The sequence below is a fragment of the Cellulomonas soli genome (genome assembly GCF_052036975.1).
Classification (GTDB): Bacteria; Actinomycetota; Actinomycetes; order Actinomycetales; family Cellulomonadaceae; genus Cellulomonas; species Cellulomonas soli_A.
Map to the genome: position 1 here is coordinate 1 of NZ_JBQIAR010000013.1, position 57424 is coordinate 57424.

General features: G+C 72.5%; 53 protein-coding genes and 1 pseudogene (1 of these 54 cut by a window edge). 7 read left to right on the forward strand and 47 right to left on the reverse strand.

The annotated features are described in order from the left end of the window. Nucleotides 1–176, forward strand: a pseudogene (locus ACTHAM_RS13380) (Fpg/Nei family DNA glycosylase); the annotation flags it as partial. A gap of 46 nt (nt 177–222) precedes the next feature. Here ACTHAM_RS13380 and ACTHAM_RS13385 read toward each other — a convergent pair. The 3 genes from ACTHAM_RS13385 to ACTHAM_RS13395 form a co-directional block, all read right to left on the reverse strand. Beyond that, nucleotides 223–1122, reverse strand: coding sequence for a GNAT family N-acetyltransferase (locus ACTHAM_RS13385; RefSeq protein WP_440688259.1), 900 nt, complete (start codon nt 1120–1122; stop codon nt 223–225). Nucleotides 1123–1199: 77 nt separating this feature from the next. Then, nucleotides 1200–2336, reverse strand: a complete 1137-nt coding sequence (ispG, locus tag ACTHAM_RS13390; RefSeq protein ID WP_440688463.1) for a flavodoxin-dependent (E)-4-hydroxy-3-methylbut-2-enyl-diphosphate synthase — start codon at nt 2334–2336, stop codon at nt 1200–1202. Nucleotides 2337–2444: 108 nt separating this feature from the next. Then, nucleotides 2445–3764, reverse strand: coding sequence for a M50 family metallopeptidase (locus tag ACTHAM_RS13395; protein ID WP_440688465.1), 1320 nt, complete (start codon nt 3762–3764; stop codon nt 2445–2447). Between the two features lie 167 nt (nt 3765–3931). Between ACTHAM_RS13395 and gabT the strand changes: the two genes are divergently transcribed. Together gabT and ACTHAM_RS13405 are read left to right on the forward strand one after the other, a co-directional pair. After that, the gene (gene gabT / locus ACTHAM_RS13400) at nt 3932–5278 is read left to right on the forward strand and encodes a 4-aminobutyrate--2-oxoglutarate transaminase (RefSeq protein WP_440688261.1); all 1347 of its coding nucleotides are present in this window, start codon (nt 3932–3934) and stop codon (nt 5276–5278) included. A gap of 1 nt (nt 5279) precedes the next feature. Next, nucleotides 5280–6674, forward strand: a complete 1395-nt coding sequence (locus ACTHAM_RS13405; RefSeq protein ID WP_440688263.1) for a transaminase — start codon at nt 5280–5282, stop codon at nt 6672–6674. Between the two features lie 10 nt (nt 6675–6684). Here ACTHAM_RS13405 and ACTHAM_RS13410 read toward each other — a convergent pair whose 3' ends face one another. From ACTHAM_RS13410 to ACTHAM_RS13435, 6 genes are all read right to left on the reverse strand, one after another. Continuing rightward, a complete protein-coding gene (locus tag ACTHAM_RS13410) occupies nt 6685–7896 on the reverse strand; it encodes an ABC transporter substrate-binding protein (RefSeq protein WP_440688265.1) in 1212 nt (403 codons plus the stop codon). A gap of 30 nt (nt 7897–7926) precedes the next feature. Continuing rightward, nucleotides 7927–8658, reverse strand: a complete 732-nt coding sequence (locus ACTHAM_RS13415) for an ABC transporter permease (RefSeq protein WP_440688467.1) — start codon at nt 8656–8658, stop codon at nt 7927–7929. A gap of 131 nt (nt 8659–8789) precedes the next feature. After that, on the reverse strand, nt 8790–9713 hold the full coding sequence (locus ACTHAM_RS13420) for an ABC transporter permease (RefSeq protein WP_440688266.1): 924 nt from the start codon (nt 9711–9713) through the stop codon (nt 8790–8792). Continuing rightward, on the reverse strand, nt 9710–10885 hold the full coding sequence (locus tag ACTHAM_RS13425) for an ABC transporter ATP-binding protein (protein WP_440688268.1): 1176 nt from the start codon (nt 10883–10885) through the stop codon (nt 9710–9712). Before ACTHAM_RS13425 ends, ACTHAM_RS13420 begins: the two co-directional genes overlap by 4 nt. 4 nt (nt 10886–10889) lie before the next feature. Further along, complete coding sequence (locus tag ACTHAM_RS13430; RefSeq protein WP_440688271.1) at nt 10890–12128, reverse strand: polyamine ABC transporter substrate-binding protein; 1239 nt, start codon at nt 12126–12128, stop codon at nt 10890–10892. 271 nt (nt 12129–12399) lie between these two features. Beyond that, nucleotides 12400–13884 carry a gamma-aminobutyraldehyde dehydrogenase gene (locus ACTHAM_RS13435; protein ID WP_440688273.1) on the reverse strand — a complete coding sequence of 495 codons (1485 nt, stop codon included), beginning with the start codon at nt 13882–13884 and terminating at the stop codon, nt 12400–12402. A 215-nt stretch (nt 13885–14099) separates the two neighbouring features. On the opposite strand from ACTHAM_RS13435, the gene ACTHAM_RS13440 reads away from it, so the two are divergent. The 3 genes from ACTHAM_RS13440 to ACTHAM_RS13450 are packed head-to-tail and all read left to right on the forward strand — an operon-like array spanning nt 14100 to nt 17361. Next, nucleotides 14100–14576 (forward strand): Lrp/AsnC family transcriptional regulator, encoded by a 477-nt coding sequence (locus tag ACTHAM_RS13440; RefSeq protein ID WP_440688275.1) that lies wholly within the window; start codon nt 14100–14102, stop codon nt 14574–14576. Continuing rightward, nucleotides 14573–15979, forward strand: a complete 1407-nt coding sequence (locus tag ACTHAM_RS13445; protein WP_440688277.1) for an aspartate aminotransferase family protein — start codon at nt 14573–14575, stop codon at nt 15977–15979. The genes ACTHAM_RS13440 and ACTHAM_RS13445 overlap by 4 nt, the downstream gene beginning before the upstream one ends. After that, nucleotides 15976–17361, forward strand: a complete 1386-nt coding sequence (locus tag ACTHAM_RS13450; RefSeq protein WP_440688279.1) for an NAD(P)/FAD-dependent oxidoreductase — start codon at nt 15976–15978, stop codon at nt 17359–17361. The genes ACTHAM_RS13445 and ACTHAM_RS13450 overlap by 4 nt, the downstream gene beginning before the upstream one ends. Nucleotides 17362–17367: 6 nt before the next feature. Here ACTHAM_RS13450 and dxr read toward each other — a convergent pair whose 3' ends face one another. The 8 genes from dxr to rpsB all read right to left on the reverse strand — a co-directional run bounded on the left by dxr (nt 17368) and on the right by rpsB (nt 24463). Continuing rightward, the gene (gene dxr, locus ACTHAM_RS13455) at nt 17368–18543 is read right to left on the reverse strand and encodes a 1-deoxy-D-xylulose-5-phosphate reductoisomerase (protein WP_440688281.1); all 1176 of its coding nucleotides are present in this window, start codon (nt 18541–18543) and stop codon (nt 17368–17370) included. Between the two features lie 46 nt (nt 18544–18589). Then, nucleotides 18590–19144, reverse strand: a complete 555-nt coding sequence (locus ACTHAM_RS13460) for a DivIVA domain-containing protein (RefSeq protein ID WP_440688283.1) — start codon at nt 19142–19144, stop codon at nt 18590–18592. After that, a complete protein-coding gene (rlmN, locus tag ACTHAM_RS13465) occupies nt 19141–20268 on the reverse strand; it encodes a 23S rRNA (adenine(2503)-C(2))-methyltransferase RlmN (RefSeq protein WP_440688285.1) in 1128 nt (375 codons plus the stop codon). Before rlmN ends, ACTHAM_RS13460 begins: the two co-directional genes overlap by 4 nt. A 17-nt stretch (nt 20269–20285) precedes the next feature. After that, entirely contained in the window at nt 20286–21128 is an 843-nt protein-coding gene (locus tag ACTHAM_RS13470; RefSeq protein ID WP_440688287.1) for a phosphatidate cytidylyltransferase, read from the reverse strand. Then, entirely contained in the window at nt 21128–21685 is a 558-nt protein-coding gene (frr, locus tag ACTHAM_RS13475; RefSeq protein WP_440688289.1) for a ribosome recycling factor, read from the reverse strand. The genes ACTHAM_RS13470 and frr overlap by 1 nt, the downstream gene beginning before the upstream one ends. A 62-nt stretch (nt 21686–21747) precedes the next feature. Then, nucleotides 21748–22485 carry a UMP kinase gene (pyrH, locus tag ACTHAM_RS13480; RefSeq protein WP_440688291.1) on the reverse strand — a complete coding sequence of 246 codons (738 nt, stop codon included), beginning with the start codon at nt 22483–22485 and terminating at the stop codon, nt 21748–21750. A gap of 174 nt (nt 22486–22659) precedes the next feature. After that, nucleotides 22660–23505: a translation elongation factor Ts gene (gene tsf, locus ACTHAM_RS13485; RefSeq protein ID WP_440688293.1), complete on the reverse strand. Its 846-nt coding sequence runs from the start codon at nt 23503–23505 to the stop codon at nt 22660–22662. A gap of 43 nt (nt 23506–23548) precedes the next feature. Further along, nucleotides 23549–24463 (reverse strand): 30S ribosomal protein S2, encoded by a 915-nt coding sequence (gene rpsB, locus ACTHAM_RS13490; protein WP_440688295.1) that lies wholly within the window; start codon nt 24461–24463, stop codon nt 23549–23551. Nucleotides 24464–24848: 385 nt separating this feature from the next. On the opposite strand from rpsB, the gene ACTHAM_RS13495 reads away from it, so the two are divergent. Beyond that, on the forward strand, nt 24849–25475 hold the full coding sequence (locus ACTHAM_RS13495) for a murein hydrolase activator EnvC family protein (RefSeq protein ID WP_440688297.1): 627 nt from the start codon (nt 24849–24851) through the stop codon (nt 25473–25475). An 18-nt stretch (nt 25476–25493) separates the two neighbouring features. Here ACTHAM_RS13495 and whiG read toward each other — a convergent pair whose 3' ends face one another. The 30 genes from whiG to ileS all read right to left on the reverse strand — a co-directional run. Continuing rightward, nucleotides 25494–26384 carry an RNA polymerase sigma factor WhiG gene (whiG, locus tag ACTHAM_RS13500; protein ID WP_440688299.1) on the reverse strand — a complete coding sequence of 297 codons (891 nt, stop codon included), beginning with the start codon at nt 26382–26384 and terminating at the stop codon, nt 25494–25496. Between the two features lie 20 nt (nt 26385–26404). Then, a complete protein-coding gene (locus tag ACTHAM_RS13505) occupies nt 26405–27337 on the reverse strand; it encodes a tyrosine recombinase XerC (RefSeq protein WP_440688301.1) in 933 nt (310 codons plus the stop codon). A 310-nt stretch (nt 27338–27647) separates the two neighbouring features. Further along, nucleotides 27648–28844, reverse strand: a complete 1197-nt coding sequence (dprA, locus tag ACTHAM_RS13510; protein ID WP_440688303.1) for a DNA-processing protein DprA — start codon at nt 28842–28844, stop codon at nt 27648–27650. Further along, a complete protein-coding gene (locus ACTHAM_RS13515; protein WP_440688305.1) occupies nt 28841–30364 on the reverse strand; it encodes a YifB family Mg chelatase-like AAA ATPase in 1524 nt (507 codons plus the stop codon). The genes dprA and ACTHAM_RS13515 overlap by 4 nt, the downstream gene beginning before the upstream one ends. Continuing rightward, nucleotides 30365–30721 carry a YraN family protein gene (locus tag ACTHAM_RS13520; RefSeq protein ID WP_440688308.1) on the reverse strand — a complete coding sequence of 119 codons (357 nt, stop codon included), beginning with the start codon at nt 30719–30721 and terminating at the stop codon, nt 30365–30367. Nucleotides 30722–30832: 111 nt separating this feature from the next. Next, nucleotides 30833–31159: a DUF2469 domain-containing protein gene (locus ACTHAM_RS13525; protein WP_440688310.1), complete on the reverse strand. Its 327-nt coding sequence runs from the start codon at nt 31157–31159 to the stop codon at nt 30833–30835. 57 nt (nt 31160–31216) lie between these two features. Next, complete coding sequence (locus ACTHAM_RS13530; RefSeq protein WP_440688312.1) at nt 31217–31996, reverse strand: ribonuclease HII; 780 nt, start codon at nt 31994–31996, stop codon at nt 31217–31219. Beyond that, nucleotides 31993–32778, reverse strand: a complete 786-nt coding sequence (gene lepB, locus ACTHAM_RS13535) for a signal peptidase I (protein ID WP_440688314.1) — start codon at nt 32776–32778, stop codon at nt 31993–31995. The genes ACTHAM_RS13530 and lepB overlap by 4 nt, the downstream gene beginning before the upstream one ends. A 231-nt stretch (nt 32779–33009) precedes the next feature. Beyond that, complete coding sequence (gene rplS, locus ACTHAM_RS13540) at nt 33010–33375, reverse strand: 50S ribosomal protein L19 (RefSeq protein ID WP_440688316.1); 366 nt, start codon at nt 33373–33375, stop codon at nt 33010–33012. A gap of 197 nt (nt 33376–33572) precedes the next feature. Beyond that, the gene (gene trmD / locus ACTHAM_RS13545; RefSeq protein WP_440688318.1) at nt 33573–34376 is read right to left on the reverse strand and encodes a tRNA (guanosine(37)-N1)-methyltransferase TrmD; all 804 of its coding nucleotides are present in this window, start codon (nt 34374–34376) and stop codon (nt 33573–33575) included. 1 nt (nt 34377) lies between these two features. Next, nucleotides 34378–34929, reverse strand: a complete 552-nt coding sequence (gene rimM, locus ACTHAM_RS13550) for a ribosome maturation factor RimM (protein ID WP_440688320.1) — start codon at nt 34927–34929, stop codon at nt 34378–34380. Nucleotides 34930–35060: 131 nt separating this feature from the next. Beyond that, a complete protein-coding gene (locus ACTHAM_RS13555; RefSeq protein ID WP_440688322.1) occupies nt 35061–35300 on the reverse strand; it encodes an RNA-binding protein in 240 nt (79 codons plus the stop codon). Next, on the reverse strand, nt 35300–35728 hold the full coding sequence (rpsP, locus tag ACTHAM_RS13560; RefSeq protein ID WP_440688324.1) for a 30S ribosomal protein S16: 429 nt from the start codon (nt 35726–35728) through the stop codon (nt 35300–35302). The genes ACTHAM_RS13555 and rpsP overlap by 1 nt, the downstream gene beginning before the upstream one ends. Nucleotides 35729–35915: 187 nt before the next feature. Beyond that, complete coding sequence (locus tag ACTHAM_RS13565; RefSeq protein WP_440688326.1) at nt 35916–37013, reverse strand: amidohydrolase family protein; 1098 nt, start codon at nt 37011–37013, stop codon at nt 35916–35918. A 5-nt stretch (nt 37014–37018) separates the two neighbouring features. After that, a complete protein-coding gene (gene ffh, locus ACTHAM_RS13570) occupies nt 37019–38614 on the reverse strand; it encodes a signal recognition particle protein (RefSeq protein ID WP_440688328.1) in 1596 nt (531 codons plus the stop codon). Nucleotides 38615–38652: 38 nt separating this feature from the next. Further along, a complete protein-coding gene (locus tag ACTHAM_RS13575) occupies nt 38653–40443 on the reverse strand; it encodes a [protein-PII] uridylyltransferase (RefSeq protein ID WP_440688330.1) in 1791 nt (596 codons plus the stop codon). A 22-nt stretch (nt 40444–40465) separates the two neighbouring features. Continuing rightward, nucleotides 40466–40807 carry a P-II family nitrogen regulator gene (locus tag ACTHAM_RS13580; protein ID WP_440688332.1) on the reverse strand — a complete coding sequence of 114 codons (342 nt, stop codon included), beginning with the start codon at nt 40805–40807 and terminating at the stop codon, nt 40466–40468. Beyond that, nucleotides 40807–42105: an ammonium transporter gene (locus tag ACTHAM_RS13585; RefSeq protein WP_440688334.1), complete on the reverse strand. Its 1299-nt coding sequence runs from the start codon at nt 42103–42105 to the stop codon at nt 40807–40809. Before ACTHAM_RS13585 ends, ACTHAM_RS13580 begins: the two co-directional genes overlap by 1 nt. A gap of 235 nt (nt 42106–42340) precedes the next feature. Further along, entirely contained in the window at nt 42341–43567 is a 1227-nt protein-coding gene (gene ftsY, locus ACTHAM_RS13590) for a signal recognition particle-docking protein FtsY (RefSeq protein WP_440688336.1), read from the reverse strand. A gap of 72 nt (nt 43568–43639) precedes the next feature. Continuing rightward, the gene (locus ACTHAM_RS13595; protein ID WP_440688338.1) at nt 43640–43972 is read right to left on the reverse strand and encodes a hypothetical protein; all 333 of its coding nucleotides are present in this window, start codon (nt 43970–43972) and stop codon (nt 43640–43642) included. 134 nt (nt 43973–44106) lie between these two features. Continuing rightward, nucleotides 44107–47706 (reverse strand): chromosome segregation protein SMC, encoded by a 3600-nt coding sequence (gene smc, locus ACTHAM_RS13600; RefSeq protein WP_440688340.1) that lies wholly within the window; start codon nt 47704–47706, stop codon nt 44107–44109. A gap of 71 nt (nt 47707–47777) precedes the next feature. Continuing rightward, complete coding sequence (gene ndk / locus ACTHAM_RS13605) at nt 47778–48212, reverse strand: nucleoside-diphosphate kinase (RefSeq protein ID WP_440688343.1); 435 nt, start codon at nt 48210–48212, stop codon at nt 47778–47780. Between the two features lie 10 nt (nt 48213–48222). Next, nucleotides 48223–48648 carry a DUF4233 domain-containing protein gene (locus ACTHAM_RS13610; RefSeq protein ID WP_440688345.1) on the reverse strand — a complete coding sequence of 142 codons (426 nt, stop codon included), beginning with the start codon at nt 48646–48648 and terminating at the stop codon, nt 48223–48225. A 9-nt stretch (nt 48649–48657) separates the two neighbouring features. Further along, nucleotides 48658–50355, reverse strand: coding sequence for an MDR family MFS transporter (locus ACTHAM_RS13615; protein WP_440688347.1), 1698 nt, complete (start codon nt 50353–50355; stop codon nt 48658–48660). 39 nt (nt 50356–50394) lie between these two features. Beyond that, nucleotides 50395–51027, reverse strand: a complete 633-nt coding sequence (locus ACTHAM_RS13620) for a TetR/AcrR family transcriptional regulator (RefSeq protein ID WP_440688349.1) — start codon at nt 51025–51027, stop codon at nt 50395–50397. A 57-nt stretch (nt 51028–51084) separates the two neighbouring features. Then, nucleotides 51085–51783, reverse strand: a complete 699-nt coding sequence (gene dhaM / locus ACTHAM_RS13625) for a dihydroxyacetone kinase phosphoryl donor subunit DhaM (protein ID WP_440688351.1) — start codon at nt 51781–51783, stop codon at nt 51085–51087. Beyond that, on the reverse strand, nt 51780–52418 hold the full coding sequence (gene dhaL / locus ACTHAM_RS13630; RefSeq protein ID WP_440688353.1) for a dihydroxyacetone kinase subunit DhaL: 639 nt from the start codon (nt 52416–52418) through the stop codon (nt 51780–51782). Before dhaL ends, dhaM begins: the two co-directional genes overlap by 4 nt. A gap of 30 nt (nt 52419–52448) precedes the next feature. Next, the gene (dhaK, locus tag ACTHAM_RS13635) at nt 52449–53444 is read right to left on the reverse strand and encodes a dihydroxyacetone kinase subunit DhaK (RefSeq protein ID WP_440688469.1); all 996 of its coding nucleotides are present in this window, start codon (nt 53442–53444) and stop codon (nt 52449–52451) included. 193 nt (nt 53445–53637) lie between these two features. Beyond that, nucleotides 53638–55017: a bifunctional folylpolyglutamate synthase/dihydrofolate synthase gene (locus ACTHAM_RS13640; protein ID WP_440688355.1), complete on the reverse strand. Its 1380-nt coding sequence runs from the start codon at nt 55015–55017 to the stop codon at nt 53638–53640. After that, nucleotides 55014–57424: the 3' portion of an isoleucine--tRNA ligase gene (gene ileS / locus ACTHAM_RS13645; protein ID WP_440688357.1), read on the reverse strand. The gene runs 880 nt beyond the window's last position; 2411 of the gene's 3291 nt are visible here — the last part of the coding sequence; its start codon lies beyond the right edge, outside the window — the gene reads right to left on this strand; its stop codon occupies nt 55014–55016. The genes ACTHAM_RS13640 and ileS overlap by 4 nt, the downstream gene beginning before the upstream one ends.

Sequence of the window (57424 nt, forward strand, 5' to 3'; positions counted from 1 at the left end):
GGGGCATGCGCGTCCACGGCCGTACCGGCCAGCCGTGCCCCGGGTGGAACGGCACCCCCTGCGGCGACGTCGTGCACGAGGTGTCGTTCGCCGACTCCTCGCTGCAGTACTGCCCCACCTGCCAGACCGGTGGGCGCCCGTTGGCCGACCGGCGGATGTCGCGCCTGCTGCGCTGACCCAGGTCCGCCACGGCCCGACCGGGACATGGCGGAGCGGGCGACCTCAGAACAGCACGGTGGCGTACGTGCCCACGCGGCGGAAGCCCACCGCCCGGTACGCCGCGAGGGCCCGGGTGTTGTAGCTGTTGGCGTAGAGCGAGACGACGGGGGCCACGTCGCGCCGGGTCGCCGCGACGACGGCGGCCATCCCCGCCTCGGACAGCCGTTCACCGCGGCGGTCGGGGGGCACCCACACGCCCTGCACCTGGGCCACCCCTCCCCCGACGGCACCCAGCTCGGCCTTGAACACCACGCGCGGGTGACCCCCGGCAGCCGGGTCCGGGTCGAGGCGGACGAACGAGCGCCCCTGGGCGATCAGCGACCGCACGCGCACCTCGTACGGGCCACCGGGGCCGCTGGCCGGGGAGTACCCGACCTCCTCGGTGAACATCCGGATGCACGCCGGCAGCACGATGTCGTACTCCTCCGGGTGCGATCGGCGCACGTGCGGGTCGGGCGCGAGCAGCGGGTCGTGGTCGATGACCATGGACGGCTGGTCGTCACGCACCTCGCGGGCGGCCGGCCAGGCGGGCCGCAGCCGGGACCAGAGTGCGAGCACCACGTCGGCGGACCCCACGATCGAGGAGCATCGCCGCCCGGCGGATCGCCCCAGGGAGGCGAAAGCGTCGAGCGCGTCCTGCGCGCGCTCGGCACCTTCGGGGACCACCGGGACGAGGTTGGCGCCGGCCCAGCAGATCGCGACGAGGACGCCGTCCCGGGCGAAGCCCCACAGCTGGCCCCCCGCGGCACGCAGGCCTGCGGTGGCGGCATGCTCGAGCCGGGTGGTCGCCAGCACGGACCCGACGGGGTCCTGCGCGCACACCGCGAGCGCAGCGGCCACGTCGACGTCGCGCAGCACGCGCCCGCCGGACCGCCCGTCCAGCGTGGTGCGCCGCAGGGTCATGAGGGGATTGTGCACCACCGCACGGCCGCTGCGACCGTGTGGCAGCACCCGCGCCGAGCCGCGGGTCGCAGGTGCCCTCAGACGACGCTGACGGTGGGGCTGCCCTGGCCGGACTCCACAGGGTCCATGGTCTCGGCCAGGCGCATCGCCTCCTCGATCAGGGTCTCGACGATCATCGACTCCGGGACGGTCTTGATGACCTCGCCCTTGACGAAGATCTGCCCCTTGCCGTTGCCGGAGGCGACCCCCAGGTCGGCCTCGCGGGCCTCGCCGGGTCCGTTGACGACGCAACCCATGACGGCGACGCGCAGCGGCACCTCCATGCCCTCCAGGCCCGCGGTGACGCGCTCGGCGAGGGTGTAGACGTCGACCTGGGCGCGCCCGCACGAGGGGCACGAGACGATCTCGAGCTTGCGGGGCCGCAGGTTCAGCGACTGCAGGATCTGGATGCCGACCTTGACCTCCTCGACGGGAGGCGCCGACAGGGACACCCGGATGGTGTCGCCGATGCCCTTGCTGAGCAGCGCCCCGAACGCGGTGGCGGACTTGATGGTGCCCTGGAACGCCGGACCGGCCTCGGTGACACCCAGGTGCAGGGGCCAGTCGCCCCGCTCGGAGAGCAGCTCGTAGGCACGGACCATCACGACGGGGTCGTTGTGCTTGACGGAGATCTTGAAGTCGTGGAAGTCGTGCTCCTCGAACAGCGAGGCCTCCCACACGGCCGACTCGACGAGCGCCTCGGGCGTGGCCTTGCCGTACTTGGCCAGCAGTCGCGGGTCGAGGGAGCCTGCGTTGACGCCGATCCGCAGCGAGACCCCGGCCTCGGAGGCCGCGCGGGCGATCTCCTTGACCTGGTCGTCGAACTTGCGGATGTTGCCCGGGTTGACGCGTACCGCGGCGCAGCCGGCGTCGATGGCCGCGAACACGTACTTGGGCTGGAAGTGGATGTCGGCGATCACGGGGATCTGCGACTTGCGGGCGATGGCCGGCAGCGCCTCGGCGTCGTCCTGGCTGGGCACGGCCACACGCACGATGTCGCAGCCGGCGGCCGTCAGGGCGGCGATCTGCTGCAGGGTGGCGTTGATGTCGGTCGTCGGCGTCGTGGTCATCGACTGGACCGAGACGGGGGCGTCGCCACCCACCTCGACCTTGCCGACCTTGATCTTGCGGGTGGGGCGCCGCGGCGCGAGGACGGGGACCGGCGCCTGCGGCATGCCGAGACTGATCGGGGTGCTCACCCGACCATCATCGCACCGCCGTGAGGGCACCCTGCGCACGGGCGAGCCTGCTCACCGGATCGGCACAGACCGTCCCCAACCAGCTCAGCCGATGGTGACCGGGTTGACGATGTCCGCGTAGACGAGCAGCAGGCCCACACCGCCGAGCAGGACGAAGACGGTGTACGCCAACGGCACCAGGCGCGCGGTGTCGAACGGCCCCGGGCGCGGCAGCCCGCGCAGGCGTGCCACCTGGCGGCGGGCGCCCTCCCACAGCGCGGCGGCCACGTGCCCGCCGTCGAGCGGCGGCAGCGGGATCAGGTTGAACACGAACAGGGCGATGTTCAGGCTCGCGAGCATCTCCAGCAGCGAGATGATCTTCAACTGGTTGTCGATACCGTCACCCTCGTACGCGGCGATCTCGCCCGCGAACCGACCGATGCCGACGATCCCGACGATGCTGGTCTCGTCACGCTCGGCCCCGCCGAAGGTCGAGCGGGTCAGGTCGACGACCTTGGCGGGCAGCGTGGCCACCACGGTGATGGTCTGCCAGGTGCGGTCGGCCACGGTGGCGGGCACGTCGAGCAGCGCCTGGCGCTGCAGCTCGTCGGTCGGGGTGATGCCGACGTAGCCGGCGGGGGCGGTCACCAGGTCGCCGGCGGCGTCGTAGGTGTAGGCGCCGTTCTCGTCCAGCACCGGACGGTCGGCGACCATGGGGGTCACGGACAGGTCGACGAGCTCGCCGTCGCGCTCGACGACGACCGGCACGGCCTGCTCGCCCGTGGTGCGGATCAGGGCGGCCAGCTGGTCCCACGACTCGATGGTGGTCCCGTCGTACTCGACCACCGTGTCGCCGGGCAGCAGGCCTGCGGCGGCGCCCGGCGACCGGACGTCGTCGTCGGCGCACGTGCGGTCGGCCGGGGCGTCGAGCGGGATCACGCACTCGGCGACGACCGACAGGGTCGTGCTGGACCCCGGGGTCCCGAAGCCGAGCAGCACCACGGCCATGAGCACGACGGCGATGAGCAGGTTCATCACCGGGCCGCCCAGCATGACGACCAGCTTCTTCGGGGTCGACAGCCGGTAGAACGCCCGGTGGTCCTGCCCGGGCAGGATCTCCTCGGCGCTGGCGGCGCGGGCATCGGCCGCCAGGCGTCCGAACATGCTGCGCGGCTGCGGGTCTCCGACGGCCTCGGCGGGCGGGTACATGCCGATCAGCCGCACGTAGCCGCCCAACGGGATCGCCTTGAGCCCGTACTCCGTCTCGCCCTTGGTGCGCGACCACAGCGTGGGCCCGAAGCCGACCATGTACTGGCTGACCCGCACGCCGAAGCGCTTGGCGGGCACCATGTGCCCCACCTCGTGCAACCCGATCGAGGCCAGCAGGACCACGACCACCACGAGCACACCGACCAGGTAGGCCATCGCCCCTTGCCTCCACCCCTTGCGCGACACCGTCGGCGACATCTTCCCCTGTGTGGCTGGGAGATCGCCGGTCCGCCGCGCGAGCCCCTCCGGCGCACCGTATGTGAACGGCGGATTTCGTCGCCCAGACCCTTCCGCGATGCCGGGCTCAGCACTACGGTCCCTTCATGACCACGGTATCCGCGCCCACTCCCCTCGACCAGCACCGCCGGCTCGTCACCGCGATCCCCGGGCCGCGCTCGCTCGAGCTGACCGCACGCCGGGCGGCCGTGGTCGCCGCGGGCGTCTCCTCGACGCTGCCGGTGTACGTGGCACGCGCCGGTGGCGCGATCCTGCAGGACGTCGACGGCAACCAGCTGGTGGACCTGGGCTCCGGGATCGCCGTGACCTCGGTGGGCGCCAGCGCACCCGAGGTGGTGGCCGCCGTGTCCGCGCAGGTCGCCGACTTCACGCACACCTGCTTCATGGTGTCCCCGTACGAGGAGTACGTGCAGCTGTGCGAGGTGCTGGCCCGCCTGACCCCGGGCACGCACGAGAAGCGGTCGGTCCTGGTCAACTCCGGGGCGGAGGCCGTCGAGAACGCCGTGAAGATCGCTCGGCGGGCCACCGGTCGCGACGCGATCGTGGTGCTCGACCACGCCTACCACGGACGCACCAACCTGACGATGGCGATGACGGCCCGCGCCATGCCCTACAAGACCGGCTTCGGCCCGTTCGCCGGCGAGGTCTACCGCGTGCCCGCCTCGTACCCGTTGCGCGACGGCGGGCTGACCGGCGAGCAGGCCGCCGCGCGCGCCATCGACGTCGCCCAGCGGCAGGTCGGCGCCGACCGCATCGCGGCGATCGTCGTCGAGCCGATCCTCGGCGAGGGCGGGTTCGTGGTGCCCGCCGCCGGGTTCCTGCCCGCCCTGGCGGCGTGGGCGCGGGACAACGGGATCGTGTTCGTGGCCGACGAGGTGCAGACCGGTTTCGCGCGCACGGGCGCCCTGTTCGCGTGCGAGCACGAGGGTGTCGTCCCGGACCTGGTCGCCCTGGCCAAGGGCATCGGCGGCGGCCTGCCGCTCGGGGCCGTCACCGGGCGCGCCGACCTGATGGACGCCGTGCACGCGGGCGGCCTGGGCGGCACGTACGGGGGCAACCCCGTCGCCTGCGCGGCCGCGCTGGCCGCCACGGCCCTCTACGAGCGGGACGACCTGGCCGGTGCCGCCCGCGCGATCGAGTCGCGTGTCAAGGCACGGCTGCAGGCCGTCGCCGCGGACGTGCCGGCGATCGCCGAGGTCCGAGGGCGCGGGGCGATGCTCGCCGTCGAACTCGTCCGGCCCGGCACCCTGGAGCCCGACAAGGAGGCCGCTGCGACCGTGGCCCGCACCTGCCTGGCGGCAGGGGTCCTGGTGCTCACCTGCGGGACGTGGGGCAACGTGGTGCGCCTGCTGCCACCGCTGGTGATCGAGCAGGAGCTGCTGGACGACGCGCTCGACGTGCTCGAGCAGGCGCTGCGCGCCCTGGCGGCCTGACGTGGCGCCCACCCAGGCACCCGGACCGGCACTGGACCGGGCCCGGCTCGCGCAGCTGCACGCGGACGAGACGCAACGGTTCATCGGCACGCACCCGGCCTGCGCACGGCTGGCCGCCGCCGGGCACGCGCACATGCCCTACGGCGTCCCGATGTCCTGGATGGCCAAGTGGCCCGGACCGTTCGCCGTGCACGTCGAACAGGCGTCCGGCGCGCGCTTCACCTGCGCGGACGGCCTGGAGCACGTCGACCTGTGCCTGGGTGACACCGGGGCGATGAGCGGGCACGCACCCGCCGCGACCGTGGACGCGATCACCGCCCAGGCCTCTCGCGGCCTCACGTCGATGCTGCCCACGGCGGACGCCGCCCTCGTCGCCGCCGAGCTGAGCGCACGGTTCGGCGGTGGCCCCTCCCGGGTGGCGCACTGGCAGTTCACGCTCACCGCCACCGACGCCAACCGGCACGTGCTGCGCTACGCCCGCCACCTGACCGGGCGCTCGCGCGTGGTGGTGATGGACTTCTGCTACCACGGCTCCGTCGACGAGGCGTTCGCGACGCTCGACCCCGACGGTCGGGTGGTGCCGCGTCGCGGCACGATCGGTGCACCGGTGCCGCCCGACCTGACGACCCGAGTGGTGCCGTTCAACGACATGGACGCCCTGCGGGACGCTCTCGCGCACGGTGACGTCGCCGCGGTGCTGCTCGAACCCGCCCTGACCAACATCGGCATCGTGCTGCCCGAGCCCGGCTACCTGGACGCGGTCCGTGCCCTCACGCGCGAGCACGGCGCATGGATGGTCGTCGACGAGACGCACACCCTGTGCGCCGGTCCCGGTGGGTGCACCGCCGCCTGGGGCCTCGACCCGGACGTGGTCGTGGTGGGCAAGACGATCGGCGGCGGTGTGCCCTCGGCCGCGTTCGGCCTGACCCGCGAGATCGCGCAGTCCGTGCAGCGCCGCATCGAGCTGGAGGACATCGACGTGGGCGGCGTCGGCGGCACGCTGGCCGGCAACGCGCTGTCGATGGCGGCCACACGCGCCACGCTCACCCAGGTGCTGACACCGGCGGCCTTCGCACGCATGGAGGAGCTGGCCGTGCGGTGGACCCAGGGCGTGCAGGACGTGCTCGACGCCACCGGGCTGCCGTGGCACGTCACCCGCCTGGGTGCGCGGGCCGAGTACGCGTTCGGCGCACAGGCACCCCGCGACGGCGCGCAGGCCGCCGCCAGCGACGACTTCGCCCTGCAGCAGTACCTGCACCTGCAGGCGCTGAACCGCAGGGTGCTGCTCACCCCGTTCCACAACATGGCCCTGATGAGCCCGGCGACGACGCAGGCCGACGTGGACCGGCACAGCGAGGCGTTCGCCGAGGCGGCCCGCGCGCTGATCGGGGCCTGAACGAGGAGTCTCAGCCGTCGATCACCGCGGCGAACTCGGCCGAGAAGCGCTCGTCCTCGTCGGGTGCCAGCGTGCGGAACACGCTCGCGGAGCGCAACGTGTGCTCGTCGGGGAAGATCATCGGGTCCTCCGCGAGCGCCGGGTCGATGTCGAGCATGGCCTCCTGGGCGCCCTGCACCGGCGAGACGTAGTTGACCCAGGCAGCGACCTGCGCGGCGACCTGCGGGTCGTAGTAGTAGTTCATGAGGTCCTCGGCGGCCGCCTTGTGCGGCGACCCGACGGGGATCAGCAGGTTGTCGCTCCACAGCACCCCACCGGCCTCGGGCAGGGCGAACGCGAAACGGTCGTCGTTCTCGTAGTTGAGGGCCGTGATGTCGCCCGACCAGCCGATGACGGCGACCGTGTCACCGGCCACCAGCCCGTCGGTGTACGAGGCGCCGCTGACCTTGCGGATGTGACCGCTGTCGATCTTGGCGCGCAGCACCTCCAGCGCGGTGTAGAACTCGGTGTCACCCCAGATCCCACCCGGGTCGATGCCCAGGTCGAGCAGGATCAGCCCCATCGTGTCGCGCATCTCGGAGAGCACCGCGACGCGACCCGCGAGCTCGGGCGCCCACAGGTCCGACAGCGTGTGCAGACCCTGCGGCACCTGGTCGACGGCCCAGGCCAGGCCTGCGAACCCGGACTGCCAGGTGAGCGAGTGGGTCCGACCCAGGTCGAAGTCGACCAGTGTGAGGTCCTCGACGATGTTCGCGGCGTTCGGGATGCGTTCCAGGTCCAGCTCCTGCGCGTACCCCTCCTCGATCATCGTGGCGGCCATGTAGTTGGTCAGGGTGACGACGTCGTAGCCGATGTCCTTGCCCGCCGCGAGCTGGTCGGACACCGAGGCCCAGAACGTGTAGTTGTCCTCGATCGCCTCGGAGTACTCGGCCTGGATCTGCGTCTGGGCGGCGAACGCCTCGAGCGTCGGGTGGCCCGTCCCTGCCTCGTCCACGTCGAGGTACAGCGGCCAGCTGGCCCAGCGGACCAGGTCAGGTGTCGAGGGAGCGCCGGGGGTCCCTTGCGACGAGCCGCACGCGGCCAGGACGGCCCCGGCGCCGGCCGTGCCGAGCGCACCGAGCAGCAGGTTCCGCCGGGTCACCCCCGGTGCACGGGTGCTGCGGGCGGCCTGGACGAGTGCGCGTGCGCGCGGATCGGTCAGCGGCGGACGGCGGTCGGACATCGTGCTCCCCTCGGACGATGGCGATCTCGGTCATCCGCGTCGACGGCGGCTCCGCGCAGCGCCCACGACCTGGACGACTACGACCAGCACGAGCGCGAGCACGAACATGAACGAGCTGATGACGTTGGCCTGCGGCGGGATGCCGCGCGTGGCCGAGACGTACACGAACTTCGGGAACGTCTCGAAGCTGCCCGAGTTGAAGTTCGTGATGATGAAGTCGTCGAAGCTGAGGCTGAACGCCAGCAGCGCGGCGGCCGCGATACCCGGCAGGAGCAGCGGGAAGGTGACCCGCCAGAACGCCTGCCACGGCGTGGCGTACAGGTCGCCGGCCGCTTCCTCGAGCGCCGGGTCCAGGCTCGCCACCCGGGCCTTGACGGTCACCACGACGAAGCTGATGCAGAACATCGTGTGCGCGATGATCACCGTCGTCATGCCCAGCTGGACGCGCAGCGACAGGAACTGCGAGAGCAGCGCCGCACCGATCACGACCTCGGGTGTGGACATCGGCAGGAAGATCAGCAGGTTCACCAGCGGGCGCCCGCGGAAGCGGAACCGCACCAGGGCGATCGCGATGAGCGTGCCCAACGCCGTGGCGATGAGCGTCGAGGCGACCCCCACCTGCAGCGAGTTGCCGAACGCCTCGCAGACCTGCGGTGCACCGCAGGGGTTGCGCCACGCGTCGAGCGTGAACCCGCGCCAGACCAGGTTGGTCTTGCCCGCGTCGTTGAAGGAGAACAGCACCGTGTAGGCCACCGGGACCATGAGGTACAGGAACGCCAGCGCCGCCACGGTCGGGATGAGCGCATCCCCCAGCCGACGGCGAGGTCGACGCGCAGGACCCGCCCCCGGCACCGCGACACCTACCGGGTCGACCGCCCGCTCCACGACGGTGCTCACAGCAGGTCGTCCGTTCCCGCGCGGCGCACGTACACCGCGACGAGCAGCAGGATCACGGCCATGAGGACGACCGACAGCGCGGCGGCCGTCGGGTAGTCGAGCACCTTGAAGAACCGTGCGTCGATCACCTGGCCGATCATCGAGGTGTTCGTGTTGTTGCCCAGCAGCGAGGAGTTCACGTAGTCACCTGAGGCCGGGATGAACACCAGCAGCGTCCCGCCCACGATCCCGGGCATGGACAGCGGCAGGGTCACCGTGCGGAACGTCGTCAACGGCGAGGCGTACAGGTCGGCGCCTGCCTCCAGCAGCCGGGAGTCGAGCCGTTCGAGGTTGGCGTAGATCGGCAGCACCATGAACGGCAGGAAGTTGTAGGTCAGACCGCAGACCACGGCGAACGGGGTCGCTGTCAGCCGCCCGTCGGGTGGCAGCAGGTGCAGCCACTGCATGGCCTGCACGACGAACGCGTCGTCGGCCAGGATCTGCTTCCAGGCGATGGTGCGCAGGATGAAGCTGGTGAAGAACGGGGCCACGACCAGCACGAGCATGAGGCCCTGCAGCAGCTTGTGGCCCCGCGCCCGCACCGCGATCGCGTAGGCCATCGGGTAGCCGATGATCAGCGAGGCGACGGTCGCCAGGAGCGCGAAGGCGAACGAGCGCACCAGCTGCGGCCAGAACTGGGACAGCGCCTGGGAGTAGTTGGAGAACTCCAGGGCGGGCTGGAACTGACCGACGTCGCCGCCCGGCACGGGCACGTACAGGGATGTCGCCAGCAGCGCGCCGACCGGGACGACGAAGAACAGCACCAGGTAGCCCAGCCCTGGCAGCAGCAGCGGCATCCAGCCGCGCGAACGGGACTGCACACGCGGGGCGGAGTGCGGGGTGGAGGATCCGGCGTCCCCGAGCGCCGCGGCGATGCTCACGGCTCGTCGTCCAGGTCGGCCAGGCCCGAGTCGAGGTCCTCGCGACCGTCGAGGGCGAAGGTGTAGGCGGCGGTCCACGCCAGGCGCACGGTGGCGCCGTGGGAGACGGTCGCCCCACCGAGCAGGTTCTGGGCGAACACCCCGAACGTGCCCAGGCCGGGGATGTCGACCTGGTACTGCGTGCTGACGCCCGTGAACGACACGTCGGTCACCACGCCCGGGCCGAGCACGTTCTCCTGCTCCTGGGGCTCCTGCCCCGCCACGAGGATGCGGACCTTCTCGGGGCGGATACCGACCAGCACGGCCCCTTCGGTGCGGACGGCCCGGCTGCGCGGCACGAGCACGCGCGTGCCGTGCAGGTCGACGCCGAGCAACGCTCCGCCGTCGAGCTCCTCGACGACCGTGCCGGGTGCCAGGTTGGACTGACCGAGGAAGTTGGCCACGAACGCGGTGCGCGGGTGCTCGTACAGCTCGGCGGGTGCGCCCATCTGCTCGATGCGCCCCTTGTTCATCACCGCGACCGTGTCGGCCATGGTCATGGCCTCCTCCTGGTCGTGCGTGACGTGCACGAACGTGAGGCCGACCTCGTCCTGGATGCGCTTGAGCTCGAGCTGCATCTGGCGGCGCAGCTTGAGGTCCAGCGCACCGAGCGGCTCGTCGAGGAGCAGCAACGCCGGACGGTTGACCAGTGCGCGGGCCAGCGCGACACGCTGCTGCTGACCGCCCGAGAGCATCGAGGGCTTGTTCTGGGCGAGGTGCCCCAGCTCGACGAGCTCGAGGCCCTCCGCGACGCGGCGGGCGACGTCCTTGACTCCCTTGCGTCGCAGGCCGAACGCGACGTTCTCCTCGATCGTCAGGTGCGGGAACAACGCATAGCTCTGGAACACGGTGTTGACCGGGCGCTGGTGCGCGCGGGTGCCGGTCACGTCCCGGCCCCCGATGGAGATCGAGCCCGCGGTGGGCTGCTCGAGCCCGGCGACCATCCGCAGGGTGGTGGTCTTGCCGCAGCCGGAGGGACCCAGCAGGGCGAAGAACGACCCCGACGGGATGGTCAGCGTGAGGTCGTCGACCGCGACGAAGTCACCGAAGGACTTGGTGACCTGGTCGATCTCGAGGGCTGCGCCGGACGGGGCCAGGCTCGCGGCGGTGGCCACCGGCAGTGTCGCGGCCATCGGTTCAGGCGCCGATCGCGTCGAGGAACTGACCGTTGTACAGCGCCTCCTCGTCGGGGGTGAGCGTCCGGAACGTGCTGACCTTCGACAGGGTCTCCTCGTCGGGGAAGATCAACGGGTTCTCGGCCAGCTCGGGGTCGATCGCGACCATCGCCTCCTGCGCACCCTGCACGGGGGTGATGTAGTTGACCCACGCGGCGACCTGCGCGGCCACCTCGGGGTCGTAGTAGAAGTCCATGAGCGTCTCGGCGTTGGCCTTGTGCGTCGCGCCGACCGGGACCATGAGGTTGTCCGACCAGAGCGTGCCGCCCGCCTCGGGGATCACGAACTCGAACCGGTCGTCGTTCTCGTAGTTCAGGGCCGTGATGTCGCCGGACCAGCCGATGACGGCCACGGCGTCACCCGAGACGAGGTCCTGCGCGTAGGAGTTGCCGCGCACCTGACGGATGTGGCCGGAGTCGATCTTCTCCTTGAGCACGTCGAGCGCGGCCGTGAACTCGGTGTCACCCCACTGGCCGCCCGGGTCGACCCCCTGGTCGAACATGATCAGGCCGATCGTGTCGCGCATCTCGGAGAGCACCTCGACGCGTCCGGCCAGCTCCGGTGCCCACAGGTCCGAGACCGTGCGCAGCCCGGCGGGGATCTTCGACTTGTCCCAGGCCAGGCCGCCGAACCCCGACTGCCACGTCAGCGAGTGGGCACGCCCCGGGTCGAAGTCGACGTCGGCCAGGCTGGCGAGGATGTTGTCGGCGTTCGGGATCCGCGTCCGGTCGAGCTCCTGGGTGTAGCCCAGGCGGATCATGCGCGCGGCCATCCAGTCGGTCAGGGTCATGATGTCGTAGCCGATGTCCTGCCCGTTGGCGAGCTGGCCGGAGACCTTGCCGTAGAACGAGTCGTTGTCGTCGATGTCCTCGGAGTACTCGACCTCGATGCCGGTCTCCTCCGTGAAGGCCTCGAGCGTCGGGTAGGCCGTGCCGGACTCGTCCTGGTCGAGGTACAGCGTCCAGTTGGCCCAGCGGACGAGCTTCTCGGTCTCGGACAGGTCGGCCCCGGAGGTGGGTGCCGCACCGGGGCCGGTCGAGCCGCCCGTGCCGCAGGCCGCGAGCACCGCAGCGGCGCCGGCGGTCCCGAGGGCCCCGAGCAGGAACGTGCGACGCGACGGCCCGGTGTGCGGACGTCCGGCGGCGGCGACGAGCGCACGCACGCGGGGGTCGGTGATCGGCGGGCGGCGATGAGCGGTCATCGGACTCCTCTCGACACGGCTGGTCGTCCGACCTGCCGGTGCTGCACGGGCACGCGACGCCCGGGGCGTCGGGTGGATCGTCGCAGTGGCCCTGGGGCCAGGACAAGGATTTCGTCGCGAAAGCGACTGCTCGCAACGAAAATGTTGCATGGACGGAACATTGCGTGCTCAAACCGTCAGCGCAGGGGGTCGCCGGCGATCCGCCCGGCGCACCCGACGCCGCCACGGGCCCAGCGTGCCGGACCCCGCAGCACCCGGCACGCCGGGAACCTCAGGCGCCGAACGCCGACATGACGTGCTTGATCCGCGTGTAGTCCTCGAACCCGTACATCGACAGGTCCTTGCCGTAGCCGGACTGCTTGAACCCGCCGTGCGGCATCTCGGCCACGAATGGGATGTGCGTGTTGATCCACACCACGCCGAAGTCCAGCGCTCGTGACACACGCAGGGCGGTGCCGTGGTCCTTGGTCCACACCGAGCTGGCCAGGCCGTAGCGCACACCGTTGGCCAGGGCGATCGCCTCGGCCTCGTCGGTGAACGTCTGCACGGTGATGACCGGTCCGAAGATCTCGTCCTGCACGGCCTCGTCGTCCTGGCGCAGGCCGTCGACCACCGTCGGTTCGACGAAGTAGCCCTCCGCACCCACCCGGTGCCCGCCGGCGAGCACGGCGGCATGGTCGGGCAGCCGGTCGAGGAACCCGGTCACCCGCTCCAGCTGCAGCGCGTTGTTCACCGGACCGAAGGCGACGTCCGGGTCGTCCGGACGCCCGGTGCGGGTGCCCTTGGCCTGCTCGGCGAGGGCCGCGACGAAGTCGGCGTGCACGGAGGCCTGCACGAGCACGCGGGTCGCGGCCGTGCAGTCCTGCCCCGCGTTGTAGTACCCGGCCCCGGCGATGCCCTCGGCCGCTGCGGCGATGTCGGCGTCGGCGAACACGATGACCGGCGCCTTGCCCCCCAGCTCGAGGTGCACGCGCTTGACGTCGGCGGAGGCGGCGGCCGCCACCTGCGAGCCCGCCCGCACCGAGCCGGTGATCGCGACCATGTCCGGCCGCGGGTGCGAGACGAGCGCACGACCGGTGTCGCGGTCGCCGCACACGACGTTGAGCACGCCGGGCGGCAGCACCTGCGCGGCGACCTCCGCCAGCAGCAACGTCGAGGCCGGTGTCGTGTCGGACGGCTTGAGCACCACGGTGTTGCCTGCGGCGAGCGCCGGGGCGATCTTCCACACGGCCATCATCAGCGGGTAGTTCCACGGCGTGACCTGGCCGACGACCCCGACGGGCTCCCGGCGGATCCACGACGTGTGACCCTCGAGGTACTCCCCCGCGCTGAGCCCGTCGAGCACCCGGGCGGCGCCGGCGAAGAAGCGCAGCTGGTCCACGCAAGGCGGCACCTCGTCGGCGGCGGTCAGGTGCAGCGGTTTGCCGGTGTTGCGCGACTCGACGGCCACGAACTCCTCGGCGCGCGCCTCGACGGCGTCGGCGAGCCGCAGCAGGGCCAGCTGCCGCTCGGCCGGGGTCGTGCGTCCCCAGGTGGCGAAGGCCCCGGACGCCGCCTCGTACGCGTCGGCCACGTCCTGCGCCGAGCTGACCGGCGCGGTCGCGTACGCCAACCCCGTCGAGGGGTCCACGACGGCGCTGGTGCGTCCGTCCGCGGCCGGGCGGCGCTCGCCGCCGACGAGGTTGAGCAGCTCGACGGGCGCGGGGCCTGTGGTGCCGGACGAGGACGGGCTCTGGGGCGGGAGGGACGTGCTCATCGTGCTCTCCTTCGGGGCGGATGCCGTCTGCGAGACTGCGCGTGCACACGCACTGCGGCGGTGCGCGGCACGCTACGCCGAAACGCCCGCGAACGGGAGGTTCACGGAGGATCTCGGTGTAACAGTCGCGTGTCCACATCGGATTCCACGGTCACAGACACGAAACACGACGGATTCGCTTGCATCCGGCGCACGCGCAGTGAAGCATCGAGGGCGTGAGCACCCGAACCACCCCCGCCGGCCGCCCCCCGCTGGACGAGCTGTCCAAGGCCATCATCGAGCAGCTGCAGGAGGACGGCCGTCGGCCCTACGCCAGCATCGGCAAGGCCGTCGGCCTGTCCGAGGCCGCGGTGCGCCAGCGCGTGCAACGACTGGTCGACTCCGGCGTCATGCAGATCGTCGCGGTCACCGACCCCCTGCAGGTCGGCTTCACCCGCCAGGCCATGATCGGCATCAAGGCCGACGGTGACCTCGAGCAGCTCGCCGACGACCTGGCAGGCATGGCCGAGATCGACTACGTCGTGGTCACCGCCGGCGGGTTCGACCTGCTCGTCGAGGTCGTCTGCGAGGACGACGAGCACCTGCTCGAGGTCATCAACCGTCAGATCCGCACGCTGCCCGGCGTGCGGGCCACCGAGACGTTCGTCTACCTGCGGCTGCGCAAGCAGCTCTACAACTGGGGAACCCGATGAGCCTGCCGACCGGCACCACCACCGCCACCTCGACAACGCCCCGCGGGACCGTCCGCGACGACGCCGCGCGCGCCCACCTGTGGGGGCACTTCACACGGCAGAGCGCCTGGGACGACGGCGTCCCGACGATCGTGCGCGGTCAAGGCCACCACATCTGGGACGACACCGGCCGGCAGTACATCGACGGCCTCTCCGGCCTGTTCGTCGTCCAGGCCGGCCACGGCCGCGCCGAGCTCGCCGAGACGGCCCGACGGCAGGCCGAGGAGCTCGCGTTCTTCCCGCTGTGGTCCTACGCCCACCCGCAGGCCATCGACCTGGCCGAACGCCTCGCCCACCACGCGCCGGGCGACCTCAACCGGGTCTTCTTCACCACCGGGGGCGGCGAGGCCGTCGAGACCGCGTGGAAGCTGGCCAAGCAGTACTGGAAGCTGGTCGGCAAGCCCGGCAAGTACAAGGTCATCTCGCGTGCCATCGCCTACCACGGCACCCCGCACGGCGCACTGTCCATCACGGGCCTGCCCACGCTCAAGGCCCCGTTCGAACCCCTGGTGCCCGGCGCCCACAAGGTGCCCAACACCAACCAGTACCGCGCACCCGAGGAGCTGCGCGACGACCCGACGGCGTTCGGGCGCTGGGCCGCCGACCGCATCGCCGAAGCCATCGAGTTCGAAGGCCCCGAGACAGTCGCCGCCGTGTTCCTCGAACCGGTGCAGAACGCCGGCGGGTGCTTCCCGCCGCCGCCCGGGTACTTCGAGCGTGTCCGTGAGATCTGCGACAAGTACGACGTGCTGCTGGTCTCCGACGAGGTCATCTGCGCGTTCGGGCGCATCGGCTCGATGTTCGCGTGCGACGACTTCGGCTACGTGCCCGACATGATCACCTGCGCCAAGGGCATGACCTCCGGGTACTCCCCCATCGGCGCCCTCATCGCCTCCGACCGGCTCTTCGAGCCCTTCGCAGGCGGCGACGCCTCGTTCGCGCACGGCTACACCTTCGGCGGGCACCCCGTCTCGGCCGCCGTCGCCATGGCCAACTTGGACCTGTTCGAGCGCGAGAGGCTCAACGACCGCGTCAAGGCCAACGCCCCGGTGTTCCAGGCGACCCTCGAACGGCTCCTCGACCTGCCGATCGTCGGCGACGTGCGCGGTGCGGGCTACTTCTACGGGATCGAGCTCGTCAAGGACAAGACCACCCGCGAGACGTTCGACGACGACGAGAGCGAACGCCTCCTGCGGGGGTTCCTGTCCACCGCGCTGTACGAGGCAGGCCTGTACTGCCGCGCCGACGACCGCGGCGACCCCGTGATCCAGCTGGCCCCGCCACTGACCTGCGGCCCGGCCGAGTTCGACGAGATCGAGCAGATCCTGCGGGGCGTGCTCACCGAGGCCTGGTCGCACCTGTGAGCAGCCCGCACCGCGACCTGCGGTCGCTGTCCCTGTGGTGGGACCAGCTGCTCGACGAGGTGCCCGCGCCCGAGCGTCCCCCGCTGGACGGCGACACGCAGGCCGACGTCGTCGTCGTCGGTGGCGGGCTCACCGGACTGTGGGCCGCCTACTACCTGCTCGAGGCCGACCCGGCACTCGACGTGCTCGTCGTCGAGCAGGAGGTCGTCGGTTTCGGGGCCAGCGGCCGCAACGGCGGCTGGTGCTCCGCGCTGTTCCCCGTCTCCGGCGAGGCGCTCGCACGCCGCTACGGTCACGACGCCGCCCTGGCCCTGCGCGCCGCGATGCGCGACACCGTCGTCGAGGTCGGCGGTGTGGCAGCCGCCGAGGAGATCGACTGCGGCTTCGCCTACGGCGGCACCGTGACCCTCGCACGCAACGAGGCCCAGCTGGCCCGGGTGCGCGCTGCGGCCCTCGACGACGAGCAGTGGGGCGACGAGTCGCACGTGCTCGACGCGGACCAGGTCGCCGAGCACGTGCGGGCCGCCGGTGTGCTCGGCGGGGCATGGACCCCCGACTGCGCCCGCGTGCAGCCCGCCCGGCTCGTGCACGGCCTCGCCCAGGTCGTCGAGCAACGCGGTGCCCGGATCGTCCACGACACCCGCGTGCAGCGGATCTCGCCGCGCGCCGTCGTCACCGACCAGGGCACGATCCGCACCCGATGGACCCTGCGTGCCACCGAGGCCTGGACCCCGCACCTGCCCGGGAACCGCCGCGCCGTGGTCCCCGTCTACTCGCTCATGGTCGCCACCGCGCCCCTGCCGGCATCGGTGTGGGAGCAGATCGGCCTCGACCGGGGGCAGACGTTCACCGACGGGCGGCACCTGATCGTCTACGGGCAGCGCACCACCGACGACCGGCTCGCGTTCGGCGGACGCGGCGCGCCCTACCACCCGGGGTCGACCGTGCGCCCCGAGTTCGACCGCTCACCGGCGGTGTTCGCCCACCTGCGGGCCGCGCTCCTCGACCTGTTCCCCGTGCTCGAGGGCACGCAGTTCACGCACGCATGGGGCGGACCGCTCGCGATCGCCCGCGACTGGCACCCCTCCGTCGGGCTCGACCCGGCCACCGGCATCGGCTGGGCCGGCGGGTACGTCGGCGACGGCCTGGCGACCACCAACCTCGCCGGGCGCACGCTCGCCGACCTGGTCACCGGCACGGCCAGCCCGCTGGTCGACCTGCCCTGGGTCGGGCACCGCTCGCCCGACTGGGAGGTCGAGCCGTTGCGCTGGGCAGGGATCACCGCCGGACGGCGAGCCGCCGAGCTGGCCGACCGGTCGGAGGCCCGCTCCGGGCGCCCCAGCCGCACGGCCGCCCTGCTGGGCCGGTTCACCGGCCACTGACCGACGTCAGCGACGCGCCAGGATCTCCTGCGCGCGGGCACGCGCCCACGTCTCGGCCTCCAGCACGTCCGCCAGGCCCAGCCCGCCCCGGGCCGTCCCGCCGTGCTCCCCGAGCACCCGCTCGACCGTCGAGACGATGTCGAGGAACCCGATCCGACCCGCCAGGAACGCCGCGACGCACTCCTCGTTCGCGGCGTTGTACACCGCCGGGTGCGTCGCCGACGCCGCGACGGCCTCCCTGGCCAGACGCACCGCGCCGAAGACCTCCTCGTCCAACGGCGCGAACGTCCACGTCGCCGCCTGCGTCCAGTCGCAGGCGGATGCAGCCTCCGCCACGCGCTCCGGCCAGGACAGCCCCAGTGCGATCGGCAGCCGCATGTCGGGCGGCGAGGCCTGCGCGATCGTCGACCCGTCGACGAACTCGACCATCGAGTGCACCACCGACTGCGGGTGCACCACGACCGTGATGTCCTCGACCGGCACGTCGAACAGCAGGTGCGCCTCGATCAGCTCCAGACCCTTGTTCATCAACGTCGAGGAGTTGACGGTCACCACCGGCCCCATCGACCACGTCGGGTGCGCGAGCGCCTGCTGCGGGGTGACCGACTTCACCTCGTCGTGAGTCCAGCCGCGGAACGGGCCACCCGACGCGGTCAGCACCAGACGCCGCACCTCGGCGCGCGCACCCCCGCGCAGGCACTGGGCGATGGCCGAGTGCTCGGAGTCCACCGGCACGATCTGGTCGGCCCGCACGCGCGCCGCGTGCACCAGCGGTCCGCCGACCACCAGCGACTCCTTGTTGGCGAGCGCGAGCGTGCTCCCCGCGCGCAAGGCCGCCACCGTCGGCCCCAGACCGACCGAGCCCGTGATGCCGTTGAGCACCACGTCGGCGCCCGCACCGGCCAGCTCCGTGGCTGCCGACGGGCCCACCAGGACCTCGACGTCCGGCCGCACACCCGCCCGCTCCAGAGCGTCACGCAGTGCCGGAGCCGCACCCGGGTCGGCGACGGCCACCATCTCGACCTGCAGCGCGGCCGCCTGTCGAGCCAGCAGACCCAGGTCACCGCCGCCGGCGCTGAGCCCACGAACCGTGAACCGTTCACGATTGCGGGAGATGACGTCGACCGCCTGGGTCCCGATGGACCCGGTCGACCCGAGCAGGATGACGCTGCGTGCACTCACCGGACCATCATCGCGGACCAGCGGCGCGCACCGGCACCGCCCGCGATCACTCCACGCCGAGCAGGACCTCGACGGCGCGGCCCATGAACGCGTCGACCGCGTGCTGACCGTACGCATCGGCGCCCTTGCGCCGACGGAACGTCGCCGCACGCACCTCGGCAGCCGTCAGCGGCGCCCCCTGGTCGAAGAACGCCACCAGACGGTGGCACACCTCGTCCACGTCGGCCGGCTCGTACCCCACGTGACGGCCCTCCGGCGGCGCGAACCGGTCGCCGTCGGGTCGCGACAGACGTCCGTACAGCGTCCGGGCCCGCTCCCCGAGCCTGTCCATCCACGCCTGCTGACCGTGCTCGGCGACGAACTCCGCCCGCTCCCGGGCGACGAACGCCGCCTCGAGCCGGTCCAGCGCCGCGTCGACGGCCGAGGTCACGTAGCCACGTCGCACCAGGTCGAACGCGACATCGCGCACGTCCTTGCCCGAGACCGTCCCCGGCACCCCCTGCTCGTACAGCAACCGGGCATGCTCGAAGAACTCGTCGACCTCGTCCGGGTCGTACCCGGACCGCAGACCCGACACGGTCCGGAACATCCCGTCGCTCACGCGTCCTCCTCCGCTGCCAGCTGACCGCACGCCCCGTCGATGTCCGAACCACGCGTGTCGCGGATGGTCGTCGGGATGCCGTGCGCCCGCAAGCGTGCCACGAACTCGCGCTCCACCTGCGGATCGCTCGCCGTCCACTTCGAACCCGGAGTCGGGTTGAGCGGGATCGGGTTGCAGTGCACCCAGCCACGCCCACGGGCGTTGAGCTTCTCGCCGAGCAGGTCCGCCCGCCAGGCGTGGTCGTTGATGTCCTTGATCAGGGCGTACTCGATCGACACCCGCCGGCCGGTCGTCTCGAAGTACCGGTGCGCCGCGTCGAGCGCCTCGTCGACGTCCCACCGGGTGTTGATCGGCACCAGCTCGCCGCGCAGCTCGTCGTCCGGTGCGTGCAGCGAGAGGGCCAAGGTCACCGGGATGCCCTCGGCCGCCAGCTTGTCGATCGCCGGGACCAGGCCGACGGTCGAGACCGTCACGTTACGGGCCGACATGCCGAAACCGTCCGGGGCCGGGGCGACCAGGCGACGCACCGTCTCGATGACCGCCTTGTAGTTGGCCATCGGCTCACCCATGCCCATGAACACCACGTTCGACAGGCGGCCAGGACCACCGGGGATCTCCCCGTCGGCCAGCGACCGTGCGGCCGCCCGGACCTGCTCGACGATCTCGGCCGTCGACAGGTTGCGGGTCAGGCCCAGCTGACCCGTCGCGCAGAACGGGCACGCCATGCCGCAGCCGACCTGGCTGGACACGCACAACGTCGACCGGTTCGCGTACCGCATGAGCACCGACTCGACCTTCACGCCGTCGAACAGGTGCCACAGTGTCTTCACGGTGGTGCCGCCGTCGGCGGTCAACGTGCGCACCGGCGTCAGCAGCTGCGGGAACAGGTCGTCGCCGATCCGCTCCCGGCTGGCCGCGGGCAGGTCCGTCATCTCGGACGGGTCCGAGGTCAGGTGCGCGAAGTAGTGCGTCGCGAGCTGCTTGGCCCGGAACGGCTTCTCACCCAGCGCCGTCACCGCCTCGACCCGCTGCTCGGGCGTCAGGTCGACGAAGTGCCGCGGCGGCTTGCCACGGGCACCACGGGTCGGCGCGGACATGTCCAGTCGGACGGGCGTCCCGGTCACGGGTGCCCCCTCTCGGGTCAGGCGGGCAGCAGCACTGCCAGGATCACGTACACGGCGGGGGCCGTCAGCAGCAGGGAGTCCAGGCGGTCGAGCAGACCGCCGTGACCGGGCAGCAGGGTGCCCATGTCCTTCAGCTCGAGGTCGCGCTTGAGCAACGACTCGGCCAGGTCGCCGAGCGTCGCGGTGACGACCGTCGCCAGGCCCAGGAACAGGCCCACCAGCGGGTCGCCCTCGAACGCGACCTGCACGCCGACCACACCGACCACGCTGGCCAGCACGATCGATCCCACCAGACCCTCGTAGGTCTTCTTCGGGCTCACCGTCGGCGCCAGGGGGTGACGGCCCAGCAGGGCCCCGACCGCGTAACCACCCGTGTCGCTGGCCACCGGCAGCAGCACGAAGAGCATGACCCGCGCCGGGCCGTCCGGCTCGGCCAGCATCAGCATGACGAACCCGCCGAGGAACGGCAGGTACGCCGCGGCGAACGTGGCGGCCGACGCGTCCCGCAGCGCAGCCAGGCCGTGCCCGTCCAGGGCACGCCAGACCACGACACCGCCGACGGTCAGCGTGAACGCCACGAACAACGCCTCGGCGCCCGAGGTGTACGCCGAGACCATGATGCCGACGGAACCGACGAGCAACGGCAGCAACGGCAGGTGGATCGCGCGGCGGGTGAACGCCTGCGCCAGCTCCCACATCGCCGCGCAGACGGCGACGACCGCGACGACCGCGAACGCCTCCTTGCGGATGAACAGGCTGGCGACGACGGCCACCAGCAGCCCGACGCCGACGAGGATCGCGACAGGCAGGTCGCGGCCCGAGCGCGGGGTGCGGGGGGCGGCGACGGCGTGCTCCGTCATCAGACCTCGAGCAGCTCGTGCTCCTTGGACGTGAGCAGGTGGTCGATGAGGTCGACGTGCTTCTTCGTCAGACCCTCGAGCTCCTTCTCCGCCCGCTGGACCTCGTCCTCGCCGGCCTCGCCGTCCTTGACGATGCGGTCGAGCTCCTCCTTGGCCTTGCGGCGCACGCTGCGCACCGCGATGCGGGCGTCCTCCGCCTTGGCCTTGGCGAGCTTGACGAAGTCCCGACGACGCTCCTCGGTCAGTGCAGGAAGCACCACCCGGATGACGTTGCCGTCGTTGGTCGGGTTGACCCCCAGGTCGGAGTCACGCAGCGCCTTCTCGATCGCCGCCGACGCGGACTTGTCGAACGGCGAGATCAGCACGGTGCGTGCCTCGGTCACGTTGAACGACGCCAGCTGCTGCAGCGGGGTCGGGCTGCCGTAGTAGTCGACGAACACCTTGGAGAACATCGCGGCGTTCGCACGGCCCGTGCGGATCGTCGCGAAGTCGTCCTTGGCGACCTCGATCGCCTTGTCCATCTTCTCCTCGGCCTCGAGGAGGGTCTCGTCGATCACCGGAGCTCCTTCGTGCGTGCGTGCAGGGGGGTGGTGCGAGGGGTGCGCGGAGTGGCCGCAGGTCAGTCCGCGGTGACCAGGGTGCCGATCTTCTCACCCTGCAGGGCGCGCGTGACGTTCCCGTGCTCCTCCAGGCCGAACACGCGCATCACCACGTCGTTGTCGCGGCACAGGCTCAGGGCCGTGGCGTCCATGACGGCGAGGTCGTTGACGAGCGCGTCGGTGTAGGTCAGGTGCTCCAACCGCGTCGCGGTCGGGTCGGTGCGGGGGTCGGCCGAGTAGACGGCGTCGACACCGTTCTTGCCCATGAGGACCTCCTGGCAGTGCGTCTCGAGCGCGCGCTGCACCGAGACGGTGTCCGTGGAGAAGAACGGCATGCCGGCACCCGCACCGAAGATGACCACGCGGCCCTTCTCCAGGTGGCGGATCGCCCGCAACGGGATGTACGGCTCGGCAACCTGACCCATGGTGATCGCGGTCTGGACGCGGGTGCTCACGCCCGCCTGCTCCAGGAAGTCCTGCAGGGCCAGGCAGTTCATGACCGTGCCGAGCATGCCCATGTAGTCGGCCCGGGCACGGTCCATACCGTTCTGGGCCAGCTCGGCGCCGCGGAAGAAGTTGCCGCCACCCACGACGATCGCGACCTCGACGCCGCCCCGCACCGCCACGGCGATCTCGGCGGCGATGCGTCGAACCACATCGGGCGCCAGACCGATGTCCCCGCCGCCGAACGACTCGCCCGAGAGCTTGAGCAGGACGCGTCGACGGGGTGCGGTCTCAGCGGTCAGGTCCTCGGTCACGGGTCCTCCACGATCCGATCGGTGCTGCTGGTGGAGCGGGTCCGCCGGTGGGGCGGCCCTCTGGAGCTGGTCGTGCAGGGTCGTGCGGTGCTGCGCTGGACGGCACCGGAAGACCCCCGGTGCACCGGTGGCCCCGACCCGAACGGGTCGGGGCCACCGATCACAGACTGATGATCAGGCTCCCACGCGGTAGCGCACGAAACCGGTCACCGTGCCGCCGGCCTCCGTGAGGACCTGGCCGACCGTCTTCTTGGGGTCCTTGGCGAACGCCTGCTCGAGCAGGACGTTCTCCTTGAAGTACCCGTTGAGGCGACCCTCGATGATCTTCGGCAGCGCAGCCTCGGGCTTGCCCTCGTTGCGCGCCGTCTCCTCGGCGATGTGACGCTCGGACTCGACCGTCTCGGCCGGGACCTCCTCGCGCGTGAGGAACGTCGGCGAGTACGCCGCGATGTGGGTCGCGATGTCGCGCGCCACACCGGCGGCGGCCGAGTCCGTCGCCACGAGGACGCCGACCTGCGGGGGCAGGTCCTTGTTGACCTTGTGCAGGTAGACCTCGACGTGCTCGCCGGCCACACGGGCCAGGCGACGCACCACGATCTTCTCGCCGAGCGTCGCAGCGTTCTCGTCGACGAAGCTCTGCAGCGACTTGCCGTCGACGTCCTCGGCGAGGAGGGCGTCCGCGTCACGGGCGGCCGAGCCGACCGCGACGGAGAGCACCTTGTCCGCCAGGGCGATGAACGAGGCGTTCTTCGCGACGAAGTCGGTCTCGGAGTTGACCTCGACCAGCACGCCGGTCTGGCCCTCGCCGTCGGCGGTGGGGCCGACGTGCGCGGCGACCAGGCCGTCGGAGGCCGAGCGGCCCTCACGCTTGCCGACGCCCTTGAGGCCCTTCACGCGGATGATCTCGAGCGCCTTGTCGGCGTCGCCCTCGGCCTCCTCGAGCGCCTTCTTGACGTCGAGCATGCCCGCACCGGTCTTCTCGCGCAGCGCCTTGATGTCTGCCAGCGAGTAGTTCGCCATCAGTGTCCGTCCTTAGTCGTGGTGGGTGCGATGAGCGGGCGCGTCACTCGGACGCGGCGTCGCCCTCGGCCGGGGTCTCGACAGCGGCCTCGGCGACCGGAGCGGCCTCGGCGGGAGCAGCGGCCTCCTCGGCGACCTCGGCCGGCGCGGCCTCGGCAGCGGGAGCGGCCTGCAGCTCGGCCTCGGCACCGGCGAGCAGCTCGCGCTCCCACTCGGCCAGCGGCTCGGCCTCGGCCTCGGCACCCTCGGCGGCCGCGGTACGACCCGAGTGGCGCTTGAGCAGGCCGTCGGCAGCCGCGTCGGCGATCACGCGGGTGAGCAGGTGCACGGCGCGGATCGCGTCGTCGTTGCCCGGGATCGGGTAGTCGACGACGTCCGGGTCGCAGTTCGTGTCGAGGATCGCGACGACCGGGATACCCAGCTTGCGCGCCTCGTCGACGGCCAGGTGCTCCTTGTTGGTGTCGACGATCCACACGGCCGAGGGGACCTTGGCCATGTCACGGATGCCACCGAGCGTCTTGGCGAGCTTGTCCTTCTCGCGACGCATGATGAGCAACTCCTTCTTGGTGAAGGCGCTCCCCGCGACGTCGTCGAAGTCGATCTGCTCGAGCTCCTTGAGGCGCTGCAGACGCTTGTTCACGGTGGCGAAGTTGGTGAGCATGCCACCGAGCCAGCGCTGGTTGACGTAGGGCATGCCGACGCGGGCAGCCTGCTCGGCGACGGCCTCCTGCGCCTGCTTCTTGGTGCCGACGAACAGGATGCTGCCGCCGTGGGCGATCGTCTGGCTGACGAAGTCGTACGCGCGGTCGATGTAGGACAGCGACTGCTGCAGGTCGACGATGTAGATGCCGTTGCGCTCGGTGAAGATGAAGCGCTTCATCTTGGGGTTCCAGCGGCGGGTCTGGTGCCCGAAGTGGACACCGCTCTCGAGCAGCTGGCGCATGGTCACGACGGCCATGGCACGTCCTTCCGGCGTCCGCCCACGGGGCGCACGCTCAGTCGTGCGAACCCGTCGGACGGGCTCGCGTCTCGGTTGTCGGCACCGGCACTGTGGTCGGCACCCCTGGCACCATGTCGGCGGCGTCCCCGGGCGGACCCGGACCGATGCCGCAGCCGACCCCGGGCGGAACCGAGCCCGACGAGGCCGGGCCGGGCGACCGTCCGGGTGGATGGCGCGCGAAGTCGACCGGCACGGACCGGTCGCACCAGGAGTCTAGCGGACCCCAGACGTGACCTCGAACCGCCCCGTGCGCGAGACGCCCACAGCCCGACGGCACGGACCGGCGACCCTGGAGGTCGGCACGAGAGCCGCCTGACGGCAGACCCGGTGCGAGCCTGAGCGGATGCCGCACCCGCGCACCCCTGACCCCGGCCACGGCGCCCCGAGCGCCCCTGATCGGCCCGCGCCACGCATCGGCCCGCTCCGGGCCGGAGCCTGCATCCTGGTCGCGGGGATCTCGCTCGTGCTCGGCGCACCGGGACCAGGCCGGGCCCAGGCCGACGCACCGGACGCCGGTGCGTCGAGGTCCGCGCACGGCACGTACACCGCTCCGCTCGACGGCGAACCACGGGTCGCGCACCCGTTCGACCGTCCGGCCGAGGTCTGGGCGGCCGGGCACCGAGGCGTCGACCTGGCTGCTGCACCCGGCGACGAGGTCCTGGCCCCGGCCGACGGCGTGATCTCGTTCGCCGGCCAGGTAGCCGGACGGGGCGTGGTCACCGTGACCCACGGCGACGGCCTGCGATCCAGCCTCGAGCCCGTCGACCCGCTGGTCTCCGTCGGGCAACGGGTCACACGAGGCGCCACCGTGGCCACCCTCGACGCGATCGGCACGGACCCCGCACCAGCAGGTTCGGGCACGCACTGCGCGCCCACGACGTGCCTGCACTGGGGTGTGCGGCGGGGCACGCAGTACCTGGATCCGCTGTCATTGCTGGGCGACCAGGGGCCCGTGGTGCTGCTGCCGTGAGCCGGTACCGCGCGTCGGTCAGACGCGCTCGGCCTCCAGCAACCGGGCCCGCAGGCGCGCCATGGCCGCCGTGTGCATCTGGGAGATGCGCGACTCGGTGACGCCGAGGACGCGGCCGATCTCCGCCAAGGTCATGCCCTCGTAGTAGTAGAGGACCACGACGATGCGCTCACGCTCGCCGAGCTGCTCGATCGCACGGGCGAGCAGGTACTTGGTCTCCTGAGCCTCGAGCGACCCGGCAGGGTCGACGACCCGGTCGTCACTGAGGGTCTCCCCCAGGGACACCGCACCGGGACGGTCGTCCCCGCCGCCCAGCAGCTCGTCGAGCGCAGCGACGTTGACCGTCGAGAGCTGCGTGAAGATGGCCCGCAGATCCTCCACACCCATCTCGAGCCGGTCGGCGACCTCCCGCTCGCTGGGCACGCGGTGCAGCTCGCCCTCGAGCTCGGCGTACGCACGGTCCACGGCACGCGCCTTCGTCCGGACGGACCGCGGCACCCAGTCGATGGATCGGAGCTCGTCGATGATCGCACCACGGATACGCGAGGACGCGTACGACTCGAACTTCACGGCGCGGTCGGTCTCGTACTTCTCGATCGCGTCGATCAGGCCGAACATGCCGTACGAGACCAGGTCGGCCTGCTCGACCGTGTTCGGCAGCCGCATGCCCACCCGGCCGGCCACCGCCGAGACGAGCGGGGCGTAGTGCAGGATGAGCCGCTCGCGTGAGAGCGCGCACCCCTGCGACTTGAACACCGACCACAGGCGGATCACCTCGGCGACCAGCTCGTCCTGGGCGACCTCCGCGTGATCGAGCGGCACGACCACCCGCTGCGAGGGGATCACGCCGTCAGGCGCAGAGCCGGCCAACCGCGCGCGCGCCTCGAGCACGTCGGTGTGTTCGGTCATGGTCTGCTCCAGTTCTCGGCTCAAGCCCGCGGGTGCGCGAGCTCGAAGGCGGAGCGCAGGCGCTCCGCGGACACGTGGGTGTAGCGCTGGGTCGTCGCGAGGCTCGCGTGACCCAGGAACTCTTGGACGGAGCGCAGGTCGGACCCGTGCTCCAGCAGGTGCGTGGCGGCCGTGTGCCGCAGGGCGTGCGGCGCCAGGTCCGTGACGCCGGCGAGAGCCGCCACCTGGTGCACGGCCTCCCGGAGCTGGCGCTGGTCGACCCGGCCGCCGCGTCGACCGAGGAACAACGCGGCGGGCGTCTGGGCACGAACCAGCCTGGGACGGCCACGCTCGATCCACTGACGCAGCGCCTCGGCCGCGGGTCGCCCGAACGGCACGACCCGCTCCTTGTCTCCCTTGCCGACGACCCGGACGGTGCGCTCGGCCAGGTCGACGTCGTCGACGTCGGCACCGCACGCCTCCCCCACACGAACCCCCGAGGCGTACAGCAGCTCGAGCGCGGCCCAGTCGCGCAGATGGATCGGGTCCTCGTCCTGCGCGCGAGCACGGGCGGCGTCGAGCAGCTCGCCGACCGGTTCGACACCCAGGACGGTCGGGAGGCTGACACCCGGACGCGCGCTGGCCAGACGCGCGGCGGGATCGCTCGGGACCCGACCCGTGCGTGCCGCCCACTCGAAGAAGGTGCGCACCGCGGCGCCACGGCGTGCCAGGGTCGATCGGCTGCGCTGAGCAGCAGCCATGGATGCGAGCCACCCACGCAGCGCGGCCAGGTCGACTGCCTCGAGCGTGGCCTGCCCGTGCCGGGCGGCGTAGCCCAGCATCTGCTCGACATCGCCCACGTACGCCCGCACGGTGTGCTCCGACAGGCCCCGTTGCGCGCGCAGGTGCAGCGCGAAGTCAGCAACCAGGAGCGAGCGCTCCTGGGGGCTTCCTGTGGGCTGCGGCGGGTGCACGTGACCACGGTGACGGGAAACACACGGACGGACAAGGTAGGCCCGCCGTACAGGGTGAGAACACGAGGGGGAATGCGACGACAATGTCCGTTTCTCGAGTCACACCCACTGTCACGAGTGACGGATTTCACCCGCTGCCGGACTCAGGTACGCACTTCCGAGTGCCCTTGTCCCCCGGGAAGGGCTCGGGTGCGGCGTTCCCCGCGAGCCGCTCACCTCGGAATCCGGGCGCTCGGCACACCGGCCCGAGAGCACGGCGGCGCCGGGGCGACCGCGGTCCGAGGACCGCCACGCCCCGGGCACGCCGCCCTCAGGAACGTCGCGGCGCCCGGCGCCACCGGCCGGCTGTCCGCGCGGCGAGACCGTCGAGCTCGAGCAGGCCCAACGCGCCGCGGGTCTGGGTCACGGACACGCCGGCCGACGCCGCCAGGTCCTCGACCGTGCGACCCGCGCGTACGGACAGAGAGTCCAGGACGGCCCGAGCCACGGGGTCGCGCGCCTCACCAGGTCGCACGCGCTCGACCGGGGCGGGCGCCAGGTCGCTCCCGAGCATGCCTGCCAGCTCCATGACCTCGGCCGCGTCGGTCACGCACACAGCCACGCCCTCACGCAGCAGACGGTGCGTCCCCGCCGAGGCGACCGAGGTCACCGGCCCGGGGACGGCGCCCACCGGCCGCAGCAACCGCGCGGCGTGGTGCGCCGTGCTGAGCGCACCCGAACGCCAGGCCGCCTCGACGACGACCGTGGCAGCAGCCATGGCGGCGATCAGCCGGTTGCGCTGCAGGAAGCGGCTCTTGGTCGGCACCGCGCCCGGTGGCACCTCGGCCACGACTGCGCCCCCGTCGACCACGGTGCGCTCGACCAGGCGAGCGTTCCCCGCCGGGTACGAGCGGTCCACGCCACCGGCGAGCACGACCAGGGTCCGTCCGCCGACCGACAACGCCCCGCGGTGCGCGCTCGCGTCGATGCCGTACGCGCCACCCGAGACGACGCACCCGCCACGACGGGCGATCCCGTCCGCCAGGTCGAAGGCGACCCGCTCGCCGTACGAGGTGGAGGCTCGCGCCCCCACCACCGCGACCGAACGCGACAGGTCCGGCACCGCACCGCGCACCCACAGGCACAGCGGCGCCGACGGTCCCAGCGCCTCCAGGCCGGAAGGCCACTCCGGGTCGCCGGGAACCACGACCCTGGCACCGACCCGAGGAGCCAGGTCGAGCGCACCTGTCAGGGCGTCGTCCGTGGTGCGGGCCAGCCGGGGGGCCCACCGGTCGAGTGCACGGCCGACCTGCTGTCGTCCGGTCGGTTCGACCTCGCCGCGCTGCTCCTCCAGCTCCAGCCACCCCTGCGCCGCGAACGAGCCGGGTTCGCGGACCCACCGACGCACCCAGTCCAGTGCGGGACCGGCGCCGAGCGCGGTGACCAGGGCGCCGGCCACGGGGTCTCCTGGCTCGACCAGCGCACTCCAGGCCGCTCGCGCCGCGCGCTCCTCCATCACCGCACTCATGCGCCCTGACCCCGCGTGCGCATCAGCAGCGCCTGGCCCACATGCCCCCGACCGGGGGCGTCGTCCCCGTCGAGATCCGCCAGGGTCCACGCCACACGCAGCACCCGGTCGACCCCTCGTAGGCTCAGGGTTCCGCGATCGATCGCCCGGTCGAGGTCCGCCAGCAGCGCCCGGCCACCCCCGAGCCGCTGCCGCAGCCACCCACCGGGCACCTCGGCGTTCGTCCGCCAACCGGTCCCGGCCAGACGGGCACCCTGCGCCGCCCGCGCCCGGGCCACGCGGGCGGCGACCGTCACGGTGCTCTCGCCCGGGACGTCCCCGGCACGCGCCGGGGCGAGCTCGACCTGCAGGTCGACGCGGTCGAGCAGCGGACCTGACAGCTTGCCGAAGTACCGGCGCCGCTGCTCGGACCGGCACGTGCAGTCCAGGCCCTTGCCCCACGCCCGGCCGCATGGGCACGGGTTGGCCGCCATGACCAGCTGGAACCGTGCCGGATACCGCGCGGTGCCGGCCGCCCGGTGCAGCACGAGCTCTCCGTGCTCGAGCGGCTGCCGCAACGTCTGCAGGACCGCCGTCGTGAACTCGGGGGCCTCGTCCAGGAACAGGACCCCTCGGTGCGCGCGCGACGCGGCGCCCGGGCGTGGCAGCCCGGAACCTCCGCCCACGATGCTCGCCGGTGTCGCGGTGTGGTGGGGGTCCTCGAAGGGCGGGCGTCGTAGCAGTCCCTGCTGGGGGTCGAAGGTGCCCGCCACCGAGTGGACGGCCGTCACCTCGACCGCCTCGCGCTCGTCGAGGTCAGGCAGGAGCCCCGGCAACCGGGCGGCCAGCATGGTCTTGCCCGCCCCGGGAGGGCCGACCATGAGCAGGTGGTGGCCGCCCGCTGCCGCCACCTCGAGCGAGCGCCGCGCATCGGCTTGCCCGACCACGTCCGCAAGGTCCAGCGGGTGCGCACCGGCGGGGACCACGGCAACCGCGCCGCGGGCCATCGACGGCGCGGGGACCTCGACGTCGGCGCCGTAGTGGGCCACGACCTCTGCCAGGCAGTCGGCCCCGCGCACCTGCGCCCCAGGGACCAGCTGGGCCTCGGCGAGGTTGGCGCTGGGCACCACCACGCGTGGGCGGCCGGCAGCGACCGCGGCGGCCACGGCGGGCAGCACGCCGCGCACGGGACGCAAGCGGCCATCCAGGCCCAGCTCACCCAGGTGCACGACCTCGGCCACGGCCTCGACCGGGACGACACCCGCGCCTGCGAGGGTGGCGACCGCGATCGCCACGTCGAACACGGAACCCGACTTGGGCAGCGTGGCGGGCGAGAGGTTGACCGTGATGCGCCGGTTGGGCCAGGCCAGGCCGGAGGACGTCACGGCGGCACGGACCCGGTCGCGGGACTCCGCGAGCGAGGTGTCCGGCAGACCCACCAGCGTGAAGGCCGGCAACGAGGGCGCCAGGTGCGCCTCGACGTCCACCACGTGCCCGGTCAGGCCCACCAGTGCCACGGCCAGCGTGCGGCCGAGCACCACTCAGACCACCCCCACGAGGTGGTCCACCAGCGCGGCACCCTGACGAGGCACGAGCACCGCGATGACGTCCACCCGCACCGACGCCGGGTGCACCTCGTGCTCGGTCAGCCACCGGGCGGCGAGCCTGCGCACGCGGGCGAGCTTGCGCTGGGTCACCGCCTCCGCGGGGTGCCCGAACGAGGTCGAGCGCCGGGTCTTGACCTCGACCGCCACCAGCTCGTCGCCGTCGAGCCCGACCAGGTCGAGCTCACCGTCGCGGCACCGCCAGTTCCTGTCGAGCACCTGCCACCCTGCTCGGAGCACGTGCGCCGCAGCGACGTCCTCCCCATACCTGCCGACCGCATCCGTCGCGCGCACCGGACCACCTCCCGAGCACCCAGGCTGCCGGGAGGAACCGGGGCCACGGGGCGGGGCGTGCGCCGTCCGGGCGTCGACCTCACGGGCCGGTGGCTGTGGACGCCTCGGACGTCAGCGGCCGAAGCCCGCCGCGCTCCCACCGAGGTCGAGCTCCGCCTTGGCGAGCTCCTCGACGTTGACGTCCTTGAACGTCACGACACGCACCGACTTCACGAACCGCGCCGAGCGGTACACGTCCCAGACCCAGGCGTCGGCCAGACTCAGCTCGAAGTAGACCTCACCGGCCGCCGAACGCACCTGCAGGTCGACCTGGTTGGCCAGGTAGAAGCGGCGCTCGGTCTCCACGACGTACGAGAAGAGCCCGACGACGTCGCGGTACTCACGGTAGAGCGCGAGCTCCATGTCGGTCTCGTAGTTCTCCAGGTCCTCCGCGCTCACAGACCCATCATCCCCCATCGCCCGCTCCGGACCGCCCCGCGACGCACCCGCAGCCCCTCAGGCCCCGGCGCCCGCGCCCGCGCCCGCGCCCGCGCCCGCGCCCGCGCCCGCACGATCGAACACGGCCAGCAGGTCGGGCATGACGTCGACCTCCTCGCGCAGCACCGGCGCGGGCTCCGCGGCGGGCAGCCGCCACGAGCGCCGGTGCAGCTCGCTCGGACCCAGCTCACGCAGTGCCGCCACGTGGTCGGGAGAGGCGTACCCCTTGTTCTCGTGCCAGCGGTAGGCCGGGAAGCGTTCGGCGAGGGCCGCCATCAGCCCGTCGCGCTCGCACTTGGCCAGCACACTGGCCGCCGCGACCGAGGCGCACGTGCGGTCGGCCTTGACCCGCATGCGCACGGTGGGCAGGTGGGCCACCTCCGGCTCGGAGAACAGGTCACCCTGCGTCGGAGGTGTCAGCCAGTCGTGCGAACCGTCGAGCAGCACCGTGTCGACCGGCCCGACGACAGCGGCCACGGCCGTCAGCGCGCGGGTACCTGCCAGGCGCAGCGCGGCGATGATGCCGTACTCGTCGATCTCCTGCGCCGAGGCGTGCCCGACGGCCCGCGCGCGGCCCCACCGGGTCAGTGCGGGCAGGAGCGCCGTGCGGGCGGCGGGGCTCAGCAGCTTGGAGTCGGCCACACCCACCGGCGCCGAACGCGTCGAGAGGTCCACGACCACGACGCCGACGCTCACCGGACCGGCCAGCGAACCGCGACCCACCTCGTCCATCCCGGCCACGAGCGTCGCACCCTCGCGCAGCAGCGTGCGCTCCAGGCGCAGGTGCGGGCCGCTCATCCCTGCTCCGAAGCCGCAGGGACGTCGGCGAACACCTCACCCGGGTTCTTCAGCACCGCGGCACGCGACAGCGGCCACACCGTGACGAAGGCGACCCCGACCACGTTGTCGACCGGGACGAAACCTCCCCCGGGGTTGCCGGTGTTGAACCGGGAGTCCGCCGAGTGCTGCCGGTTGTCGCCCATCACCCACAGGAATCCCTCGGGCACGACCTTGTCGAACGCCACCTCGCTGGGGATGGCTCCCTCCGCGAGGTAGGTCTCCTCGATCGCCACGCCGTTGACGGTCACCGGCGACCCTGCGCCCGCGCACGCCACATGATCGCCCGGCAGGCCGATCACGCGCTTGACCAGGTGCGACCCGGCGTCCTGGGGCAGCAGACCGACCCAGGTGAGCGCGTCGTTCACGGCCTCGCCCACCGGTCCACGATCGGGCGGTGTGGTGGGCTCCAGCCAGCCACCGGGGTCCTTGAAGACGACGACGTCGCCGCGATGCAGGTCGAACGGCCCCGGTGTCAACTTGCTGACCAGGATGCGGTCGTCCTCGACGAGCGTGTCGTGCATCGAGGAGCTGGGGATGAAGAACGCCTGCACGAGGAACGTCTTGACCAGCAACGACAGGACCAGGGCGCTGCCCAGGATGATCACGGTCTCGCGTGCCCAGGCCAGGCCGGTGCTCTGGCGACGACGGGCCGCGTGCCGGTGCTCGGGCACAGAGGTGCGGCGGTGCTGCGCGGCGGCCTGCTCGCCCTCGTCGACGCGCGCGAACCCCGCCGGGCTCACGACCGCGGGCGGCCCGGCAGGATCGGGTCCTTGCACGGAGGTCGGCGACCACGGTCGTGGGGGGAGGTCGTCGATATCGTCCGTGCGGTCGTCCACCCGGACACTCTCGCATGCCGCGCGGCACCGCGAGCATCGGGCCACGCATCAAGGCCCCGTCCGCACCGGTCCGGGAACGCCGACGGGCGGTCACCGGAACCGGTGACCGCCCGTGGAGACAAGGAGCGTGGAGCGTCAGGCCTTCTTGGCCGGGATCGCGTCGCGCTTCTCCTTGATCTTGGCCTTCTTGCCGCGCAGGTTGCGCAGGTAGTACAGCTTCGCGCGACGGACGTCACCGCGGGTGACGACCTCGATCGACTCCAGCGACGGGGAGTGCACCGGGAAGGTCCGCTCGACGCCGACCTGGAAGCTGATCTTGCGGACGGTGAAGGTCTCGCGCACGCCGTCACCCTGGCGGGCGATGACGACACCCTGGAACGCCTGGATGCGGGAGCGGTTGCCCTCGACGACCTTGACGTTGACCTTGACGGTGTCACCGGCGCGGAAGTCCGGGATGTCGGAGCGCAGCGAGGCTGCGTCGACGCTGTCGAGCACGTGCATGGTGTGTCACTTCCCCGCCCCTGCCACAGGTCAGCAGCGCGTTACGGGCGTCCGTGGACGCCGGATCGGCTCATGGTCCGGTACGTCGAGAGAATGCTCCCGTGGTCGTGGGTCGTCTCCCCTGTGGCAGAGACGCGACCGGCGCGCACCGACCTCCCAGTCTGCCACAGGCAGCCACGGCGCCGGTAATCGTCGCCTCAGCCCTGGCCGCCGGTCCCCAGCTCGTCTCGCGCCCTGCCGCCCTCGGCCTGCCAGTCGGCGCGCGGGCCGCTGCCGGCGAGGACAGCGCGGTCGTGCGCGTCCAGCCCCGTCGGGTCGAGCGCCGCGACAAGGTCCGGGCGGCGCTCGGCGGTCCGCATCAGCGCCTGGTCACGGCGCCAGCGTGCGATGCGGGCGTGGTGGCCGGACAGCAGCACCTCGGGTACCTCCAGCCCGTCCCAGACCGGCGGCTTGGTGTACACCGGGTACTCCAGCAGACCCGCGGCCCCGTGCGACTCCTCGACCAGCGAGTCGGGATTGCCGACGACGCCGGGCAGCAGCCGAGCCACCGCCTCGACCACGACGAGGGCGGCGACCTCGCCTCCGTTGAGCACGTAGTCCCCGATGGACAGCTCGGACACCCGCCCACGCGACCGGTAGTGCTCGGCGACGCGGGCGTCGATGCCCTCGTACCGTCCGCACGCCAGCACCAGGTGCTGCTCGCCGGCCAGGCGCTCCGCATGCCGCTGCGTGAACGGCTCGCCCGAGGGCGTCGGCACGATCAGGTGTGCGCCCTCGTCCAGCACGTCGTCCAGCGCGCGCCCCCACACGTCGGGGCGCATGACCATGCCGGCACCGCCGCCGAACGGGGTGTCGTCGACCGTCCGGTGCCGGTCCGTCGTCCAGTCGCGCAGGTCGTGCACGCGCAGGTCCAGCAGACCCGTCTGACGCGCCTTGCCGACGAGCGAGAGCTCGAGAGGGCTCAGGTAGTCCGGGAAGATCGAGACGACGTCGATACGCACGTCAGCCCTCGTCCGTGCCGCGCGTCTCGTCCGAGACGACCAGGTTCGCCGCGTCCGAGGCCAGCAGACCGCCGGGCGGGTCCAGGACCACCCGACCACCCGGCACGTCCACCACGGGCACGATCGCGCGCACGAACGGCACGAGCGTGCGCGCGCCGTCGGTCTCGCGCAGCACCAGCATGTCGTGCGCCGGCAGGTGCTCGAGCCCGACGATCTCGCCCAGCAGCCTGCCGTCGACGTGCTCCGCCCGCAGACCCGCCAGCTCGTGCGGGTACCAGGCGTCGTCCTCGTCCGACTCGGCTGCCTCCACGACCAGCTCCACACCCCGCAGTGACTCGGCGCCCGTGCGGTCGTGCACCTCGGCGAACGTCACGAACCACCGGTCCTGCTGGACCCGGGTGCGCTCGACGGTCAAGGGACCCGCCGAGGCAGGTTCGGTCTGCAGCCGGGTGCCGACCGCGAACCGCTCGTGCGGGGTGTCGGTGCGCAGGTCGAGCGCGACCTCCCCGCGCAGGCCGTGGGCACGGCCGATCCGCGCGACGGTCAGCTGCATGGTGATCCTCCGGTGGTTCGCGACGGCTCGGGCCGACCTGGGATGGGGTGCTGCGCACGACGCCCATGGCGAAGGCCCGGTCCCCACAGTAGGGGCCGGGCCTTCGCGGGGTGCCTTCGCGGCGTGCTGCGTCAGCGGCGGTCGACGTCCACGACGTCGACCCGGACGGAACCGTCCGGTGCGAGCGCACCGACGACGGTGCGCAACGCACGTGCGGTCCGACCGCCGCGACCGATCACCCGGCCGAGGTCGTCGGGGTGCACGCGCACCTCGAGGAGCTCGCCGCGTCGCAACGTCGACGTCTTCACGCGGACGTCGTCCGGGTGGTCGACGATGCCGCGCACCAGGTGCTCGAGCGCGTCGGAGAGCATCAGGCCTGCTCGTCCTCGGCGGGCGCCTCGGCCGGGGCCTCGACGGCCGCAGCGGCCTTCTTCTCGGACGCCTTGGCCTTGGCCTTCTCGGCGTCGGCGGCGACGGCCTCGACCGCGGCCTTGACGTCGCCCTTGGCGGCCTTGGTGCGCAGCGTGCCCTCGGCGCCCGGCAGGCCCTTGAACTTCTGCCAGTCGCCGGTGACCTTGAGCAGCGCGAGGACCTGCTCGGTCGGCTGCGCGCCGACACCGAGCCAGTACTGCGCACGCTCCGACTTGACCTCGATGAACGAGGGCTCCTCGGTGGGGTGGTACTTGCCGATCTCCTCGATCACGCGACCGTCGCGCTTGGTGCGCGAGTCGGCGACGACGATGCGGTAGTACGGCGCGCGGATCTTGCCCAGGCGCTTGAGACGGATCTTGGTGGCCACGGTGTGGTCTTCTCCTGAGGTCTGCTGGGGTGGTCTTCCCGCGCGGCTCCGTGGGGTGGGCGCAACGGTTCGTCCGGGGACACGGCACCGCGCAGGTAGAGGGGCTGCTCGGGCCGGGTACAGCCGACCATTGTGCCAGACGCACGAGCCCGCCCCCAACACGAACCGCGGCGGACCCGCGCCACCGTCACCGGACCCGCACGCCTCGCAGCACCACGGCCCGCGGCGAGCCCAGCACGCCGACGTCCAGCCGCGGATCGGCGTCGTACACGACCAGGTCGGCGCTGGCCCCCTCGCCCAGACCCGGCACGCCCAGCCAGGCCCGCGTGCGCCAACTGGCCGCAGCGACCACGTCGCGAGCCGGCAGACCGGCACGCACCAGCTCGGCCGCCTCGTCGGCGATCCGGCCGTGCGCGATCGTGCCGCCCGCGTCGGTGCCCACCAGCACGGGCACGCCGGCGTCGTGCAGGTCACGCACCAGGGCGTACCGGTGCGCGTGCAGCGCCCGCATCCGCGCGGCGAAACGCGGGAAGCGACGCTCCCCCTGCGCGGCGATCGACTCGAACTGGGCGACCTGGAGCAGCGTGGCCGTCACGGGGATGCCCGCCGCGGCGATCCGGGCGACCTGGTCGGGGGTGGCGCCGCACGCGTGCTCCAGGCAGTCCACCCCGGCGTCCAGCAGCGCGTCGAGCGACTCCGTGGCGAAGGTGTGCGCGGTGACGCGGGCACCGGCCGCGTGCGCGGCGGCCACCGCCTCGGCAAGCACGTCCGCCGGCCACAGCGGACGCAGGTCCCCGTCCGGGCCCAGGTCCCGGTCGATCCAGTCCGCGACGAGCTTGACCCAGCCGTCACCACGGGCAGCCTCCTGCGCCACGGCCGCAGGCAGGTCGGCGACGTCGTCGAGCTCACGGCCGTAGTGCCGCAGGTACCGCTTGGGGCGGGCCAGGTGGTGACCGGCGCGCAGCAGCCGCGGCAACTCGTCGGCCCCGTGCACCCAGGCGGTGTCCGCAGGTGAGCCCGCGTCCCGGACCAGCAGCACACCGGAGTCGCGGTCGGCGACGGCCTGCGCGTGAGCGGTGGCGCGGTCGACGGCACCGTCGGCGGCCAGCCCGATGTGGCAGTGCACGTCGACCAGACCCGGCAGCACCCAGCCCTCGAGCGTCGCGTCCACGGGGGTGGACGGTCGACTGAAGGTGAGCCGGTCGCCGACGACCCACGCCTCGCCGACCTCGCGCTCGTCGTCGAGCACGATCGTCCCGCGCAGGTGCAGCACGCGCCCCGTCACCGCAGTCAGCGCCCTCCGAGCAGCTTGTCGAAGCCGGCCGGCAGCTGCAACGACGAGGGGTCGACCTGCTCGGGTGCCGGCTGCCCCAACCCGAAGGCGGAACCCGCCGGGGCGGACGGACCGTTCAACGCGCGCTCGGTGGCGGCCCGCTCCTGCTCGGCACGCTTGGCCGGGTTGCCGGACTTGCCCTTGACCTTGCGGGCCGGCGGCGCCACCCGCCCGCGCGACTTCTTGCCACCCATGCCTGGCAGGTTGCCCATGCCCGGCATGCCACCGGTGCGGGCCATCTGCTTCATCATCTTCTGCGCGCCGTCGAACCGGTCGAGCAGCTGGTTGACGTCGGTGGCCGTGGTGCCCGACCCGCGCGCGATGCGCGAACGACGCGATCCGTTGATGATCTTCGGGTTGTCGCGCTCGGCGGGCGTCATCGAGCGGATGATCGCCTCGATGCGGTCGACCTCACGCTCGTCGAAGTTGTCGAGCGCCTCGCGCATCTGGCCCATGCCGGGCAGCATCCCGAACATCTTCTTGATCGAGCCCATGTTGCGCAGCTGCTGCATCTGCACGAGGAAGTCCGCGAGCGTGAAGTCCTCACCGCTGGCGAGCTTGCCGGCCATCTTCTCGGCCTGCTCGGCGTCGAACGCCTTCTCGGCCTGCTCGATGAGGGTGAGCACGTCACCCATGTCGAGGATGCGCGAGGCCATCCGGTCGGGGTGGAACACCTCGAAGTCGGTGAGCTTCTCACCCGTGGAGGCGAACAGGATCGGACGCCCGGTGACCGAGGCGACCGACAGAGCCGCACCACCGCGCGCGTCGCCGTCGAGCTTGGACAGCACCACACCGGTGAAGCCGACACCGTCGGCGAACGCCTGCGCGGTGGTCACGGCGTCCTGGCCGATCATCGCGTCGATGACGAACAGGACCTCGTCGGGGTCGACCGCGTCACGGATGTCGGCGGCCTGCGCCATGAGCTCGGCGTCGACGCCGAGGCGGCCGGCGGTGTCGACGATCACGACGTCGTGCTGCTTGGCGTGCGCCGTGGCCAGGCCCTCGCGGGAGACGGCCACCGGGTCGGCGCCGGCCGGAAGGACGTCGTCGTGACCCTGGTTGCCCGGGTGCGGGGCGAAGACCGGCACGCCGGCCCGCTCCCCCACCACCTGCAGCTGCGTCACCGCGTTGGGACGCTGCAGGTCGGCCGCGACCAGCAGCGGCGTGTGACCCTGACCCTTCAGGTGCAGCGCGAGCTTGCCCGCGAGCGTCGTCTTCCCGGCACCCTGCAGACCGGCCAGCATGATGACCGTCGGCGGGTTCTTGGCCAGCGCGAGGGGCCGGTTCTGGCCGCCGAGGATCGTCACCAGCTCGTCGTTGACGATCTTGACGACCTGCTGCGCGGGGTTCAGCGCACCGGACACCTCGGCGGACAGCGCCCGCTCGCGGACAGCAGCCGTGAACGAACGCACGACCGGGACGGCGACGTCCGCGTCGAGCAGCGCACGACGGATCTCGCGGACCGTCGCGTCGATGTCGGCCTCGGAGAGCCGGCCCTTCGTGCGCAGGTTCTTGAAGGTCGACGTCAGACGGTCGGACAGGGTGGCGAACACCGCTACGGACCTCGCTCGGATCGGATCGGCTTGCGGGACTACGGACGGTCCAGGGTACCTGCCAGCCGTCGCGAGGCCCGCGCCACCAGGTCGTCGACGAGCGTGCCGCGCCACGCGCTCCACGCCGCCGGGCCCGCTGCCGAGGCGTCCGCCTCGGTGAGCACCCGCAGGATCCGCAGCATGTCGAGGCGGTGGTCCACGGCCAGCAGCAGCCGCTCGACCGTCTCCGGGTCGTCAGGGTCCTCGGTCGTGGCCAGGTCCGCGAGCGTCAGGTGCTCGCGGACCAGACGGGTGACGTCGGAGGCGACCTGGTCCTCGAACCCCATGCGCGTCACGATCGGTCCGGCCAGGCGGGCACCCTCGACGGAGTGGTCACCGGCGCCCGCACGCTTGCCGATGTCGTGCAGCAGCGCCGCCAGCATCAGCGTGTCCCCCGCCTCGACGCCGCGTCGGTCACGGCCGGCACGGGCGACCGTCTCGACCAGGTGACGGTCGACGGTGTGGCGGTGCACGGGCGAACGCTGCGGGCGGTTGCGCACCGCGGCCCACTCCGGGATCCAGGTGGTGACGACGCCCGCCAGGTCCAGGGCCTCCCAGACCGGCACCTGCGCCGGCCCCGAGGCCAGCAGCTGCAGCAGGTACGTGCGCGCGGCCCGCGGCCACGGCTCGGGCAGCGGCGGGGTGGCCGTCAGGCTGGCGACCGTCACCGGCGAGAGGGTCAGCCCGGTGCGCGCCGCGGTGGCGGCCGCCCGCAACGACAGCAGCGGGTCCTCGGCCGGTCGGGCGTCGACGGCCAGCACGATCTCCCCGTCGTGCTCCACGAGGCCCTCGGCGATGGCGCGCAGACGTGGCGCCGTGCGCCGGCCGCGGACCAGGATCGGCTTGAGCGCGGGGCGTTGCAGCGCCTGGCGGGCGTTGCGCACCGTCGTGTCGAGCGCGTACGAGATGATCCGCCCGGCCTCGGCGATCGAGGCGAGCAGGTCGTCACGGTCGTCGAAGCCGACGACGGCCGCGACCTCGTCCTGGTCGGCCAGCAGCAGACGGTTCGTGTGCCGCCGCGTGGTGACCTGCACGGCGTCACGCACGTCGAGCAGGTGGGTGTAGGCGCTGTCCACCGCGCCGTGCGGGCGGTCGGTGAGCCACGTGGCCGCGAGCGCGCTGAGCACCACGGCGTCGCGGATCCCGCCCCGAGCCTCCTTGAGGTCCGGTTCGATGAGGTAGGCAAGCTCGCCGTGCCGCTCGGCGCGCTGCCGGGTCGAGCCGAGCAGCTCCGGCAGCCGCCGTCGCGCGGCCGAACGCCAGTCGGCCAGCAGGGCCGACTTGGCGCGGGCGATCACCACCGCATCACCGGCCACGGGCTGCAGGTCGAGCAGCCCGACCGCGGCGGGCAGGTCCTTGGAGGCGACCTGGCGGCACTGCGCCAGGGAGCGCACCGAGTGGTCGAGGTCGAGGCCCGCGTCCCAGATCGGGTACCACAGCCGCTGCGCGAGGGCCGCGAGCTCCTCGGCGGAGTGCCCTCGCCCCTCGTGCACGAGCAGCAGGTCCAGGTCGGAGACCGGGCTGGCGTCACCGCGCCCGATCGAGCCGACGGCCCCCAGGGCGACGCCGGTGACGTCGACGCCGTCCGTCGCCTGCGCCCACAGCTCACCGAGGCGTTGCACGACGAGCTCGACCACGGCGGCCCGACGGGCCACCCCGTCGGTGTGCGGGCCCGTGAGGCGCGCGGCGAGATCGAGCCGTTCGACGCGGAGGTCCCGCACCCCGGCGGGGTGCGGGACCTCCGGCGACTCGTTCCCGACCGCACCCCCGGGCGGCCGTTCCTGTGTCATCTGCTGCGTACGACCGTCCCGGTCAGAGTGCGTCGTCGCCGTGCTCACCGGTGCGGACGCGAGCGACGTCCTCGACCGGGACCACCCAGACCTTGCCGTCACCGATCTTGCCGGTCTGCGCGGCCTTCACCACGACCTCGACGACACCGGCCACGTCCTCGTCACCGACCAGGACGTCGATCTTGACCTTCGGGACCAGGTCCACGGTGTACTCCGCGCCGCGGTAGACCTCCGTGTGGCCCCGCTGACGGCCGTAGCCGCTCGCCTCGCTCACGGTCAGACCACGCACACCAGCAGCCTCGAGGGCCGACTTGACGTCATCCAGCCGGTGCGGCTGGATGACCGCCGTCACGAGCTTCGTCATCACTTCACCTCCGTCACAACGCGGGCACCCAGGGTCTCGTACGCCGTCTCACCGTGCACAGCCAGGTCGATACCGCCGACCTCGGCCTCCTCGGAGGCGCGCAGGCCGATGGTGGCCTTGAGCGCCAGACCGATGAGCAGGGTCATCACGCCGCTGAACACCACCGCGGCGAGCGCCACGATGACCTGCGTCGCCAGCTGCGTCGCACCGCCACCGTAGAACAGGCCCTTGAGGGCCCCGTCCGGGAGGAAGGTCGAGTTGGCATCGGTGGCGAAGAAGCCGATGAGCACGGTGCCGGTCAGACCGCCGACCAGGTGGACGCCGACGACGTCGAGCGAGTCGTCGTAGCCGAACTTGTACTTCAGGCCGACGGCGAGGGCGCACAGCACACCCGCGATGGCACCGATGGCGATGGCACCGTAGGAGTCGACCGCCGCGGCGGCCGGGGTGATCGCGACCAGACCGGCGACGACACCCGAGGCAGCACCCAGCGACGTGGCGTGGCCGTCACGCAGCTTCTCCGTGCCGAGCCAGGCGAGCATCGCGACACAGGTGGCGACCATGGTGTTGAGCCAGGCACGACCCGCGACGCCGTCGGCTGCGAACTCCGAGCCCGCGTTGAACCCGAACCAGCCGAACCACAGCAGCGCGGCACCGAGCATGACGAACGGCAGGTTGTGCGGCCGCATCGGCTCCTTGCCGAAGCCCTTGCGCGCGCCCACCAGGATGGCCAGCACCAGGCCGGCGATACCTGCGTTGATGTGCACGACCGTGCCGCCGGCGAAGTCGATCGGGGTGGACAACCCTTCGGTGATGCCGGTCGCGCTGAGCAGACCGCCGCCCCACACCATGTGCGCGAGCGGGATGTAGACGATGGTCACCCAGATCGCGGCGAACACCATCCACGCGCTGAACTTGAACCGGTCGGCGATGGCACCGGAGATCAGCGCGACCGTGATGATCGCGAACGTCGCCTGGTAGCCGGCGGCCACCAGGAACGGCACGCCCGACAAGACCATCAGGCTCTGGTCGTCGGTGGCGCCCTGCAGGCCGAAGAAGTCGAACGGGTTGCCGAACAGACCGGCGACGTCCGTGCCGAACGTGCCCGAGTAGCCGTACAGCACCCAGATGAGGCCGACGATGCCCATGGCACCGAAGCTCATCATCATCATGTTGAGCACGCTCTTGCCGCGCACCATGCCGCCGTAGAAGAACGCCAGACCCGGCGTCATCAGCAGCACGAGAGACGCGGCGGTGATCATCCACGCCGTGTTCCCGCTGTCCAAAGCGAATTCCATCGAGATCGCCTCTCCGCTCGCCAGCCCGGGGTGGCTGGTCTGGTATCACGGTCGAGGAGCGGGGTTTCGGTGATGCGCTGCGACTGTTACAGCGAGGTGACAAGCCCCGCGTCGAGGTAAACGTTCGGTTTCGTCCTTGCCGAGCGTCCAGCATGCGAGAGCGACCGACCCCGCGGCGGCACCTCGCGGCGGCACCTCGTGGCGGCCAGCGGGGTGGCCGGCGGGCGGCGGGCCCTCAGCCGCGCAGCAGACCGTCGACGAACGCCTCCGGGTCGAACGGCGCCAGGTCGTCCGGGCCCTCGCCCAGCCCGACCAGCTTGACCGGCACACCCAGCTGACGCTGCACGGCCACGACGATGCCGCCCTTGGCGGTGCCGTCCAGCTTGGTGAGCACGATGCCCGTGACACCGGCGACCTCCCCGAACACCCGGGCCTGGTTCAGCCCGTTCTGGCCGGTCGTCGCGTCGAGCACGAGCAGCACCTCGGACAGCGGCGCCTGCCGGGTGAGCACGCGGGTGATCTTGCCCAGCTCGTCCATCAGACCCGCCTTGTTCTGCAGGCGGCCCGCCGTGTCGACGAGCACCACGTCCACGCCTTCCTGCGTGCCGGTGCGCACGGCGTCGAAGGCCACCGCGGCAGGGTCGGCACCATCACGGTCCGAGCGGACCGTCGTCACGCCCACGCGCGACCCCCAGGTCTGCAGCTGGTCCGCGGCCGCGGCCCGGAACGTGTCGGCGGCACCCAGGACGACGGTGCGCCCCTCGGCGACCAGCACGCGCGCGAGCTTGCCGACCGTCGTGGTCTTGCCGGTGCCGTTGACGCCCACCACGAGCACGACGGCCGGGACGTGGGTGCCGTCCTCGGCGGTCGCCGGCGTCGTGGCCAGCGACCGGTCCATCGACGGGTCGACGAGGGCCAGCAGCTGCTCGCGCAGCAGCGCCCGCACCTGGGCCGCGTCGCTGAGCCCGTGCACGCGTGCCTGCGTGCGCAACGCGTCGATGAGCTCGGTGGCCGGGCCCGCGCCGACGTCGGCCAGCAGCAGCACCTCCTCCAGCTCGTCCCAGTCCTCCTCGCCGAGGTGGTCGCGCGAGAGCACCGACAGCAACCGTGCACCCAAGGGGGAACCAGACCGCGCCAGGCGGTCGCGGAGCCGTGCCATGCGGCCCTGGACCGGCGCCGGCACCTCGAGCGCCGCGGCGCGTTCGAGCTCCTCGAGCGCCGTGGCCTCGCCGTCGAGGACGGGGAGGGCCTCGACGTCCGGGGCAGGCGCAGGTGCAGGTGCGGTGGCGGGCTCACCCTCCTGGACGGCCGTGGTGCCGTCCACGACGCGGTCGTCGGCGGAGGGCGCCGCCTCGTCCTGCGAGCCCGACCCGCGGCGCCGGACGAGGACGGTCACGGCCGTCGCGGCGGCGGCCAGGGTCGGCAGGCCGACGGCGAGCAGGGTGAGGGTGTCGGGGTTCACCGGCACAGTCTGACGGTCGTCGCGTCCCTCCCGCGACCCGCGCGAGGTGCGGCGCGTTCAGGCCGGCTCCGGTCAGGCCCCGGGCTGACCGGCGGACCCCGCGTGGCCGGGGATCGCGCGACGGGTGACCTCGCTGGCCCGCTGCAGCCGCTCGGCCAGGTCGTCGACCTGCAGGTACGCCTGGCCCTGCTCGACGTTGGCCCGCAGGAACTCGCTCAGGCTCACGTCGACCGGGGTGGCCTCGGCCTCGTCGCCGGGCGCCTCGGCGGAACGTGCACGCCCACGCCAGGCCTCCACGAGCTCGCCGACCGGGCGCTCGCCCTCGCGCGCGGACGACCGCACGGCCATCACGAGGACGGCCGCAGCGACGAGAAGGGCAAGGACGAGACCGACGACAACCACCACACGACCAGTCTGTGCCCGCCCGGCGGCCGGGCCCGACGGCTCGCCTGGCCCGCCGCGAAGGCGCACGAAACCTTCACACCGCCGGGGCCCACGGGCTCCCGAGACGGCACCGGGGGACGCGCCACCCACTCACCTCAGACGGCCGCGTCCTCGCGCATCCGCTGGCTGATGACCGTGGTCACCCCGTCACCGCGCATGGTCACCCCGTAGAGGGCGTCGGCGATCTCCATCGTGCGCTTCTGGTGCGTGACGACGATCAGCTGGGAGTCCTCCTGCAGCTCGCGGAAGATCTCCAGCAGCCGACCGAGGTTCGCGTCGTCGAGCGCGGCCTCGACCTCGTCCATGACGTAGAACGGGCTGGGTCGCGCCTTGAAGATCGCCACCAGCAGGGCCACGGCCGTCAGCGACCGCTCACCCCCCGACAACAACGACAGCCGCTTGACCTTCTTGCCGGCCGGACGCGCCTCGACCTCGATGCCCGTGGTCAGCATGTCGTCGGGGTCCGTCAGCACCAGACGGCCCTCACCTCCGGGGAACAGCCGTGGGAACACCCGGTCGAACGCCTCGGCGGTGTCGCGGTACGCCTCGGCGAACACCTGCTCGACCCGCTCGTCGATCTCCTTGACGATCTCCAGCAGGTCCGCGCGGGACTTCTTCAGGTCGGCCAGCTGCTCGGTGAGGAACTTGTGCCGTTCCTCGAGCGCGGCGAACTCCTCCAGCGCGAGCGGGTTCACCCGCCCCAGCAGGGACAGCGCACGCTCGGCCGCGCGCAGCCGCTTCTCCTGCTGCTCGCGCACGTACGGGACCTCGGTGGGGTCTCCCGGCTCCGGCTCCACGCCGGGCGCCAGCACGACCGGGACCGCCCGGTGCGGACCGAACTCCTCGAGCAGCACGGCCGGGTCCAGACCGAGGTCGTCGACCGCGCGCGCCTGCAGTGCCTCGATGCGCAACCGCTGCTGCGTGCGGGCGACCTCGTCGCGGTGCGCCACGTCCGTCAGCTCGGCGAGCTCCTTGGCACGGGTGTCCACCTCGGCACGCACCGCCGCGATCTCCTCGTCGCGGCGGGTGCGAGCCACCTCCGCGGCCTCCCGCTCGGCGGTGGCCCGGCGCAGCGACACCTCGAGCACGGCCAGGGCGCGGGTCGCACCCTCGCGCACGGCCTCGGCGACCGCCGCCTGCTGCGCACGGGCCTTCTCCCGTGCGGCCGCGCGGGCGCGGGCCTCGCGTTCCGTGCGGGCGGCGCGCTCGAGAGACTCGGCCCTGCCCGACAACGCCCGGGCCCGCTCCTCGCTGGTGCGCAGCGTCAGCCGCGCCTCGGTCTCCCGCGCACGGGCGGCCGTGGCCAGGTCGGACAGCTCGTCGCGGCGGGCGCTGCCGGTCGCGATCGCGGCCTCGCTCTCGGCGGGCTCCCGCTCGGCGGCCTCCAGGCGTGCGGCCAGCTCGACGAGAGTCGCGGTGTCGTCGGCGAGGGTGCGCTCGGCAGCGTCCAACGACGTCTGCATGCGCTCGGCCTCGGCGCGGGCCGCGCGAGCCGTGGAGCCGAGGTGGCCCAGCTGCTCGGCGACCGCGGCCAGGGCGGCGTCCGACTCGTTGAGCCGGTCGAGGGTCTGCTCGTGGGCGGTGCGTGCCGCGGCCTGCGCCTCCACCGCGCCGACCAGCTCGAACCGGACCCGCTGCGCGGTCGCGGTGGCCTGCTGCGCCCCGAGGCGGGCCTGGTCGAGCGCGGACTGCAGGTGCAGAGCGCTGGGCGCCGCGGCCGACCCTCCCCAGGCCCGGTTGCGGGCCAGCACGTCCCCGGCACGTGTGGCGACGACCAGGTGCGGGTGGGAGGCCACGAGCGCGCGCGCCTGGGCGAGGTCGTCGACGACCACCACGTCGGCCAGCAGCGCCTCGACGCTGGCCCGCACCGACTCCGGCGCCTGCACGAGGTCCACCGCGCGCTGCGCGCCCGAGGGCACGTCTGCGGCGGGGAGCACCTGCCCCACCGGTGATACCGACGAGGTGGCCGCCGCGGACCCGACCTCCGCGATGACGAGGGTGGAGCGTCCGGCGTCCTCGGTGCGCAGGTGACGGATCGCGTCGACCGCGGCGTCCACCGACTGCACGGCCACGGCGTCGGCCAGCGCGCCGAGCGCCGCGACGATCGCCTCCTCGTCGCGGACCTGCACCGACAGCAGCGCGGCCAGCGACCCGATGGTGCCCGTCAGACCGTCGGCGGCCAGCAGCGCGCCGGCACCGTCCTTGCGCAGCAGGCTCAGCTCGAGCGTCTCGGCGCGCGACTCCAGGGCGGCGCGCTCACGCTCGGACGCCTCGAGCTGCTCGCGCAGTGCCACGACGTGCTCGGTGGCGAGCTCGAGCGCCTCGAGCGCCGCCTCGTGCTCGGCGTCGAGCCCCTCCTCACCCTGCTCGACCCCCGCGACCTGCGACTCCAGGGCCGTGAACTGCACGGTGGCGTCCTGGCCGCGCCGCTCGGCCTCGGACAGCGCCGCACGCAGCCGGCCGATCTCGGCCTGCGTGGCCTCCACGCGGCTGCGGCGTGCCGCCACCTGCCCGGCGAGGCGCGCCACGCCCTCGCGGCGGTCGGCGGCACCGCGCAACGCCGTGGCCAGCTCCTGCTCGGCGGAGGCCGCCGCCTGCTCGGCCTCGGCCCGTGCCGTGACGGCGGCCTCGAGCGCGACGCGAGCCAGATCGACCTCGGCCGCGAGCTCCGCCTCGGCGCGACGCACCCGGTCGGCCTGCGCCGCGAGGTCGTCGGGGTCCGCGCCGCCGGTGCGCTCCGCGGTGGCCGACCCCAGCAGCCGGACCCGGTCCGCCGCGAGGGACGCCGTGCCGCGCAGGCGCTCACGCTGCGACGAGAGCCGGTACCAGACCTCGCTGGCCTCGCTCAGGGCGGGCGCCGCCTCGGCAGCCTCCCGCTCCAGCGTCGCCAGCCGGCCGCGGGTGGCGCCCAGCAGCTGCTCGACCTGGGCGCGGCGGACCGCCACGGCGGTCTCGTCGGCGATCTCCTGCTCGAGCGTGGCCGTCAGCTGGGCCAGGTCGTCGGCCAGCAGGCGCGCACGAGCGTCCCGCAGGTCGGCCTGCACGACCGCGGCCTTGCGAGCCACCTCGGCCTGCCGGCCGAGCGGTCCGAGCTGACGGCGGATCTCGCCCGTGAGGTCACCCAGCCGCGTGAGGTTGGCCTGCATCGCATCGAGCTTGCGCAGCGCCTTCTCCTTGCGCTTGCGATGCTTGAGGACCCCGGCGGCCTCCTCGATGAAGCCGCGGCGCTCCTCCGGCGTGGCACGCAGCACCGCGTCGAGCTGGCCCTGGCCGACGATGACGTGCATCTCCCGGCCGAGACCCGAGTCGGACAGCAGGTCCTGGATGTCCAGCAACCGGCAGCCCTGGCCGTTGATCGCGTACTCCGAGCCGCCGTTGCGGAACAGCGTCCGCGAGATCGTCACCTCGGAGTACTCGATCGGCAGGGCGCCGTCGGTGTTGTCGATGGTGAGCGCGACCTCGGCGCGGCCCAGCGGCGGGCGACCGGCCGTGCCGGCGAAGATGACGTCCTCCATCTTGCCGCCGCGCAACGACTTGGCGCCCTGCTCGCCCATGACCCAGGCCAGGGCGTCGACCACGTTGGACTTGCCCGACCCGTTCGGCCCGACCACGCAGGTGACACCCGGTTCGAAGCTCAGCGTCGTCGCCGACGCGAACGACTTGAACCCGCGCAGGGTCAGGGTCTTCAGGTGCACGGGGGCAGCCTAAGGCGCGCTCGGGCGAGCACCCGGGAGGTCGGGCCGCCGGGGCGGCCCGACCGACACACTCAGAGTGCGGGGAACCACAGCGCGATCTCGCGCGCCGCGGACTGCGGCGAGTCCGATCCGTGCACCAGGTTCTCGATCACCGGGCGACCCCAGTCGCGGGCGAGGTCACCGCGGATCGTGCCCGGCTGGGCGAGCGTCGGGTCGGTGGCCCCGGCCAGGGACCGGAATCCCTCGATCACCCGGTGCCCCTCGGCGACGATCGCCAGCACCGGACCGGAGGCCATCATCTGCACCAGCGGCGGCAGGAACGGCTTGCCCGCGTGCTCGGCGTAGTGCTCGGTCAGGAGTGCCTCGTCGGCCTGCCGCAGCTCGACGGCCACGAGGGTGTACCCCTTGGCCTCGATGCGGCGCAGCACCTCACCGGCGAGCCCCCGGCGCACGCCGTCGGGCTTGACCAGGACCAGGGTGCGCTGGGTGCGGGGTGCGTCCGTCATGGGCGTCACCCTAGCCGCGCGGCGGCGACTCAGGAGCGCTCTCGTCGGGGTGTGCGGCGTCGTACTCGGCGCGCTCGCGGTCGATGCGGGCACCGAGCCGCACGGCCACGACCCACAGGCCGACGAACACCAGGACGGTCAGGACCGTGAGGTCACGCGCCCCGGCGGGCACCAGCAGTGCCGCGGCCAGCAACCAGCCCTGCAGCACCCAGCCGGCGGCATACCCGCCGGGCCGGCCCACCCAGCCGGCCGCCACCACGAGCAGCAGCACCAGCACCCCGCCGACCGCCCAGACGGTCGGGTCCGGGTGCACGCGCAGGCCGCGCACCACGAGCGTCGCGAACAGCACCACGAACGCCTCGAGCACGAGGATCGTCTGGGTGAACTGGGGCTTCGCGGGTCGCTTGCGGCGCACGGCCGGCGCGGTGGAGCTCATCGGGACAGGCTAACCAGCCGAGGGCCGTTCCTGGGGCGCCGAGGAGTCGGTGCGGGCACCGGCCAGCACGCCGTCGCGGACCTGCGCGTCGGCCGGGGGCGTCGCCGCAGCGACGTCCAGGTCGTCCGCGGCCACTGCCTCGCCCCGGGCGACCATGCCGGCCACGTCGGACAGCCGGACCTCCTTGAGGAACAGCGCGAGCACCAGGCCGACGAGCACCAGCGGGATCAGGTACCAGAACGCGGGAGCAAGGGCCTGCGTGAAGGCGTCCACGACACCCGTGCGGAACGGCTCGGGCAGGGCCTGCACCGCGGCCGGGGTCAGACCCGAGGCGTCGGCACCGCCCGCTCCGGCCGGCACGCCCGCGAACACCGACTCCAGGTTGCTGGTCAGCCGCGTGGTGAAGATCGTGCTGAACAGCGCCGTGCCGACAGCTGCCCCGATCTCGCGGAAGAAGTTGTTCGCGCTGGTGGCGGTGCCGATCTCGTGCGGGTCGACCGCGTTCTGCACGGCCAGCACGATCGTCTGCATGACCAGGCCCATCCCGACACCGACGACGAAGATCATGGCGCCGAACAGCACCATCGACATGTCGCCCGTGATCCGGGTGAGCCACGCGATCCCGGCGGCGGTGATGGCCAGGCCGGCGATGGGGAAGATCTTGTAGCGACCGGTCTTGGTGATCGCGATACCGGAGCCGATCGCGGTGATCATGACGCCGGCCATCATCGGCAGCATGAGGAACCCGGACTCGGTGACCCCGGCCCCGGTGGACATCTGCAGGAACGTGGGCAGGAACGCCAGCGCGGAGAACATGCCCATGCCGAGGATCAGGCCGATGGACGTGGCGATGGTGAACGTGGGGTTGCGGAACAGGCGCAACGGCAGGATCGGCTCGCTCGCCCGGGTCTCGGCGAGGATGAACAGGGCGATCGACACGATCGTCCCGCCGACCAGCGCGAGCAGACCGCGGTTCGACCAGTCGTAGCCGGCGTTGCCGGTCCAGCTCTGCCACGAGGTGGCCAGCACCAGGCCGGAGGTGCCCAGCACCATGAACAGGATGCCGGCCACGTCGATCTTGCGGCCCGAGCGGTGCGTGGGGAGCTTCAGCGTGAACCACGCGGTGACGAACGCGGCGATGCCGATCGGGATGTTGATCCAGAAGCACCAGCGCCAGTCGGCGTGATCGGTGAACAGGCCGCCGAGCAGCGGCCCGACGACGGCCGCGATGCCGAACAGCGCACCCATCGGGCCCATGTACTTGCCGCGCTCCTTGGCGGGCACGATGTCGGCGATGATCGCCTGCGACAGGATCATCAGGCCACCGCCACCCAGGCCCTGCACCCCGCGCCAGAAGACCAGCTCGCCGAACGACTGGGCGAACCCTGCGCCGGCCGAGGCGACCGTGAACAGCCCGATCGCGACGAGGAAGGGCCAGCGACGGCCCCACAGGTCACCGAACTTGCCGTACAGCGGCATGACGATCGCGATCGCCAGGATGTAGGCGGTGACGACCCAGCCCTGGTGCTCGACACCGTTGAGCTCGCCGACGATCGTGGGCATCGCGGTGCCGACGATCGACTGGTCGAGCGAGGACAGGAACATGCTCGCCATGAGCGCACCGAAGATGAGCCAGACGGTGCGGGAGGTCAGGACGACGAGCGGCTTGTCGTCCTCGCGGGGGGCTGCGACGGCAGCGGATGACATGGGTACCTCGGTTCTGGGGTGGCGTGCGGGTGGGTCGGGTCAGTCGGAGACGATGGCGCGCAGCTCGGACATGGCCGCGGCGAGGTGCTCGCGCCCCGAGCCCTGACCGCCGGCTGCGTCCCACCGGGTGAAGGTGGCGTGCATCAGGCACATGACGACGCCGGCGACGGCCTCCGCGCGGTAGGGCGCGTCGGGGCCGAGGCGGCGGCTGATGACGTCGACGAGCTCGCCGCGGTGCCGTTCCATCCAGGCCAGGTGCTTGGTGAGCAGCCGGGGTTCCTGGCGGGCCAGGGCGAGGGCCAGCTCCATGCGGTCGCGCCCCATGGGTGGCTCGTCGAAGAACTGGGCGAGCAGATGCTCGAGGTCCTGCGACAGGCGTCCGGTCGGGCCGCCTGCCACGAACTGCTCGGATGCGGCCGAGGTCATGGGCAAGGGCATGTGCCCCAGCACGGCGTCGTCCTTGGTGGCGAAGTAGTTGAAGAACGTGCGTGTGGACACGCCCGCCTTCTCGCAGATCGCCTCGACGGTCACGGCGTCCAGGCCGTCACGGGCGACGAGCAGGTGTGCGGCGTCGACCAGCGCCTGCTGCCGGGCGTGCTTCTGCCGCGCCCGCAGGCCGGGTGCGGCGGCGGGTACGCGGGGGGTGTCGGGACGCGCGGCGAGGTCGTGCACGGGAAAAACTTACACCCCGTGCAACTTTGCACTCACTGCAATATCAAGCGACGTGCGTCACACCTCGCCGAAACCCTCCTCGACGGCTCCCACGAACGCCCCGACCGCCTCGGCACCCTGCGCACCCCTCGCCTCGACCCGCAGCTCCTGCCCCTGGGTCGCACCGAGCTTCATCAGCTCCAGCACGCTGGCGGCGTCGACCCCGTTGACCGTGACCTTCGCGTCGAACCCACCCAGCATGCGGGCGACCAGCGCGGCGGGCCGTGCGTGCAGACCCAACGGGTTGCGCAGGACGGCCACCGCCGAGACCACACCGTCCTGCGCAGCCGGCTCCGACGCAGGGGTCGGGACCGGCGACCCGGCGAACGTCGAACCCGCCGCCTGCGCGGCGTCGAGCACGCCGAGGAGGTCCGCTCCCCCGAACGCCGTCACCGCCGCCGCCACGGCGCCCTCGACGAACGGGGCATCCGCCAGACGCACCCGCTCGACGACCGGCTCGTCCAGCATCTCCAGCACGGACTCGGTCGTCAGCACGGCCGAGCCGAGATCGGTCAGCACCACCGCGGACCCGCCGTCGGCCGTGGCCTCCAGCAACGCGCGCTCGACCGCGTCGAAGCTCGTCCCGAGCCCGCCGTCGTCCATGCCGCCCGCCGCCAGGATCCGCACACCGGGGGCCATCTGCCCGGCGAGCTCGGCCGCCCCCGCCGCCAGTGCGGCCGAGTGCGACACGAGCACGAGCGCGACCGGCGCGCTCATGCGGCCCCCGCCGCGTCGGCCGCCGCACGCAGGATCAGGGCCGAGGACGCCGCCCCCGGGTCGAGGTGACCCGCCGAGCGCTCCCCCAGGTACGAGGCGCGCCCCTTGGTCGCCACCAGCGGGATCGTCGCCTGGGCACCGTCCGCCGCCGCGTCGGCCGCCGCCGCCAGCACGTCCCCTGGCGTCGCGCCGGCACCTGCGCTCACCACGGCAGCCTCGACCGCGGGCGTCCAGGCGTCGACCATCGTCTTCTCGCCCGTCGTGGCCTTGCCGCGGGCGACGATGCCCTCCAGGGCCGCCTCGAGCAGCGCGACGGCACCGGCGGAGTCGAGCACCGGTGCGGCGCTGACCTTGGCCGCCCGCAGGTACGCCGTGCCGTACAGCGGACCGGCCGCCCCACCGACGGTGGACATGAGGGTGGTCGCCACGAGCTTGAGCACCTCTCCGACCGTCTCCGGCGGGGCCTCCAGCGCGTCGAGGCGAGCCACCACGGCCGAGTACCCGCGATGCAGGTTCTCCCCGTGGTCACCGTCACCGATCTGCCGGTCGAGCTCGATGAGCTCCTCACGGTGCTCGGTGACCACCCGGGCCGAGCGTCGCGTCCAGTCGACCGCCCAGGCCACGTCCAGCGTCATGCGTGCTCCTCCTCGTCGCCACGAACCCCGCTACCAGCGCAACGCCGCCGTGTGCACCGGCGCATCCCACAGGGCGGTCAGCTCCTCGTCCAGACGGAGCACCGTGACCGACGCGCCCTGCATCTCCAGTGATGTCACATAGTTGCCGACGAGGGAGCGGGTGACCTCGACCCCGCGCTCGGAGAGCAACGCGCGTGCCCGACGATAGACGACGTAGAGCTCGGAGGCGGGCGTACCGCCCATGCCGTTGACGAACAGCAGCACCTTCTCACCCGCCGCCAGTGCCAGGTCGTCCGCGACGGCCACCAGCAGCATCTCGGTGATCTCGTCGGCGCTGGCCAGCGGGATGCGCCGACGGCCCGGCTCGCCGTGGATCCCGATGCCGATCTCGATCTCGTCCTCGGGCAGGTCGAAGCTCGGCTTGCCGGCGTGCGGGACGGTGCACGCCGTGAGGGCCACCCCCATCGAGCGGACGTTCGCGATGACCTTCTCGGCGACAGCCACGACCGCGTCGAGGTCGTCGCCGCGCTCGGCGGCCGCGCCGGCGATCTTCTCCACCGCGACCGTGCCGGCCACCCCGCGTCGCCCGGCGGTGTACAAGGAGTCCTCGACCGCGACGTCGTCGTTGACGACGACCGAGCGGACCGTGACACCCTCGACGTCGGCCAGCTCGGCGGCCGTCTCGAAGTTCAGCACGTCGCCCGTGTAGTTCTTCACGATGGCCAGCACCCCGGCGCCGCCGTCGGCCGCCTGGAACGCGGGCGCGATCTGGTCGGGCGTCGGTGAGGTGAACATGGCGCCGGGCACGGCCGCGTCGAGCATGCCCAGGCCCACGAACCCCGCGTGCAGCGGCTCGTGCCCGCTGCCCCCACCACTGACGAGGCCGACCTTGCCCGCACGCGCACCCCCGGCGCGGGCCACGTACAGCGGGTCGGTGTGCACCGCGACGATGTCGGCGTGCGCGAGCCCGAACCCCTCGACGGACTCGGCGACGACGGTCTGCGGGTCGTTGATGAGCTTCTTCACTGTGGCCATCCCTCCTTCGGGCGACCGACCTCCGACGGCTGCCGGTCGTGGCAGGTCAGGGCGGGTCGGGGCGTGCACGCACCGACGTCACTCACCTTCACGGGACCCCTTGCGGGCCGCAAGCCGAGGGCGTGCACGGGCGCTGCACGTTCGTGCAGCGCCCGTCGCGCACCCGGCCGGACGTCCGTGCCGGTCAGCCGCGCCCCAGCAGCACCCGGGCGTCGGCGACGAGCACGATCGAACCGGTCACGAGCACGCCGGCACCACGGTCCGCCTCGCTCTCCGCCCGCTGCACCGCCATGTCGATCGCGTCGTCGAGGCGCGCCGCCACGTGCACACGGTCCTCGCCGAACACGTCGATCGCGACGTCCGCGAGGTCGTCCACGTCCATCGCCCGCGGCGAGGACATGCCGGTGACCACGACCTCGGCCAGCAACGGCTCCAGCGCGGCCAGGATCCCCTCGGGGTCCTTGTCGGCCATGATGCCCACCACGCCGACCAGCCGCACGAAGCCGAAGGCCTCCTCGACCGCCGCCGCGAGCGCCTGCGCACCCGCCGGGTTGTGCGCCGCGTCGACCAGCACGGTCGGGCTGGTGCGCACGATCTCCAGGCGCCCCGGGGAGTCGACGTCCGCGAAGGCCGCACCGACGACGTCACCGTCGAGCGCCGCACCACCCGTCAGCAGTGCCTCGACGGCCGCCAGGGCCAGCAGCGCGTTGTGCGCCTGGTGCTCGCCGTGCAGCGGGACGAACACGTCCTGGTAGATGCCGCCGAGCCCCCGCAGGGTCAGCATCTGGCCGCCGACCGCGACCTGGCGTTCGAGGACCTCCAGCTCGACGTCCTCACGCACCACCCGGGCACCGTGCTCGGCGGCCGCGGCCAGCACGACCCCTTCGACGTCCTCGTGCTGGTGGGCCAGCACCAGCGTGGCGCCGTCCTTGACGATGCCCGACTTCTCCGAGGCGATCTCCACGAGCGTGGACCCGAGGTACCGCTCGTGGTCCATCGCGATGGGGGTGATGATCGCGACCTCGCCGTCGGCCACGTTCGTCGAGTCCCACGTGCCGCCGAGCCCGACCTCGATGATCGCCACGTCGACCGGGGCATCCGCGAAGGCCGCGAACGCCATCACCGTGAACACCTCGAAGAACGACAGCTGCGGCTGCCCGGCCTGCGCCGAGCGCGTGTCGACCAGGTGCACGTACGGGGCGACGTCCTGCCACACCTCGACGAACCGCTCGTCGGAGATCGGCTCGCCGTCGATCGCGATGCGCTCGGTGACCCGCGTCAGGTGCGGGCTGGTGAACCGCCCCGTGCGCAGCCCGTGCTCACGCACCAGCCGCTCGACCATGCGCGAGGTCGACGTCTTGCCGTTGGTGCCCGTGACGTGCACCACCCGGAACGCCCGCTGCGGGTCGCCCAGCAGCTCGCACACGGCGCGGACGCGATCCAGCGTCGGGTCGATGTCGTGCTCGGGGGAACGCCGCAGGATCGCCGCGTACACCTCGTCGGCGGCCTCGCGGGCGGCGCGTGCCGCCTCGTCGCGCTGGTGCTCCGGACCGGTGCGGCTCATGCGTCCACCTTCTCGACCGAGACGGCCAGCTCCGGGGTCGGCGAGACCTCGACGACCACGCGGGTGGCCAGCGTCTCGCGCCCGATGAACTCCTGGTGCTCCTCGACGTCCGCGACGTGATCACGCGGCACGTCCAGCGAGAGCACGATGCGGTCCCCGACCTGCAGGCCGGCCGCCTTGCGGGCGTCCTGCACGGCACGCACGACGTCGCGCGCGTAGCCCTCGGCGAGCAGCGCGTCGTCCAGCGCGAGGTCGAGCACGACGAACCCGCCGCCGGGCAGCACCGCGGCAGCCGCGGCCGGACCCTGGGCGGGGTCCTCGGCCTGGTCACCGGCCAGCACCACGGTGGTGAGCTCGTACTCGGCCGGCTCGAGCGGCACGTCGCCCTCGTCGGTGGCCACCACGACACCGCCGAGCGTGTCCGTGCGCCACGCGCCGGCGCGCGCCGCCTTGATGACGGCCTGCACGCCGCGACCCAGTCGCGGGCCGGCGGCGCGGGCGTTGACCGCCAGCCGCTGCGCGATGCCGAACCGTTCGGCCACCCCGGCATCGGCTGCCACCAGCTGCACCTGCTTGACGTTCAGCTCGCTGGCCAGCAGCGCCGAGTACGGCGTCAGCGCATCCGGGTCGTCGACCGCGACCGTGAGGGTCCGCAGAGGCTGACGGACGCGCTGCCCGTGCGCCTTGCGCAGGCCGAGCGCGCTGGAGGTGACCGAGCGCACCTGGTCCATCGCGGCGACCAGGGCGTCGTCGGCCACCAGGGCGCCCTCGCCGGGCACCGGCCAGTCGGCCAGGTGCACGCTGCGCCCACCGGTCAGACCACGCCAGACCTCCTCGGTGACCATCGGCGCCAGCGGGGCCATGACACGCGTGAGCACCTCGAGCGAGGTCCACAGGGTGTCGAACGCGTCGGCGTCCTCGGCCCAGAAGCGGTCCCGCTGGGTGCGCACGTACCAGTTGGTCAGCACGTCCAGGTGGTCGCGTACGACCTCGCAGGCCGCGGCGATGTCGTACGCGTCCAGGTGGGCCTGGGCCGCGACGACCATGTCGTGCGTGCGGGCCAGCAGGTACCGGTCGAGGGCCGGCAGCCCCGCGACCCGGTCGGCGTCCACCGCACGGGCCGTGTACCCGGCACCGTCGGCTGCCGCGCCGGCGTACAGCGTGAAGAAGTAGTAGGTGCTCCACAACGGCAGCAGCACCTGGCGCACACCGTCCCGGATGCCCTCCTCCGCCACGACCAGGTTGCCGCCACGCAGCACGGGTGAGCCCATGAGCGACCAGCGCACCGCGTCCGAGCCGTACTTGTCGAACATCTCCAACGGGTCGGGGTAGTTGCGCAGCGACTTGGAGGCCTTGCGGCCGTCGTCACCCAGCACGATGCCGTGGCTCACGCACGAGCGGAACGCCGGCCGGTCGAACAGGGCCGTGGCCAGCACGTGCAGCGTGTAGAACCAGCCGCGGGTCTGCCCGATGTACTCCACGATGAAGTCGCCCGGGTAGTGGTGCTCGAACCAGTCGGCGTTCTCGAACGGGTAGTGCACCTGCGCGAACGGCATCGAACCCGAGTCGAACCACACGTCGAGCACGTCCGGGATGCGTCGCATGGTCGCGGCCCCGGTCGGGTCGTCCGGGTTGGGGCGCGTCAGGTCGTCGATGAACGGCCGGTGCAGGTCGGGCTCACCGTTCTCGTTGAGCGGCAGCCGCCCGAAGTCCGCCTGCAGCTCGTCCAGCGAGCCGTACACATCGATGCGCGGGTACGCCGGGTCGTCGGACACCCACACCGGGATCGGGGTGCCCCAGTACCGGTTGCGGCTGATCGACCAGTCGCGCGCGTTGGACAGCCACTTGCCGAACTGGCCGTCCTTGATGTGCTCGGGCGTCCAGTCGATCTGCTGGTTCAGCTCGACCATGCGGTCGCGGAACTCGCTGACCCGCACGAACCACGACGAGACGGCCTTGTAGATCAGGGGGTTCCGGCAGCGCCAGCAGTGCGGGTAGGAGTGCTCGTACGTCTCGTGCCGGACCAGCACGGCACGGGTGCCGGCGGGCACACGCGCCAGCGGACCGGTGCCGGCCTTGAGGTCGGCGATGACGGCCTTGTTCGCGTCGAACACCTGCTGCCCGGCGTAGTCGGGCACCTCGGCGGTGAACCGGCCCTTGGCGTCGACCGGCACGACCGGCGTGATGCCGACCGCGTCGCACGCGAGCATGTCGTCCTCACCGAACGCGGGCGCCATGTGCACGATGCCCGAGCCGTCCTCGGTGGTGACGAAGTCGCCCGCGAGGACCACGTGCGCGTTCGCGTGCCCGGCGAAGTAGTCGAACGGCGGGGTGTAGGAGCGCCCGACCAGGTCGGTGCCCTGCAGACGCGCGACGACCGTCGGCTCGGCACCCAGCTCGCGGGCGT

Excerpts from the sequence above, each read along its gene's own strand:
- ACTHAM_RS13495 (WP_440688297.1), top strand. The coding sequence starts at position 24,849 with ATGCCGCACCCGCGCACCCCTGACCCCGGCCACGGCGCCCCGAGCGCC.
- ACTHAM_RS13580 (WP_440688332.1), bottom strand. The coding sequence starts at position 40,807 with ATGACGAAGCTCGTGACGGCGGTCATCCAGCCGCACCGGCTGGATGAC.
- dhaL (WP_440688353.1), bottom strand. The coding sequence starts at position 52,418 with ATGACGCTGGACGTGGCCTGGGCGGTCGACTGGACGCGACGCTCGGCC.
- ACTHAM_RS13575 (WP_440688330.1), bottom strand. The coding sequence starts at position 40,443 with ATGACACAGGAACGGCCGCCCGGGGGTGCGGTCGGGAACGAGTCGCCG.
- ACTHAM_RS13425 (WP_440688268.1), bottom strand. The coding sequence starts at position 10,885 with ATGGCCGCGACACTGCCGGTGGCCACCGCCGCGAGCCTGGCCCCGTCC.
- ACTHAM_RS13415 (WP_440688467.1), bottom strand. The coding sequence starts at position 8,658 with ATGGTCCCGGTGGCCTACACGGTGCTGTTCTCCTTCAACGACGCGGGC.
- rimM (WP_440688320.1), bottom strand. The coding sequence starts at position 34,929 with ATGCAGCTGACCGTCGCGCGGATCGGCCGTGCCCACGGCCTGCGCGGG.
- dprA (WP_440688303.1), bottom strand. The coding sequence starts at position 28,844 with ATGAGTGCGGTGATGGAGGAGCGCGCGGCGCGAGCGGCCTGGAGTGCG.
- ispG (WP_440688463.1), bottom strand. The coding sequence starts at position 2,336 with ATGCCGCAGGCGCCGGTCCCCGTCCTCGCGCCGCGGCGCCCCACCCGC.
- ACTHAM_RS13435 (WP_440688273.1), bottom strand. The coding sequence starts at position 13,884 with ATGAGCACGTCCCTCCCGCCCCAGAGCCCGTCCTCGTCCGGCACCACA.
- ACTHAM_RS13530 (WP_440688312.1), bottom strand. The coding sequence starts at position 31,996 with ATGAGCGGCCCGCACCTGCGCCTGGAGCGCACGCTGCTGCGCGAGGGT.
- ACTHAM_RS13410 (WP_440688265.1), bottom strand. The coding sequence starts at position 7,896 with ATGTCCGACCGCCGTCCGCCGCTGACCGATCCGCGCGCACGCGCACTC.
- ndk (WP_440688343.1), bottom strand. The coding sequence starts at position 48,212 with ATGACGGACGCACCCCGCACCCAGCGCACCCTGGTCCTGGTCAAGCCC.
- tsf (WP_440688293.1), bottom strand. The coding sequence starts at position 23,505 with ATGGCGAACTACTCGCTGGCAGACATCAAGGCGCTGCGCGAGAAGACC.
- ACTHAM_RS13385 (WP_440688259.1), bottom strand. The coding sequence starts at position 1,122 with ATGACCCTGCGGCGCACCACGCTGGACGGGCGGTCCGGCGGGCGCGTG.
- ACTHAM_RS13610 (WP_440688345.1), bottom strand. The coding sequence starts at position 48,648 with ATGAGCTCCACCGCGCCGGCCGTGCGCCGCAAGCGACCCGCGAAGCCC.
- rpsB (WP_440688295.1), bottom strand. The coding sequence starts at position 24,463 with ATGGCCGTCGTGACCATGCGCCAGCTGCTCGAGAGCGGTGTCCACTTC.
- ACTHAM_RS13640 (WP_440688355.1), bottom strand. The coding sequence starts at position 55,017 with ATGAGCCGCACCGGTCCGGAGCACCAGCGCGACGAGGCGGCACGCGCC.
- ACTHAM_RS13430 (WP_440688271.1), bottom strand. The coding sequence starts at position 12,128 with ATGACCGCTCATCGCCGCCCGCCGATCACCGACCCCCGCGTGCGTGCG.
- gabT (WP_440688261.1), top strand. The coding sequence starts at position 3,932 with ATGACCACGGTATCCGCGCCCACTCCCCTCGACCAGCACCGCCGGCTC.
- rplS (WP_440688316.1), bottom strand. The coding sequence starts at position 33,375 with ATGCACGTGCTCGACAGCGTCGACGCAGCCTCGCTGCGCTCCGACATC.
- ACTHAM_RS13585 (WP_440688334.1), bottom strand. The coding sequence starts at position 42,105 with ATGGAATTCGCTTTGGACAGCGGGAACACGGCGTGGATGATCACCGCC.
- ACTHAM_RS13615 (WP_440688347.1), bottom strand. The coding sequence starts at position 50,355 with ATGTCATCCGCTGCCGTCGCAGCCCCCCGCGAGGACGACAAGCCGCTC.
- ACTHAM_RS13395 (WP_440688465.1), bottom strand. The coding sequence starts at position 3,764 with ATGGCCTACCTGGTCGGTGTGCTCGTGGTGGTCGTGGTCCTGCTGGCC.
- whiG (WP_440688299.1), bottom strand. The coding sequence starts at position 26,384 with ATGACCGAACACACCGACGTGCTCGAGGCGCGCGCGCGGTTGGCCGGC.
- ACTHAM_RS13470 (WP_440688287.1), bottom strand. The coding sequence starts at position 21,128 with ATGACGGAGCACGCCGTCGCCGCCCCCCGCACCCCGCGCTCGGGCCGC.
- ACTHAM_RS13445 (WP_440688277.1), top strand. The coding sequence starts at position 14,573 with ATGAGCCTGCCGACCGGCACCACCACCGCCACCTCGACAACGCCCCGC.
- dhaM (WP_440688351.1), bottom strand. The coding sequence starts at position 51,783 with ATGAGCGCGCCGGTCGCGCTCGTGCTCGTGTCGCACTCGGCCGCACTG.
- ACTHAM_RS13555 (WP_440688322.1), bottom strand. The coding sequence starts at position 35,300 with ATGCTCTCCGACGCGCTCGAGCACCTGGTGCGCGGCATCGTCGACCAC.